We start from the raw sequence: 57671 nt of genomic DNA, 5'->3' as shown, positions 1-57671 counted from the left end.
AAAACATTTGACGAACTCCTTAACAGTCACGGCAAAGGACATGGCTGTGATATCTGTAAACAGGCTTCCGGGAATATCTTTGCTTCTTTGTGGAACAGTTACGCCTTGGAAAAAGACAAAATCCCGTTACAGGATACCAACGACAACTACCTCGGAAATATGCAGAAAGACGGTACCTATTCGGTCATCCCTCGTGTGCCGGGCGGTGAAATTACGCCGGAAAAACTGATTGTTTTGGGTGAAGTCGCGAAGGAATACAAGCTGTACACCAAAGTCAACGGCGGGCAGCGTATTGTGCTTTTCGGAGCGCAAATGAACGATTTACCGGACATTTGGCAGAAGTTGCTGGATGCCGGTTTCGAATCCGGACAGGCTTATGCCAAAGCCTTGCGTACGGTGAAATCCTGTGTCGGTTCAACATGGTGCCGTTATGGTCTGGACGATTCGGTCACCATGGCGATCGATATGGAAAATCGCTATAAGGGGCTGCGCGCACCGCACAAAATCAAAATGGGGGTTTCGGGCTGTACACGCGAATGTGCAGAGGCTCAAGCCAAGGACATCGGTTTGATTTCTACCGAAAGCGGCTGGAATCTTTATGTTTGCGGAAACGGCGGTATGAAACCCCGTCATGCAGATCTGTTTGCCACGGAACTGACTCAAGAAGAGGTCTTCCGGTATGTCGACCGCTTATTGATGTTCTATATCAAGACGGCTGACCGTCTGCAAAGAACCGCCACCTGGATGGATAACCTGGAGGGCGGTTTGAGTTATTTACAACAGGTGGTGATTGAAGACAGTTTGGGCATCGGCGATGAACTGGAATCCCAAATGGCCTCCATCCGGGAATCTTACCAATGCGATTGGCAGAGAGCGGTCAGTCAACCCGAGTATCGTCAAAGATTCCGTTCTTTCGTCAATATCGATTCGCCCGCACCGCAACTTTTCGTTCAGGAGCGCGGCCAAATCCGTCCGGCGACAGAGCAGGAAAAGCTGGACGGTATCGCCGTTGAAATTCGAGAAATCGCTTAAGCATATTGGAGAAGTTGCAGATGAAAGCATTTGAAAAAGTCTGTTCATTAAATGAATTGGTGGCAAATTCCGGTGTGGCCGCTTTGGTTAAAGGTCGCCAGATCGCCTTGTTTTATCTGGATGATCAAGTCTACGCCCTGGATAACTATGACCCGGCCGGTAAGGCTTACGTTCTGTCTCGCGGCATGATTGGCAACTTGGGCGAGGCATTGGTGGTGGCTTCACCGCTGTATAAGGATCATTTCAATTTACAAACCGGCCAGTGTCTGGAGAAACCGGAACTTTCGGTTGAGGTGTTTGACGCCAAGATCGAAGACGGCGATGTTTGGGTGAGCGTTGAGTGATCAGCCGGGAGAAAGCGATGAGTGTACAAACCAACCCAGTCAAAACCACTTGCCCTTATTGCGGTGTCGGTTGCGGTATAGAGATGCAGCCGAAAACACAAACGAATGAAATCGTTTGGCAAGCTTTAGGGGATAAGGTTCATCCTGCGAATTACGGCAAGCTCTGTGTGAAAGGGTCTTCGGTAGGCGAGACGCTCAGCTTTTCAGGGCGCATGCTGGCGCCGCAGGTTCACGGTAAAGCGGTGGATTGGGAAGAGGCAATTACTTTCGTTGCCGATGGGTTTCGTAAGGTGATTGCCGAGCATGGTCCGGATGCCGTGGCTTTTTATGTATCCGGTCAATTATTGACCGAAGATTATTATGTTGCCAACAAGCTGCTAAAGGGGTTTATCGGTACGGCGAATATCGATACCAACTCCCGTCTGTGTATGGCGTCTGCGGTCGTGGGCTACAAGCGTGCTTTCGGTGCCGACGCCGTGCCTTGTTCTTATGAGGATTTGGAATTGGCGGATTTGGTAGTATTGGTGGGTTCCAATGCGGCGTGGGCTCATCCCATCGTTTACCAGCGTTTGGTTGCCGCCAAAAAAGAACGTCCTCAGATGAAAGTGGTGGTTATCGATCCTCGCCGTACCGCGACCTGTGATTTGGCCGATTTACATTTGCCGTTAAAACCGGGAACCGATGCCGCTTTATTCAACGGTCTTTTGTCTTATTTGGTTGCCTCGGGCTCTGTCGATTCCGATTTTATCGCTGAGCATACCGAAGGCTTTAAAGAAGCCTGCGAGATGGCACAAGCTGAATTGGGTACCTTGTCGGCGGTTGCGACCACCTGTGAATTGGATGAAGCCGATTTATTAACCTTTTTTCAATGGACGGTACAGCTCGACAGGATGGTGACGCTTTATTCGCAAGGCGTGAACCAGTCTTCTTCCGGCGTGGATAAATCCAATGCCATTATTAACTGCCATTTGGCGACCGGCCGAATCGGTCGTCCGGGTATGGGACCTTTTTCGATCACCGGGCAGCCGAACGCCATGGGCGGGCGCGAAGTGGGCGGCCTGGCGAACCAGCTGGCAGCCCATATGGATTTCTCTTCTGCGGAAGACATCGACCGTGTAGCACGTTTTTGGCAAGCACGAAATATGGCTCAACAAAACGGCCTGAAAGCGGTAGATATGTTTCAGGCGGTTGCCGAAGGCAAGATCAAGGCTATTTGGATTATCAATACCAATCCGGTCGTATCCATGCCGGAAGCGGACAAGGTGAAAGCCGCGTTACAGGCTTGCGGTTTGGTGGTGGTGTCGGATTGCATGCAGAACACGGATACAACCGAAGTCGCGGATGTGCTTCTTCCCGCATTAACCTGGGGAGAAACGGACGGCATGGTAACCAATTCGGATAGAACAATTTCACGACAAAGACGTTTCATCGACGGGCCCGAATTGGCGCGTTCCGATTGGTGGATGCTGACACAGGTCGCGAAAAAATTAGGGTTCGTAGACGCTTTTGATTATCAGACTCCGGCGGATATTTTCCGGGAACATGCTGAGCTGTCCGGTTTCGAAAACGACGGTAAACGCGACTTTGATATTTCTGCCCTGGCAATGATTTCCAATGAAGAGTACGGCGCATTCAGTCCAATGGCTTGGCCGATCAATGAACAGTTTCCGAAAGGCTGTAAAAGAATGTTTGCCGACGGGCAATTCTATACCCCTAACCGCAAAGCAAGATTTATCGCGGTACAGCCGAGACTGCCCCAAAACCCGACTTCTGAAACTTATCCACTGATTTTAAATACCGGGCGTATTCGCGATCAATGGCACACCATGACGCGGACAGCGAAAACCGCAAAATTAATGGCGCATATCGACGAACCTTTCATTCAAGTGCATCCGTTGGATGCGAAGACATATGGCGTAACAGAGGGTTGCCTGGCAAGAGTGCATAACGATCTCGGCGATTTTGTCGGACGGGTGGTTGTCGATGCAGGGCAAAGACAAGGCAGTCTGTTTGTGCCGATGCACTGGACGGCGCAATACGCGAGTCAGGCGAGAGCGGATGTATTGGTGAAAGCGGCGACCGATCCTTTGTCCGGCCAGCCGGAATCCAAGCACAGCCCGGTCGCGCTTGAGGCTTACGATGTGCAGTGGCAGGGATTTGCATTGAGCCGGACTGAATTGGAAACGTCGGATTTCGATTACTGGATCAAAATCAAAGGCAAATCGTATTTCCACTATGAACTTTCCGGGCAAAAGCTTCTGGAAGATGACCGGGCCTGGTCGAAACTGGCAAATTTTGATCAGGATTTAGACGGTTTGGAAAAAATCGAGTATCAAGACGAAGCAACCGGCACCAGACGCATGGCTTGGTTGAAAGACGGTCAATTGGAGTTGGTGGTGTTTGTCAGTGAACAACAGGCTTTGCCCGGACGTCACTGGTTGGGCGACTTGTTTGCCAAGCAGACGCTGGAAGCGCGAGACAGATTCTATCTGCTGGCGGGGCAGGCATCCGGTGCCAAAGACGAAGGAAAAACGATCTGTTCTTGTTTCAGTGTTGGCTTGAATACTTTGGTGGATGCCATTCATTCCCAAGGTTTAACCAGTGTCGAAGCGATAGGACAGGCCTTGAAAGCGGGTACGAATTGCGGAAGCTGCATACCGGAATTAACCGAAATTTTAAACCAAGAACTGCATGTGGAATTGCATTAATCACGTTCGCCCGACGAGGTCGGGGATGGAGGAAAAAGTGATGGATTATTTACCGATTTTCGTCAAGATTCAAAACCAGCCTTGTTTGATCGTTGGCGGCGGTGTCGTGGCGGCGCGCAAGGCAGATCTGTTCATCCAGGCGGGAGCCGAAGTGACCGTAATCGCACCCGAGTTGAAGAATGAAATGAAGCACCATTTGGCGCAGGGCAAAGTGACCTGGTTGCAGGAGACTTTTTCACCGGACCGGATGGGAATGTTGCCTAAGCCTAAATACGTGATTGCGGCGACAGATGATCAAGCGGTGAATCAAGCGGTTCATGCCTACTGTCAGCAAGCGCAAATTCCATTGAATGTGGCGGATCAAACGGAATACTGCGAATTCATTTTACCGGCGATCGTGGATCGTTCTCCGATGACGATTGCGGTTTCGACCGGAGGACGCTCGCCCGTTTTATCTAGGGTGATGAAGGCGCGTTTGGAAACCTTGATCCCTTCGGGAATCGGCGGTTTAACCGACCTGGTAGGGCGTTATCGCGACAAGGTGAAGGCGGCGTTTGCCAAAGCTGACGACCGCAAAGCTTTTTGGGAAAATGTGTTGCAAAGCAGTTTTGTTGACCAGGCGGCAAGAGGTGAAGTCGAGGTCGCTGAAAAACAATTGCAGCAAGCGTTACAAAAAGCAGATGAAGGCATGTCTTCGCAAGGTGAAGTCTATTTGATCGGCGCCGGTCCGGGAGATCCGGATCTGATGACATTCAAAGGATTGCGTTTATTACAACAGGCCGACGTGGTGGTCTATGACCGTCTGGTGGCACCGGAAATACTGGATATGGCGCGCCGTGAAGCGGAACGTATTTACGTCGGTAAAAAAGACCGCTGGCATGCCGTGCCGCAGCACCGTATTAGCCAAATGTTGTTGGAGCTGGCACAGCAGGGTAAAAAGGTGGCGCGCTTAAAAGGCGGCGACCCTTATATCTTCGGGCGTGGTGCCGAGGAAGTGGAACTGTTGGCAGAACACAATGTGCCTTTCACTGTTGTGCCGGGAATAACTGCGGCGGCGGGTTGTGCCGCCTACGCCGACTTCCCTTTGACGCATAGGGATTATGCCCATTCGGTCAGTTTTGTCACCGGACATCAGAAGTCAGGCGACGCCGAAATCGATTATGCGCGTTTGGCTCAGTCCGGCGACACCATGGTGTTTTATATGGGGGTGAAAAAGGCGAAAGACATTCAGAATGGGTTGTTAACCGCCGGTATGGCTTCAGACACCCCGGCAGCGATTATTGAGAAGGGAACCCGTCCGGATCAAAAGGTGACGGTGATTAGTTTGGCCGATCTGGCGTCGACCATCGAGCAACAGAAAATTCAGCCTCCGGCTTTAATTGTGGTGGGTGATGTCATCAAAGTCAGGGAAAGAATTCGCAGTTTGCAACAACAGGCCGAAACCGCCGCAACCGGGCGGGACGATTATTTAAAGCAGCGGGTTGCAGTATGAACGATTCCGCGCGATTAACACCTCTGGTCGGGTCGGCTGAAGATCATCCTTTCAGCGAGTATTTACGGATATTGGGTAAAGGGCCGAAGTCACGTCGTTCTTTAACCGTGGAAGAAACGCGCGGTGCTGTTCAGCATATTTTGCAGGGAACCGTGACCGATAAGCAATTGGGTGCTTTTCTATTGTTGATGCGAGCCAACGGTGAATCTCAGGAGGAGTTGGTCGGCATCGTGAGCCAATTGCGCGAGTCTTTAGGCATGAACCGGATGGCCGAAGACCGTATCGATTTGGATTGGTCGGCTTATGCCGGCAAGTGGCGTTATCCGCCTTATTTTCTGCTGTCGATAAAGCTGTTGGCCGAAGCCGGGTACCGTATTTTGCTGCATGGCGATATGGGGCAGTTCCAAAATCGACAATATGTGGAATCTTTTCTGCAGCCTTTGGGATTTTCATCCGCCGCGTCTTTGAACGAAGCTCGGGATTTATTGCAAGAACCGAACTTGGTTTATCTGCCGTTGAATGTGATGTCGCCGAAATTGAAAGAGATTTTGCATCTCAAGTCGGAGTTGGGCGTCAGAACGGTATTCAACACGGCCGTGAAATTATTGAACCCTCTGAATGCGCAGGCTTCTATTCAAGGGATATTCCATAAAGGGGTTGAAGAATTGCATCACGCGGTGGCCGAAAGTATGAAGACGCCTAAGAACCTGGTGTTTAAAGGCGAAGGTGGGGAAGCGGAGATACGCCCGGATGCCTTGACGCATCTGTATTTTACCGAGAAGGGAAAATCTCAGTTATCCGACCTGACAGCAGGTGCTTTGATAGACAGGCAGGAGCGTCCTAAACAGTGGCTGCAGCAGGACTTGTTGGCTCTGTGGCAGGGCGAGCTGGAGGATACTTATGGATATCATGCCGTGATCGGTTCGGCCGGTGCGGCTCTGATGCTGTTGGAGGGTATTTCCTATGAAAAAGGTGTGCGGAAAGCCCGGGAACTGTGGGAAAGGAGAAGCTTGAAATGTTGAAAAGAAACTTGGAATCCATAGCGGAATTTGACGAGGTTTTCGACTGGCTGATGGCTCAGGCACAAACCCATACGGAAACCGAAAGCGTCGCTTTGAGTAAAGCGTTGGGCAGGGTATTGGCCGAGCCTGTTTATTCTCCTATGGAGATGCCGCCTTGGCGTCAAGCCGCCATGGACGGCTATGCGTATGCTACTAGATGCAATGAAGAATGGTTGGGCATAAATCGCCATGTCTATGCCGGCGATGTCATGACCGAAGTCGGTGAGCACGGTTTGAACGAGGCGGTCGCGATTATGACCGGCGCTCCGGTTCCTGATCATCTGGATGCGATTCTACCGGTTGAAAAATCTTTCGTACAACGCCGGATGCTCAGCCAGGGTGATATGCGGGAATTTTTATTAAAGCCGGAACAAACTCTGGTTGGGCAACATATTCGCGAAGTCGGGTCAGAGATTGCCAAGGAACAGCTTTTGTTGCCAAAGGGGCAGAAAATAGGTGCCAGGGAATTGGCTTTGTTGGCTTCCGTGGGGGTGACGGAAGTTAAGGTGTCGTCTTTAATGAAAGTGGTTTTGTTAACCACAGGGGATGAATTGGTTGCCGTAGGTGAAAATTTAAGCGCCGGACAAATTTATGAATCCAATTCCTGGTTGATCTCTGCCCTGTGCCAAGCGTTGCCGGTAGAAATGCTTGCGGTTGAGCATCTTGCCGATGATGAAGCGGCTACATGGGAAAAGATCGCTTATTGGGGTGATAGGGCCGATGTCGTTTTAACCATAGGGGGAGCGTCGAAAGGGGAAAAAGACCAGATTAAAAGCTTTTTAAAAAGGCAGCCGAATTCACAGGTTTGGCAATTGAATATGAAACCCGCCAAACCGTTTTCAACGACGCAACTGAAACGCGCTCGACTCATTGCCCTGCCAGGCAACCCCTTGGCGGCATTTATGAGCTTTCAGTTGCTGGTTAAGCCTTTTTTATACAAACTTTCGGGACTAAAGGGGTGGCAGTCGCCATCGCAAAAAATGCGTCTGACGACCCCGTTTGAGAATATGTCCGAAAGGGTGGAGTGGCTGCAAGTGGCGATTTCCGATCAAGGGTTGGAAATCCTCAACGCCCGAGAAATCGGCCAACTGGTTTGTTTAACCCGGGCGGACGGTTATATCCGGGTCAATCCTAAACAATCCTGTCAGGCAGGGGATTGGATCGAATTCTGGAGTTATTCATGATTGGTCTGGTGATTTTGGCCGGGGGAGAAGGCAAGCGTATGGGCGGCCGGGACAAAGGCTGGTGTCAATATAACGGTAAACCGTTTATTGAATGCGTATTGGATGAAATCGAGCGGTCTTCCATTCCCGTGCAGGTTGTTATCAGTGCAAACCGTAATTTGGAGCAGTATCGTAATTTGGGGGTTCCGGTGATCTCCGATCTTCGCGAAGGCTATTATGGTCCTTTAGCAGGATTGGAAGCAGCTTTGTCTTTTGGCGTGGAGCACAATATTGAGCGCTGGATTACCTGGCCGGTGGATTGTTTGGCACTGGATTGCGACTATCCGGGCTTGATGGGGGAAGTTTCAGGTGATCAAACCGCCGTGCTGTCAAAACAGGAAAAGCTGGAGTTCGCCCACCTTTCCGTGAGCGTGAATAAATTAGATTCGTTATCCGAATATTTGAACCATAGTAACCGCTCCATTCGAGGGTGGTTGAAAGAGGAAAAGTCATTGATCCGGGAGTGGAATAAACCTTTGACTCATGCGTTCAATGTTAATTCAACTCATCAATTGTTATCCTGAAAAAGTAAATTTATAAAAAATAATTACAATCAACAGCTTGGATTTTAATGGTGGCAGCGTCCCTCTAATCCAAGATGGGTTGGTTAACCCCAATCGCGTTTAGAGTTTCTCACCGCAAGAAACCAGTATTAAAAAACATGCCGTAAATATGTAATAAAACGACAATTTGGGTAAATGTCTTTTATACTTTTTCATTCAAATAGAATTTTGTATGAGGCAAACTTAATGAATGAGAATTGGTTGAAACGTTTGATCGGATCAATTGTGCAAATCAATCCGGATGTGAGAAAGCGTACGGCAATGATTACGATCTTGCTTGGGATCGCAATGGCCTATTCGCCTTATTGGGTGCATGACATTGTTGAAAAAGAAATGGCTACCGAGGTTTCAAATGTGCTGCTATCAATAGGGTGGTGGGTGCTGGGTATTGGATTGGTACTCTATTTTTTCAACTTATGGTCAGATGTGAAATCCGAAAAAGAATCGTAAAGTCAAAAATCTTCTGAACGGTCAGGGTGGTGATTGTTCGCACTAAAGACGGATGTCTTAAAATTTGGAAGAACTTATTTATAAGTCTTTCGTTCATTCGCCGCCATTCATAGCCAAAATGCACTAACATATCCCACATAAATTTAATGCTACTAAGCCCAGATTAAGGAAGTTGAATGTTAGTTACTCACTCAGGTCGTTTTCATGCCGACGAAGTTTTTGCCATTGCGATGATTCTCATGCTTGGAGAAAAGGAAATTGTCCGTTCCCGAGATCAAGAAGTCATCGATCAAGCGGAGATTGTGTTGGATGTGGGCGCGGAATACGATCCTGAAACTTTACGCTTCGACCATCACCAAAATAGCTTTACCCGTGCTCGCGAAGACGGCACGCCTTATGCCACCGCCGGTTTGGTTTGGGAGCATTACGGGAAAGAAATTTTGGCAAAAAAAGGGCTGGAAGGCGATTACGAACAGCAGTTTGCCTTAGAGTGGGTAGATCAGAAAATCATCAAGGATATCGATGCGGTGGATAATGGCCGTTTTGTCGATGATCCACGTCCTTCCGTGTCGATGTTGATCGGCATGATGAACGCTTCTTCGGCCGATGATATCGAACAGCAAGAAGCGGCATTCAATCAAGCGATTGAGTTTACCAGCGTCATTTTAAATAACTTTATCAAAGCGGCCATTAAAGAAGCCGAAGTGGTGGTGCAGCTTGAGGCGTGCGCTAAGAATGTCGATGAAGGCATTTTAGTGTTGGAAGAAAACCTGCCGTTTAAAGACTTTATTCGTTCTCATCCTGAAATTACCCGTGTGGTTTATCCTAAAGGATCGGAAGGTTACGGCGTTTACTGTAACGGTAACGAGAATCATCTTCCGGAACGATTCAGGGGCTTGAGAGAAGACGAACTCAAGGCCGTAACCGGGTTGGATGATGCCGTGTTCTGTCATAAATCCGGATTTATGTCGGTGTGCCGAAGTTTTGAAAGTGCCATGGTCATGGCAAAAAGTCATTGAGATCGAATTGGCCGTTCTTCATAACTCTTTGTGATTAAAAGTGTTTGTATTTAATTTTGGTTTAATTTAAACTCGAATTTATGAAAATTTCTCACTTAGCACTTATCTTTGTTTTTCTGTTCGGGAATTTGCAAGTTACTTTTGCTTCCGAATCGGAAATGCCAGCTGCTTCGGTTCCAACCATGAATGCCGAGCATGCGTGCTGTGAGGAAAAAATGTCGCATCATGAAATGTCGCACCACGATATGGCCCATCACCAGATGGCGTCCTCCGATCACGCTTGTTGTGACCACGCTCATGCATCGAATAGTGGTTGCCCTCAGTGCGGCGATGATTGTCACTGCGGTAATTTAACCTGCCACTTTTTAAGTTATTCGGTCAGTCTTTCCGATAACGCCGGTCTTTCTTTTCAGCCAGTCATGGCTCGATTGAATCATCCTGATTCAGTCAGATTCGCTTCCATTGATCTTCCTCGCGAAGAGCAACCCCCTAGATTCGCCTAATTTTCTTTTCTTGATTGGATCTGACTGGACGTTTTGTTCATTGTCGGATTTATAGTGATTCAATTTCTGTTCACGTCTTTTCAGGATGTACCGTGTTCGTCCGAACAGAATATACGAAAAGGATTTTATGATGATTCGTCAAACTTGGCTGATTCTATCTATCGCTTTACTGTCTCCCGCAGGTCATGTTCATGCGGCTGAACCACCGTCGAATAATACGTTACCGACATTAGGTGAAGACGATGGAGTATACAAATACGTTTGTCCTATGCACCCGCAGATTGTTCGCGACCATGAAGGCACGTGCCCGATTTGCGGGATGAAACTGGTCAAGCAGCGTTTTTCCGAAGCCGAAACGACACCGGAAATCACACTTAAATCAAACGGACAGGCCTCGGGTGTTATCGGGATGCAGCAACAGTTTGCGATCCGTACGGCCAAAGCCGAAAAACATACGCTTTGGAAATACATTCCTACTTTCGGAAAAGTCGTCGCCGATGAAACTCGCGTGGTGCACATTCATCCCCGGGCTTCGGGTTGGATAAGTGATTTAAGCGTGCGCAATAACGGCGATGCCATTGAAAAAGGACAGCTTCTGTACCGTCTGTATTCACCGGAAATCGTCTCCGCCCAGGACGATTATTTACAGGTTTTGCAGAATCAGAGACGATTGGGTTCTCAGGCAAACTCTTTGGTTAACTCGGCCAAAATTCGGTTACAACTTTTGGGACTGGACGATCAAACCATCAAGAGCATCGCCAAAAAGGGCGAACCGATCCATAAAATTCCGATCTACGCACCGCAAACCGGATTCGTTAACGATCTTATGGTTCAGACCGGTATGTATGTTCAACCGCAAACCGAGTTGATGAGTTTGACCGACCTTTCCAGCGTTTGGGTAGAGGCCGAAGTGTTGCCTTTGCAGCAAGATTGGATCAAGACGGGACTCACGGTCGACGTTCTGACTTCCGCCTATCCCGGAAAGCATTGGGAAAGCCGGATCGATTATCTCTATCCGACCGCCGATCCGGTAACCCAGGCCGTTAAGGTACGCATTCCTTTGGTGAACGACGCTTTACGTTTTAAGCCGAATATGTTGGTGGACACGATCATTTACGGCGGCCCGAGACGAAATGTGTTGGCGATTCCGATGGAAGCCGTGATTGATGACGGCGAAACCAAACGTGTGGTGGTTAAAAACGATAAAGGCGGCTTCCAAGTTAAAGAAGTGGTCACCGGTATGCAAACCCAAGGGGTTGCGGAAGTGGTTTCCGGTATTAAGGAAGGGGAAGAGGTCGTCATCTCCGGCCAGTTCTTAATCGATTCCGAAAGTCAGGTTCAGTCCAATTTACGTCGTTTGGTCGGCCAGAAGCCGCAATCGGCCATGTCGTCCGGCACGTCTGTGCACCATCAACACTAGGAGACTGAAATGATTCGTTCAATAATTTCGGCTTCGATAGAGAATCGGGTTTTGGTTCTGATTTTCAGCGCCATTATCGCGATAGTGGGTTGGAAAGCGGTACAGGATACCCCGTTGGATGCCATTCCCGATCTGTCGGATGTTCAAGTGATTGTCAAAACCCCGTTTGCCGGACAAAGTCCGCAGCTGGTGGAAGATCAGGTGACTTACCCGATCTCCAATTTGATGATGTCGGTTCCTAAAGCCAAGACCGTGCGCGGTTACTCCTTTTTTGGCGACTCTTACGTTTATGTGTTGTTTGAAGAAGGGACGGATCCTTACTGGGCTCGTTCTCGGGTATTGGAGTATCTGAGTCAGGTTAAGGCACAATTGCCGAGCGGTGTTCAGCCTATTTTGGGGCCGGATGCCTCCGGTGTCGGCTGGGTGTATGAGTATGCCTTGGTGGACCGTTCCCATCAGTTGGATTTGGCGCAGCTGCGCAGTTTGCAAGACTGGTTTCTAAAGTTCGAGCTGCAGTCCGTTCCCGGTGTATCCGAAGTCGCCGCGATTGGTGGCATGGTGAAGCAATATCAGGTGGAAGTCGATCCTAACAAACTACGCGCTTACCATTTACCTTTGGAAAAGGTGCAGTCCGCCATTCAGCAAAGTGCGGTCGAGATGGGGGCGTCGGTTATCGAATTGGCCGAAGCCGAGTATATGGTCGGAGTGAAAGGTTATGTGACCAAGCTGAGTGATCTCGAACAGATTGCGGTAGGCAGAAATTCACAGACCAATACGCCGTTACTGTTGAAAGACATCGCACGAGTCAAGCTGGGCACCAAGCCTCGTCGAGGTATTGCCGACCTAAACGGTGAAGGTGAAGTAGTCGGCGGTATTGTGGTGATGCGTTCCGGCGAAAATGCCCAGAAAGTGATTGATGCGGTTAAGCAGAAGATCAAGCAACTTCAACCGGGCCTGCCCAAAGGGGTGGAGTTGGTTGAAGTTTACGATCGTTCGGGATTGATCGGGCGCGCAGTCGAAACCTTGCAGCACAAATTGTTGGAAGAGATGATTGTGGTGGCGTTGGTTTCATTGCTGTTTTTGCTGCACTTGCGTTCCGCTTTAGTGGCAATCATCTCTTTGCCGTTGGGTGTGTTGGGGGCCTTTTTCGTTATGCAACAGATGGGCGTAACCGCCAATATCATGAGTTTGGGCGGGATTGCCATCGCCATCGGAACCATGGTGGATGCGGCAATCGTTATGATTGAAAACGCCCACAAACATTTGGAAGCTTATCGCAAACAAACTGGAGAGGTGCCGCAGGGAAAAACGCATTGGCAATTGATTCTTAAATCGTCGCAAGAGGTCGGTTTACCGCTGTTTTTATCCTTGCTGATTATCGCACTGAGTTTCATGCCGATTTTTGCCTTGCAGGAACAGGCGGGACGGCTGTTTACGCCGTTGGCATTGACAAAAACCTTGGCCATGGCGGTAGCGGCCGGCTTGGCGATCAGTCTGGTGCCGGTTCTGATGGGCTATTTCATTCGTGGTAAATTGCCGGATGAATCCAAGAATCCATTGAACCGGGTTTTAATTCGCATTTACGAACCGGTTTTAAAGCGTTTGTTACGCTGGCCTAAAACCATTATCGGTGTGGCCGTATTGGCTCTGGTGACTATGGTTTATCCATGGCAGCAGACCGGTTCGGAATTTATGCCGGAACTGGAAGAGGGCGATTTACTGTACATGCCGACGACCTTGCCGGGGCTGTCGATTGGTGCGGCACAAGCCTTGTTGCAGGATACCGACCGAATCATAAAAGGCTTTCCCGAAGTGAAAAGCGTGTTCGGCAAGATCGGCCGTGCCGATACCGCAACCGATCCCGCACCATTGACGATGATCGAAACCACTATTCAGCTTAAAGATAAGTCCGAATGGCGCGAGGGCATGACGTTATCTAAATTAATCGATGAACTGAACGGCGCGGTCTCCATTCCCGGATTAACCAATGCTTGGGTGCAGCCGATCAAAACACGAATCGATATGCTCTCCACCGGAATCAAAACCCCGATCGGTATCAAGGTTTCCGGCGACGATCTGGCTCAAATCGAGAAGATCGGCAAACGGGTCGAGGCCGTGGTTGCGAAAGTACCGGGAACCTTATCGGCGTTTTCCGATCGATCGGAGGGCGGACGTTATATCGACATTTTGCCCAAACGTGCCGATGTCGCCCGTTACGATTTAAGTATGGCGCAACTGGCGAACATCGTCGGTTCCGCCGTCGGCGGCAAAGTTCTACAGGAAACCATCGAGGGGCGCGAACGTTACAGTCTGAATTTGCGTTATCCGCAAGTTTGGCGTAACTCGGTGGAGGCGCTTAAGCAGCTGCCGATTGTGACGGCTTCGGGAGCGCAAATCCAGTTGGGAATGGTGGCGGATATCAAAGTCCGCATGGGCCCGCCGGTTATCAAGTCGGAAAACGCCCGTTTGAACGGTTGGACTTTTGTCGATTTGAAACCGGGAACGGATCTGGCGGGGTACGTCGAACAAGCGCGAGCCGAAGTGGCCGAGAAGGTCGACTTACCTTCGGGGTATAGCATTCAGTGGTCGGGGCAGTATGAATATCTGCTCAAAGCACAGAAGAAACTGTCTGAAATCGTGCCGCTGACGATCTTGATCATTTTCGTCCTGTTGTATTTGATCTTTAAGAGTGTCAGCGAGGCGTTGATGATCCTGTTGGTGATTCCTTTCGCTTTGCTCGGGTCGGTATGGTTTATTTGGGCTTTGGGCTTCCACTTTTCGATTGCCGTCGCGGTCGGCATGATCGCCTTGGCGGGGGTTGCCGCCGAATTCGGGGTTGTCATGCTGATTTACCTTAAAAACGCAATTGAAGCGGCCAAGGCAGAAGGGCGCTATAACAACGCCGATGATTTACGGGCGGCCATTATGCACGGTGCGGTGCGCCGTGTACGTCCTAAAGCGATGACGGTTAGCGTGATCGTGGTGGGCTTGTTGCCGATTATGTTTGCTACCGGAACGGGGGCTGAGGTGATGCAGCGTATTGCGGCACCGATGGTTGGAGGGATGATTTCTGCGCCTTTGGTTTCAATGATTTTGATTCCGATCCTGACCTATTTGCTGTATTTGAGAAAAGGGTTTTCAAATACGGCCGCCGCCGATGAAAAGGAGTTATAAGATGAAACGAATCCTATTTTGCGTTTTCATTCCCGTTTGCATGAGTTTGATGATGCAGGCCAAGGCGTCGGATACATTGCCGGAAACGGCGCCGGCAGGTAAATTGGCTTTGTCCGACTTGTTTGAATTGGCTTTGCAGACCAATCCGAGTTTAAGCCGTGCCGATGCCGAGCAGGCGGCGGCTTATAGTTCTCTGCAAGATGCCCGTGGCCTGTTGAAACCGGAAGTCCGTTTCAACAGTGAACTGAGTTATGCCTGGATGAAAATGGATGAATTTCCACGTACCGCTAACCAGCTGATAGCGACTTATCCGCTTTATGAACCGCAATTGAACGATTTGAACAAGTCGGCCGATTCGACGTATCAAAGCAAACAGTGGCGTTCCGAGGCGGAAAAGCAGAAGGTGCTGTTCAAGGTGGCGGAGTTGTATTTCACTTACTGGCAGCAGCGCGAAGATTTTCTGTTTCTTAAGAAAGAACAACGTTCGATCGAATCGATCATCAAGCAGGTTCGCCAGCGTTTTCAAGTCGGTTACCAAGACCTGAACGATATCGTCGAAATTCAGTCGCGCCTTGATTTCAACCATGCGGAACTGCTCAAGGCGGAGCAGGATTTTCGTCAGACCGAAGCGAAATTGACGGCGGTGCTGGGAGACGCTTCTACATTTTCTTACGATGCATTGAGTTTTCCGCTTAAGCAAGCGCCGCAATTGGCTCGGCTTGAGCGGGAAGTGAATGTTGCGAAGGCCGAAAATGCTCAACAGGCCTGGTCAAAACTGGTTATTAATAATCCGCTTTTATTGGCTTTGGAGCAACAGGTTCAAGCGGCGCAGAAGCAAGTCGAGTATGTGAAAAACAAAGATTCGGTACAGGTGGAAGCCTTCGGTGCGTTGGTCTATAACGATTCGGATAAAAACTTCTATGATGATATGCAGGGAGCCCGTGGCGGTTTGAGATTGAATGTACCGCTTTATCTGGGCGGTCGAACCGAAGCGGCGGTTTCCAAGCAGCGCTCTCAAGTGAAAGAACTCTTGGCCATGAAGCGTGAAGCCAGTCTGTCTCTGGAAGCTCAAGCCCGGAATGCCTGGTTGGCATTGCAGACCGGTACGACTCGTTTGAAAGCCTTGAAAGCGGCACTCGAGTCCAGTCGGCAGGCGGTTAAAGCCAGCGAGCAAGCGTTGAAAACCGGACGTAGAAATGTACTGGATCTGTTGGATGCACAGCGTCATCTGCACAAGATTGAAAGGGATTTACCTATCCTGAAAGCCGATATTTGGAAAAGCTATTATCTGTTCTATTGGACAATCGGTCATTTGAATGAAAAAACCTAAAGGAGTGTGTAAGAAAATTCTATAAACGGGGTTTATAAATATAGGATTCAAATCAAATTGAGGTTGAGTTAAGTTTGAATCAAGTTTTTGATTTTTATACATAAGTTAAGTTGTTAATATAAATGTTAATTTATTGGAGAAAAGCAAATGTCTAAGAAAACGAGAAGAGAATTTTTGAAATTGGCGGGTGCGGCAACGGCGACAACATTAAGTGGATCTGCATTGGCTTCGGAAAACCCGTTTGGCATCAAACCTCTGAAAGGGGGCTATGAGCAGGTGGCGGCCGTGGAAGGTAATTGCGGCGAAGGTAAATGCGGCGCCAGTATGGGGATGCCGGACGTAACTCCGCCGACCGCACCAAAGCCCGAAGATAAATCGCAAGAAGGGAAATGCGGCGGTAACGTCGAACCGGCCCCTAAACCGCCTAAAGACGAAGAAGGTAAATGTGGCGGGCGTACCAATTAATCGATCCGCTCACGTTCTTTACTGAGTTTTGTTTATCAAAGCCGCACGAAATTCTCTTTCTGCGGCTTTTTTTGTGATTTTTGAAGGGCTTACTTTTTTTCGTTCAGCGCTTCCAAAAGGTCTTCCACTTGTAAACGGCAACAGCCATTGCCGTCCGAGGCATAGGTTTTCGCACGTACCTTATCCCGAGTGTCGGCGCCGTCGACGATGGCCTGAATGACATCGATCTTCTTAACCTCGTTGCAGACGCACAGGTTCCTATCCAAATTTTTCTTTAGAATTTCCGGTAACTTTTCGAGTGCATCTTCCAACATGTTTCATAACCTTGCTTGTAATCGATTCCGATTGACGGGGCGGATATTTTAAGCGATTCACCTTTGCATGAGAGCGAATTTTTAAATCCAGCCGAGAGAACGATTAGCCCCGGCGATTAAGCCGGGCGTGGATTATGGGTTAATCAGGGACAGTACGAATGGTAGAACAAACGCCGATACCGAGGCGGATAACGCCATTGCCAATCCGGCGAAAGCGCCCATTTGCTGATTGATTTGTAAAGAGGTGGCGGTACCCAAACCGTGCGCGGTCACACCCATGGCGACGCCTTTGATGTTATCGTCGTTGATCTTGAACAGTTTGAACAGCCAAACCCCCATGATGGCACCGAGAACGCCGGTAATAACGACAAACACTGCCGTCAAGGTCGGCAGGCCGTTGATCTGTTCGGAAATCCCCATGGCGACGGGCGCGGTGACCGATTTGGGAATCATCGACAAGATGGTTTCCGTACTTGCTCCAAGCGCGCGGGCGATGAAGTAAGCACTGAATCCGGAAACGGTGATTCCGCAAATGACGGCGACCGTCATGGGTAACCAAATTTTTTTCAGTTTGCTTAATTGGTAAAACAGAGGGATCGCCAGTGCAACGGTGGCCGGTCCTAGCAGAAAATGAATAAACTGGGCACCCGAGAAATAGGAATCGTAAGGAATATCCATGACGGAAAGGACGGCGATAATCATCACAATCGAGGTTGCGACCGGTGTTAATAACGGATTGCCACGGCCTTTCCGGTAGATTTGGAGTGCCAGAAGGTAACAGGTCAAGGTGAGGGTCAGCCCGAAAAGCGGACTGGCGGCCAGATAAACCCAGATGGCGGAATAGTCGTTCATTTTGGATTCCTGTTCATCAGTTTCGTCATCAACATCATGGTCCAGGCCGTGACCAACAATCCTAGAACCGTACTGCTCAGAAGGGCGATCGTAATGGCCAGCCATTCGTCTTGCAGCCTACTTAGATGGATCATCAACCCGACGCCCGCCGGGATAAACAGCAACGAGAAATGCGACAGAATCATTTCCGTCGGCTTGAGTAGCTGATCGGCAAAAGAGCGTTTGACCAGCAGACTGAACAGCATCAGCAGCATACCGATGACCGGTCCCGGTACGGTCATATTGAATTCGCGCACAATCAGCTCTCCTACGAGCTGATAAATCAATAAAATCGTCATTACGGATAAAAACGGCATAGCTGTTCCATGTGAGTAAAAGGGGTTTTAGCCTATTCTAATGCCATTTTGGCTTAAATGCGCTAGCAATTAAATAGAATGATGATGCCATCAATCGTCATAGGCTTAATTGTCGTTTTTAAGTCAGGGGGATATGCGGTTTAGGCGGCTTTTTGATTGTCATATAGGTTTCATCTAGCTGTCATCACAAGCGGATTTGTAGTGGATTATGATGACGTTTTTCTATCGATAGGTGGGGGCGGAAACATGAAGATTTGTCTTTTTACCGATACGTTGGGCGATTTGAACGGCGTCTCCCGTTTCATTCAAGATATGGGCGAACAGGCGTTTGCCAACCAAGTTGAATTGCATATCGTCACCTCAACCGGCAAGCCGATTCCGGATAAACCTTATATTCATAACCTGCCTTATCGTTTTAAGATGCCGATGCCGTTTTACCAAGAGTTGGATCTGGTTTTTCCGGGAAAAAAGATCATCAGCGAAAAGCTGGCCGAACTGCAACCGGATTTGGTGCATATTTCCACGCCCGGACCTTTCGGATGGGCGGCTAAACGCTGCGCGCAAAAAGCGGGTTATCCGTTAGTGGGAACGTATCATACGGATTTTCCGGCTTACTTGTACGACCTGACCGGTTTCAAGTGGGTGAAGCACAGAACCGACAAGGTGATGAAGTGTTTTTACCATCCTTTTCAGCACGTGTTTTCACGATCTGAAGCGTATCTGGAAGTCATGGCGAGTGATGTCGGTATCGATTATCAACGTGCTTCGGTTCTGTTTCCGGGTACCAATCTAGAGCGTTTTAATCCGCAGCATCGCGACACGGATGTTTGGCGTCACTTCGGCTTGTCTGACAGCCGTTTGAAAGTGCTGTATGTCGGACGCATCAATGTCGAAAAGAACTTTCCGTTTCTGGTGGAGGTCTGGAAAAAGTTTTGCGAGAAATATCCGCGTATCAAAGCGGATTTGGTGATGGTCGGCGAGGGTCGTTATCGCAAATGGGCCGATGAGTTGCGTCCTCATCACGCTTACTTTCTCGGGCCGGTACAAGGCGAGTTATTATCCAAAGTGTATGCGTCTGCAGACCTGTTTGCCTTCCCGTCGATTACCGATACGTTGGGGCAGGTCGTGATGGAAGCGCAAGCCAGTGGTTTGGGGTGTTTAGTCTCCGATATCGGCGGGCCGCAAACCTTGGTGATCGATAATGAAACCGGACGGATTTTGAAAGCGGACGATCAGGAGGTCTGGGTTGAGGCATTGCAGACGGCATTAAGCCAGAAACCCTTACGCGAGCAGTGGTCAAGAAGAAGTCGACCGCATATGGAGCAATATGATATCGTTGCTTCTTTTCAGCACTTCTTAGAAGTTCACCAGAGAATTCATCGCGAATATGCCGGTAAAACTTAATTTTGAAAATGAGCGCAGAGGCGAATTGTTTGCACTCGCTTTGACACTGATCGAAGCCTGGTTTCCTATTTTTGCCTTTTACAGTGTCGCCGCATTGGGCGGTTTGCACGCTTATTTTTACAGTCTGTTGTTGTCCGCACTGTTTTTAGGCGGTTGGTGGTGGTTGCGTCAAAAACAGCATGAAATCAAACGGACGGCCGCTTATAAAGATTTGGCATTAACCAGTCTGTTTATCACCACGCTGTTTGCGCTGACGTTTATCGGGCTGCAATACACCTCCGCCACCAATGTCGCCATTATTCTTTTTTTGCAGATCTTGTTTGCTTATCTTTTCCTGGGACGACGCCAGGGCGAACGTATGGATGCCAGGCATACCGTGGGTGCAGCCTTGATGACCGTCGGTGCTTTATTGGTCTTGTTTCCCGGCGAGTGGGCGATCAATAAGGGCGATATTCTGGTGTTGCTTGCCGCTATGATTGCGCCACTGGCAAACTTATACCAAAAAAAGGCGCGTGCTCAAGTCTCCAGTGAAACCATTCTTCTGGTCAGATCGGTTATCGCCTTGCCGTTTATCTATGTGTTGGCTGTTATTTTTGAACCCACTCCGGCATGGGCGCTTATTCAACAGCAATGGGTGTGGTTGGGGTTGACCGGTTTTCTGGTGTTTTTTGTCGGTAAATTATTATGGGTGGAAGCGATTCATTTGCTGCCCATCACCAAAGTTAACGCCTTGTTCGCATTTGCGCCATTGATGACTTTAGGGCTGGCCTATTGGGTTCTGAATCAAATTCCGACCGTATCGCAATTAGTCGGCATTATGCCGATCCTGGTCGGTGGCTATTTGATTACCCGTAAATAAGCATTTTGCTTACAGGTTTGTACGGTTTATTTTTGTCTATCCGGTTGGATTCTTTTTTAATTGACCGTTTATAACGTTTCATTGTGGTGCACATATCTACATTGTCGGCGAATATGCTTGGCCCGATATTCCTAAGCTTTTTATTTTAAATGACTTTTCATGAAAAGAATGGCGATTGCTTTGTTTCTCTTCACGAAAGTAATTTAACTTAAGGGAAGGTGGTATGCGGCTGACTTGGACATCGATTGTTCTATTGAATGGAGTATTCGCTGGGGTATTCATCGCAGTAGTGAGTTCTTTAGGTTGGGAATCCAACAAATGGATTTTAGTTCCGGTTATGGCCGTTGGAGGCTTGATTTCAGCAGCGATACTGTACCGAGCTTTATTGGCAGAACAACAAGCGTATATTCATCAATTGCTGAAAGGGGATACAAGCCCAACGACAGAGTTAAGCGAAGGTTGGCGGGAATCATTGACGGCCTTGAAAGAACCCAAAATCCAGACGGGTGGAATGGGCGATTTGCTGCATGTTCTGGAAGACGGTGATTTAGCGGCCGTGGACGTATTAAAGGATCACTTTTCGGAAGAAGAAGTGGCCCGCGTTACAGGTTTGCTTGAACAGAATCAGCAGGCCTCCGGCGTTTTAAACGAAGTCATCAAATCGATACAGAGTGCCGATTTCGGCGGTGAATTGACTTTGAGCAAAGCCCGGGACGATATACAGGAAGCGCAACAAACCGTTGAAGCCATGGCGCAAGAGTTATTGGCGATGCAGCATCAAGGGGCTTCCCGCGAGTCTGCTTTGGCGGCAATCAAAAGTCACCTTGAAAGTCATCCAAATTTCTTGGCTTGCTGGAGCGGGTGGGAACCGAATGCTTACGATGCTCAGGACGAAAAATGTCAATCGGCCGGCTGGCATGACGAGACCGGGCGCTTTATGCCGTTCTGGGGGCGTTCAGGCAATGATCTCGGTCTGGAACCTCTCGTGGATTATGAGGTGCCGGGGTTAGGCGATTTCTATTTAAAACCGCTGCACAGCAAACAGCCGCAAGTGGTTGATCCTTATATGTACCCGGTCGGCGATGACGAGTTTTTGATTACCAGTGTGGTGACGCCGATTATCGATAACGGCAAAGTGGTTGGTGTTGCCGGGGTGGATATTTCATTGTCGCGCCATTTGGATGAATTGTCCGAAGGTCTTAATCCGCAGAACAAGATGACCGTACAAAGTAGCGTCGAGGCGATGCTTAATCTTAAAAGTGCGATCGCCGAAGTCACGCGCGTGATGTTTTTTATGGCCAACGGTCAGTTCAGTCATCGAATCGAAAAGGCACTGCCGGGCGATTTGCTGGGATTGAAAGAAGCGGTCAACGACACGGTTTCGGCGCTGGAAGCATCGATGGCGGAGATTAATCGAGTAATGGAAGCGTTCTCAGGCGGTGATTTGAGCAAGCTGATTGAAGGAGATTATCAAGGCGATTTGAAAGTATTGAAATCGGGTATCAATCTGGCAATTGAGAATTTGCACGGAATTCTCGGACAAACGGCAGGTACGACTCAAACCGTTGTGGAAAATACGCTGGCATTGGAAGCCGATAATCATAATTTGAATTCGCGTACCCAGCAGCAGGCCGCTTCTCTTGAAGAGACGGCGGCGAGTATGGAGGAGTTGACTCAGACCATTCGCAATACCGCACAAGAATCCTCCAGCGCATCAAAACTGGCTGCTCAGGTTAAAGAGCATGTGGAACGTGGTGCGCAGGTTGTGAACCAAACTCAGGCGTCGATGACCGAAATTCATCAGGCGAGCCGGAAGATTGCAGACATTGTGCAATTGATTGACGGAATCTCATTTCAAACCAATCTGTTGGCTCTGAATGCCGCGGTTGAAGCGGCTCGTGCCGGTGAGCACGGACGCGGATTTGCCGTGGTGGCGGGAGAGGTTCGTAACTTGGCGTTGCGCGCTTCACAGGCATCTAACGACATTAAGGGATTGGTGGAGCAGAATCTATCAATGGTGAATCACGGTCAAAGTCTGTCCGGCGATTCCGCGGAAGCGTTGCAACAGATTAACGACAATATCGATGAGTTGGTGCGCATCGTTACCCAGATCAGTTCTGCCGCCGAGCAGGAAATGGGTGCGACGGAACAGGTCAATCAGGCTATTTCGCAATTGGATCGCTTCACCCAGGAAAATGCGGCTTTGGCCGATCAGTCGTCGAAATTGAGTTTGGCCATGTCGGGAAGCGCTAAAGAATTGCAGGCGGTTATGTCAACGATCAAGCTTTAAATTGCAGGGCGATTACGTGGATGAAATGAGCGCGTTCTTAGTCCTTTTTTGAGGCGCATCGATTTTTTTGAGCTTAATATTAGTAGGCTTATTTACGGTTTATCCCTAATTGGTTAGAATCGAATTTCATGTGCAATTATTTCTAATTCAAACTGCATAATTATAATCAAGCGGACAATAAAAGGTTTCAAGGTTGGAAACACACGGCTACAAGATACAAGAGTGTATTGCCACCACGCGACATTCCGAAATTTTTCTTGCGACGCATCCCGACGAACCAAGCGGGGTGATTTGTAAAAATATCAAATCCGCTTTCGTCAGCAGCTTGGATAACGACCATCTTCAAAATGAATTTGAGTTGTTAACGCAGTTCGATCATCCCGCTATCATCAAATCGCACGGCATTCATAATGTACAAGGCAAGAATCTCCTGGTTCGAGATTATTTTGACGGCCTGCCTTTAAGCGACTTTTTAAAAGCGATTCAAAAATATGATCAGCAGACAATTCAGTCGCCCGAAACGGAAGCGCTTCATGCTGCCGTTTTAAATTCCTCTCCGGTTTCGTTTGATCGTTTCCTTTCGATTGCCATTCAGATAGTCGAAGCCATTGAAGCCATACATGAACAGGATGTCGTCCACGGAAACCTGTCTTCTTCCTGTATTTTAATCGATCCAAGCAGCGACAAAATTATGCTGACGGGGTTCGGTTATGCGGCTCGACGTATGAAAGAATCGGTTTCGGAAGAGGGCTTGAAGCCGTCGGAGCTGGCAAGTTTTTATTCTGCGCCGGAGCAGAGTGACAGGATTGACGGCGAGATCGGTCATGCCGCCGACATTTATTCTTTAGGGATTATTTTCTTTCAGATGCTCAGCGGCAGGTTACCGTTCGTCTCCGACGATGCCATCGGTCTTATGCACGACCATATCGCCAAAACGGCGCCACGGTTAACAGACGTTGTGGCGGATATGCCGGCAGCCCTCTCCGGTTTGGTTGCTAAGATGCTTGCCAAGATGCCGGTTGATCGATATTCCAGCGCCACGTCTTTAAAGGTCGATTTAATTCGTTGTCTTGATGCGTTACGTGAAACCGGAGAAATTGCCGAATTTAAGCCTGACCTTTTGGGAAGTATGGCTCAGTTCAACTCGGCCGGGAAGCTTTATGGGCGGGAAACGGTGATTGCGGATTTAACCGCGTCGGTGCAAAGGCAGTTTGAAAATCCTCAGGCTTCTATGAACACGCTTTACGGCGCTTCCGGGGTCGGAAAGTCCAGTCTGGTTGAAGCCGCCTTAAAAGATTTAGAAGGTTCGCCCGGTTTTCGTTTAATGGCAAAATTCGATCAATACCGTCAGAACACACCGTTTGAGATGTTGTATGGCGCTTTACGGGATTTGATCGGACAGATCGTAGCGGGCGAAGAAGATGCATTACGGGTTTGGAAAAGGCGCTTGCAGACCGCACTTGGAAATCAAGCCGGCGTTTTGACGGAAGCCATACCCGAAGTGGAATGGATTATCGGTCCGCAGGCGGCGGTTGAAACATTGCCGCCGTCGGATGCCAAGATTCGTTTAAATTCGATTCTTTGCCGTTTTATTCAGGCATTCGCCAGTTTGGAACACCCTTTCTTTTTGATTTTGGATGACATGCAGTGGGCGGATAGCGCCACACTGGAATGGTTGGAAACGGCTTTGCAGGACGTTTCGAATTTGGCGGTAATTGCTTTATATCGGGACAATGAAGTCGGTGAAGACCATCCGTTTTATGTGTTATTGCAGAAAGCACGTGATTTTGGCGCGTTGCGTGAAGAGTTTGAGTTGTCCGATCTTAGCAAAGAGGCGGTGAACGATCTGATCTCGGACTGTATGCCGTCAAAATCGAGCGACCGGATCAGCGAAATCATTTTCCAAAAAACCGGCGGTAATGCCTTTTTTGTGACCGAATATCTGAAACAGCTTCATAAAGATGGTGTGGTTTGTTTCGACCACTCGGAATCTTGTTGGACTTGCGATCTTGAACGCTTACAGCATCTTCCGGTCAGTGATAATGTGGTTGAATTCTTGTCGCAGAGAATGGTCGCCTTTCCCGAGCGGGTAAAATCGTTGCTTAAAATTGCTTCGTGTATCGGTAACCGTTTTAGCGACCGGGTAGCGCAAGCGGTTTATGCGGATAACGAGCGTTTTGATTTTGCGCTGCAGACGGCCTTGAATGAAGGTTGGATTAGGCGGGAAGCCACCGGTTTGGCAAGTGCTTCAAGCTATTATGTATTCAGCCACGACCGTATTCAGCAGGCAGTTTGGTCGATGCTGGAAGCGGATGAAAAAGCACGGATACATCATGCAATCGGACGTTTTTTACTGGCGGCACAGGCTCAACCTGAAAAAGAAGTTTTGCTTGAATGCGTTAACCATTTGAATGAAGCCAGCGTTCTAATTGACGACGAGCGCGAATGGCAAGATTTGGCGGAACTGAATTTCAAGGCGTCGCAAGAAGCGAAATCGAGCGGCGATTTTGAATTGGCTCTGGATTACATTCAGCGGGCGATGGATGCGATGCCGTCGTTCGAAGAGCAACCGTTGGCCGCCATAATGTATCGAAATCGTGCAGAGTGCGAACATCTTTGTAACCGCCGCGACCAAGCGATCCATTTTTACAATCAAGCCGTCTCAGCCGACAGTGACCTGTTGGAAAAAGGCCAGGTATTTGAATTGATGATTAAATTCTATACCGATATTTCCGAGTTTGAACAGGCTTACGCCATAGGCCGCAGCGCGGTTAAGATGTTCGGTGTGAATATCCCGTCGAAATTTAATCCTGCCTTGTTCGCCAAGGATTTTATTCATCTTCAGGCAAAACTCAGAAAGTACGAGATTGCCGAGTTATTGGATTTGCCGGCCGTCGAAGATGAACGTATACAGATGGTTATTCGCTTATTGTCTGCGATTTTGAAAGCCGCCTACCAGATCAAGCCTGAGCTGTGCGTGGCGATTTCACTTAAGGTGATTGCACTATGCTTGAAACACGGTAATACCCGCGAGGCGGTGGTCGGTTACATTGTTTTCGGAATCATCTTTCAGGGCGGCGTACTCGGGAAACACAAAATCGGTTACGAGTACGGACAGTTGTCTATGGCGCTGGTTGAGCGTTACGGCAATGTTTTGCAAAAAGCGGAAGTGCAATTTGTATTCGGGTATTTTGCCATGAGTTGGCAGAAAGCGTCCGCAGTAACCGAACAGCATTGGTTTGACGCTTACCGTCACGGTCTGGAAGTCGGAGACTGGTTTCATACCGGTTGTGCGGCGGCGGGAATCATCCAAAGCATGTTTATGCGCGGGAAGCCGCTTGACGAGATAGAGGAAGAGATCGAGCAATTTCAAGCCAGTTTGCAGCGTATCGGTGCCGAGGAACATTTGGGAACGGTTCTGGGGGTAAAACAGGCGATTCGAAATTTGCGTGGCGAAACCTACTCCAAAGTTTCGTTCGATCATGCAGAGTTTGACGAAGATGAATATGTCGCTTCTTTGGAACGTTTTGGTTCGCGTCATTTTGCCCATTATTATTACGTGAATAAAATGTTGGCGCTCTATCTGCATAAGGAATATCAGGCTGCGTTGGACGTCGCTCAAAAAAGCCGGAGTTTTCTGGCGGATTCGAAAGGCATGTTGCATGCGGCGGAACACCATTTTCTAAACGCTCTGATTCAAGCGAAACTGTATGACCAGGCTCCGCCGATGAAGCGTCAGCAATATCGATTGAACTTCTATAAAACGATCAATCGTTTTACCGCGTGGACGGATTCTTGTCCCGAAAATTTTTTAGCGCGCTTACGTATTATGGAAGGCGAGCGTTATCGATTGTCGGGGGATTATCCTCAAGCGCTGCGCTGTTTTGATTCCGCGATCGAAACCGCCGGCGTGTTCGGTCAGCCGAATTTACAGGCGATCGCCAATTCGTTGGCGGCGGACGTTTATGAATTGATGAATCAGTCAAAGGCCGTTGCGCTTTATCGTCAGGAAGCCAATGTTTGTTTTCGTCGTTGGGGCGCCAGTATCGATATCGAAGGCGCAAGCGATAAAATCGGCGCCGGGAGATCGCACTTTGATGTGTCGGCCTTGATGAAAGCGACCGAAGTAATCGCAAGAGAGAAAAGGTTGCCGGAGTTATTGGAAACCTTGATCGGTATCATGATTGAAAATGCCGGGGCGCAGCATGGTTTGTTGTTATTGCAGGATAGCGGCCGTTTGTGGGTGCAGGCTGAGGCTTCGGTGGAGTTCGATACCGTTCAAGTGATGCAGCGGGTTCCCTATGTCGAAAACCCGCGCATTGTGCATTCGATCGTCAATTACGTTCAACGTACCGAAGAAGCGATCGTATTGAATGACGCCCGTCAAAGTGCCATTTTCGGCCGTGATGAGATGGTGGTGCGGCGTGGCATTAAGGCCGTGTTGTGCGCGCCGTTGACCTTGCACGGACAGTTTAAAGGGGTGATTTACCTGGAAAATAACGAGGTGGCCGGCGTATTCACAAAGGATCGTATAGAGTTGTTGCAACATCTGAGCGGTCATATTGCCATCGCTATCGATAACGCGCTGATTTACGACCAGCTTGAACAGAAAGTGGCCGAACGTACCCGCGACGTAGATATTAAGAACGAGGCGCTGGAGTCTCAGAATGTCGAGTTAAAGCAACAGAACGATAAGATTCTGGAACTGAACAGTTTAGTGGTGAAGGAGAACGAAGAGCGTAAAAAGGTGGAGGTTCAGTTGCAACAAGCGATTGAAGAATTGAACCGTTTGGCTTCGACGGACGGTTTGACGGGCTTGCATAATCGACGCAATCTGGATCAATACCTTCAACAGGAGTGCGCTCGTTTGTCGCGTTCGGAGAAGCCGCTTGCTTTGCTTCTGTGCGATATCGATTTCTTTAAGGCGTATAACGACTACTACGGCCACCAACAGGGTGATGTTTGTTTGAAGCATGTGGCCGATTTGTTGGAAAGCTCGGTGCTGAGAACAACCGATTTTGTCGCCCGTTATGGCGGTGAGGAATTTGTCATAGTGATGCCGGGTACAACCGAAGAAGCGGCATTGATGATTGCCGAAGATATTCATGTTCAATTGCAGAAAGCCTGCATTCCGCACGATCGAACGGATGTTGCGGACTGCGTGACGGTGAGTATCGGTTTAGGGGTGGCACCGGCCGGTCAGCATTGTTCGCCTGAAAGCCTGTTAAAAATTACCGATGAGGCGCTTTATCTTGCCAAACAGCGAGGTAGAAACCGCACGGTCTCCGCTAGAATGTAAAAAGGCGGGAGTTGCATTGTGTGGTCCGCGTGTCCCGCCGGTTCTTTTTTAGGCGGTTTTAACTAACCGGTCTTAACGTAGCTATGGCGATTAATGCCGAGACGTTTGATCCTGGAGTTTAAGGTGGTCGGTTTAAGGTTTAGAAGTTCCGCTGCGCCATTACTTCCGAAAACTTTGCCGTTGCATAAGGTCAAGGCATTGATAATATTCTGCTTTTCCTCTTCCAGACGTTCCTGTTTGGTCTGAACCAAAAGATCCTGTTTTGCCGATTCCGGTTGTTTTTCTTGAAGCTCGTTTTGTTTTGGAAGGTTTAATTCCAGCCTTTTCTCGTTGGATAAGATGATGGCCCGTTCAATGACGTTGACCAGTTCGCGAATGTTACCCGGCCAGGAATAGGCTTTCATTTTTTGAATGTCGCCGACGGTGAAGTTAATCGGCGGTTTACCGAATTTTAGGCAGGCCAGTTTGAGAAAGTGATCCGCGAGCAGAGGGATGTCTTCGATACGATCCCTCAGGGGAATCGACTCGATCGGAAAAACGTTTAATCGGAAATAGAGATCCTCGCGAAAATTCTTTGCTTGAACTTCCTGTTTGAGATCGCGGTTGGTGGCGGCGATGATTCTAACGTCTACACTGCGGGTTTTGGATTCGCCGACGCGTTCGAATTGTTGTTCCTGCAAAACGCGCAACAGTTTACTTTGCAGTTCCATCGGGATTTCTCCGACTTCGTCCAAGAATAGCGAACCGCCGTCGGCCAGCTCGAAACGTCCGGCTCGGTCACTGACGGCGCCGGTAAATGCGCCTTTGATGTGTCCGAAAAATTCGCTTTCGAACAACTCTCTTGGAATGGAAGCGCAGTTGACGCGAATCAATGGACGATTTTTTCGACCGCTGCTTTCGTGAATAGCGCGGGCGATCAGCTCTTTACCGGTACCGGATTCGCCGCTGATCAGAACGTTAGCGTCGGTCGGTGCCACCAGTTCGATCTGCTGAATGATTTTATGGATTGCCGCGCTTTTACCGACAATTTGTTTGTAGTTGTGTTCGGAGCGGTACTCTTCCTGAAGATAGGCGTTTTCAAGTTCCAGGCGCTTTTTCAGAGTTTGCACTTCGTTCAAAGCGGAGTGCAGTTTCTCTTCGGCGAGTTTACGTTCGCTGATATCCCGGAAAATGACAACCGCACCCACTAAGCGGCCGTTATCCAGAATCGGGGTACTGGTGTATTCAACTTGAATGGAATGGCCGTCTTTTCGCCAAAAAAGTTCGTCTTCGACGTGACGAACTTCACCGTCCCGGATAGCGGCATAAATATGGCAGTCTTCTCCCATGTATTCACTACCGTCACTGTGGCTATGGTGAATCATGGCGTGCATGTTTTTACCGATCAGTTCATCCGCTTTCCAGCCAAGCATGCGTTCCGCCGCCGGGTTGATAAAAGTGGTGTTGCCGTCGACATCGACGCCGTAGATGCCTTCACCGACCGCGCGCAGAATCAATTGGTTTTCGCGTTCAAATTCTCGGAATACGTTTTCAATGGTTTGCCAATGTTCCAGACCGTCACGATGAAGTTTATTGGCTTCGGAAAGCTGGCGGAGTTCTTCCAAGGTTTTTTTGTTGCGTAGGGTGCAGGCGATAACGGACGTTGGCGTGTTGCCCAGGAGGACGGCCGATACTTCAAGGTCTATCGGTTGTTCTTTTGCTGTCAGCGCTTGCAGTTCGTTACTCCAGGCGTGTTTCTTTTCCAGGGCTTCTTCCGTGAAGACAACCAGTTTCGCTAAGCTGGGTCTGAAAAGTTGGGTGACACTCAAGTTTTGGATTTGTTCTTCGGTAAAGCCAAACAGTTGCAGTGCAATCGGATTAGCTTGCAGTATCCGGTTTTCGAAGGGATCGATCATCAGGATCGCTTCTTGATTTTTGTCGAAAAGTTGCTCGTAGAGGGTTTTCATAACGTGGCGTCATAGAGTCAATTTAATTCAGTTTTTAGCCTAAAGCGATAATCATACCGAATTACGATTTTTCGTAGAAGGGCTACGAAAAATCGTTAAATTACGAAAAAAAGTAGGTGTTTTTTACGGCGTGTCTTCTATTAAATTTCTTTATAAACAACGTGTTATTTCTTAATGTTGTCTATGGCATAGGTTCTGCTCAATACAGTTCAAAAGCATCCTGTTGTTATGTGTCGTTATTGAGAATGCACCGAATGGACGCTTAATTTAACCTAAATTGTGCGAGGTATTGAATATGTCTTTTAAGAGCTTGAGTGACCCTTTTAATCCTAATAAGAGTCTGTTGCATAAAACGGATTGCGATTGTCCGATTTGTCAGATTGAGAAAACTTCAGGTGCGATGAGTGCTTCTCAAAAGCAGGAAGCCATTGAAAAAGCGGCCTACGAATCACCGATGGCTAAGAATATGCATGTTTCTGCCGAGCAGGATGAGGTATTGGGTTCTTCTGAAGAAATTATGGATCGTGCGATTGAAAGTGCGGTGGTGAGATCGGTATTCGGGCATAACGAAATGAGCCGACGCTCTTTCCTAAGCATGGTGGGAGCCGGTACGGCCGCTTCGGTTTTAGGTACGGTTTTCCCAATGGAAGAGGCCAAAGCGGCTTTGAAAGAAACCATGGGGATGGGCAAGCTTGAAAAGAGCAAATTGAAGATCGGGTTTGTTCCGATTACCTGTGCAACGCCGATCATCATGGCGCACCCGATGGGCTTCTATGAGCGATACGGTTTGGATGTGGATGTTATCAAGACAGCCGGTTGGGCGGTTGCACGTGATAAGTCGTTGGCGAAAGAGTACGACGCATCTCACATGTTGACGCCTATGCCTTTGGCGATGTCTATGGGGGCGGGTTCAACCGCTAAGCCATTCATTATGCCGACGGTTGAAAACATCAACGGTCAGGCGATCGTGTTGCATAACGATCATAAAGACAAGCGTGATCCTAAGGACTGGAAAGGGTTCAAGTTCGGTGTGCCGTTTGAATATTCAATGCATAACTTCTTATTGCGATATTACGTTGCCGAGCATGGTTTGGATCCTGACAAGGATATTCAGATCCGTGTGGTTCCGCCACCGGAAATGGTGGCTAACTTACGTGCCGGTAACTTGGATGGGTATTTGTCTCCTGATCCGTTTAACCAGCGTGCCGTTTGGGAAAAAGTCGGTTTCATTCATACCTTGACCAAAGACATTTGGGAAGGGCATCCATGTTGTGCATTCGCTTGTAGTAAAGAGTTTGCGGTAGAAAATCCAAATACTTACGGTGCATTGTTGAGATCGATTATCGATGCGACAGAGTATTCGGCCAAGCCGGAAAACCGTAAGGAAATCTCTGCGGCGATCTCGCCTAAGAACTATTTGAACCAGCCGGTTCCGGTGGTCGAGCAGGTATTAACCGGACGTTATGCCGACGGTTTGGGTGGTGTTCAGAATGTACCTGACCGTATCGATTTTGACCCGTTCCCATGGCATTCGATGGGGGTTTGGATTCTAACTCAGATGAAGCGCTGGGGTTATATCAGCGGTGACATCGACTATAACAAGATCGCGGAAGAAGTGTATTTGGCTTCCGAAACCGGTGCGGTTATGAAAGAGCTAGGTTACACCCCTCCGAGCAAGACCTATGAGAATTACACCATTATGGGTAAAGAGTTCGATTACACCAAGCCTGAAGAGTATTTGAAGAGCTTCAAGATTGGTAAGAGCTAATAAGTGAATGAATAATCAAGGATGTTTGTATGTTTAACATGTTAAGACTGAAATCAGCGCTGCTTTCCGTCATCATGTTAGTGGTTCTGTTAGGGATCTGGGAGTGGATGAACCAGATTCCGACGGATACCAAACCGCTGACTGAGTATGAAATGTTGATGGGCGGTGCGTCTCAAGAGGCGAGGGTTCCTCCTCCATCCGAAATCATCAAATTGGCTTACGAGGAGTTGAGTAATCCATTCTACGATGCCGGTCCGAATGACAAAGGGATCGGAATCCAGTTGGGTTATTCGATCTATCGTGTTTTGGTCGGTTTCTTCTTTGCGGCATTGATTGCGATTCCGATCGGTTTTCTGATCGGTATGTCGCCGTTGATGTATAACGCTTTGAATCCTTATATCCAGGTATTGCGTCCCATCTCGCCGCTGGCGTGGATGCCGTTGGCACTGTTTATAATCAAGGATTCCGAGATCTCCGCCATTTTCGTTATCTTTATCTGTTCTATTTGGCCGATGTTGCTTAACACCGCTTTTGGTGTCGCTAACGTTCGCAAGGACTGGATTAACGTTGCCAAAACGCATGAGTTGAGTGCAGTTAAAACAGCTTTACAAGTGATTCTTCCGGCTGCGGCACCGACGATCCTGACCGGTATGCGTATTTCGATCGGTATTGCTTGGTTGGTTATCGTAGCGGCGGAAATGTTGGTGGGTGGAACCGGTATCGGTTACTACGTGTGGAACGAATGGAACAACCTGGATTTGGCCAGCGTAATCTTTTCTATCCTGATGATCGGTGTGGTCGGAATGCTGTTGGATATGATCCTTGCATTTACGGCTCGTTGGATCGCGTACGAAGAATAGGAGAGAGAGATGACGGGACATTTTTTAGAGATACAAGGGTTGAAGAAGAGTTATCCGGGTCGTGGAAACGATCCGGAGGTAACGATTTTCGAACACGCAAACTTCAATATCGAAAAGGGTGAGTTTGTCTGTGTGATCGGTCATTCCGGTTGCGGTAAATCAACGATTTTGAATATTTTGGCCGGATTGGACGAAGCCACCGACGGCGTGGTGATTATGAACGGACGTGAAGTGTCCGGTCCGAGCCTGGATCGCGGAGTGGTATTCCAAAACTACAGTTTGTTGCCGTGGCGTACCACTTTGCACAATATTACGTTTGCGGTGCAGGCGCGTTGGCCGGCTTGGAATAAAGAGCAGGTCGTGGCGCACAGTAAGAAGTATCTGGAATTGGTAGGGCTTAAGGATGCGATGAATCGCAAACCTTCCGAGCTTTCCGGCGGAATGCGTCAGCGTGTCAGTATCGCACGTGCCTTTGCGACTCAACCTCAGCTGTTATTGATGGATGAGCCGTTCGGTGCCTTGGATGCTTTGACACGAGGTGTCATCCAGGAGGAGTTGATCAAAATCTGGAGCGAATCCAAGCAGACGGTCTTTATGATTACGCACGATGTGGACGAGGCGATTTTGCTGTCGGATCGCATTTTGTTGATGAGTAACGGACCTAAGGCGCAAATTGCCGAATCGGTTGAAGTCACGATTCCGAGACCGAGAAAGCGTACCGATATCATTCATCACCCGGATTATTACAACATTCGCAATCACTTGGTGGATTTCCTGGTAAATCGTTCCAAAAACTTTGCGGCTGATCAGGATGTGGTAGATCCGAATAGACAGCCTCAGACTGTTAACTTATTGAAGAAGAGAGAAATAGCATGATGACTAAAATCGAAATGACGGAAGCGATTATTCTTGCGAAAGCGGAAAAGGGTGCTAGCTGGGCAGACATCTCCGAAGCTTCCGGACTTGGCGAAGTATTCGTAACTTCCGCCTGTTTGGGAATGAACAGTCTAAAGGCGGAACCGGCCGAGAAGATTTGTGATTACCTTGGCTTGGATTCGTCCGTTGCGGTTGCTTTGCAGGCATTTCCTCATAAAACATGGGAAAAAGCTGTGCCGACCGATCCGCTTATTTATCGTCTATATGAAATTGTAGGGGTGTACGGCCCGACGATGAAAGAATTGATTCATGAAAAATTCGGTGACGGCATCATGAGTGCGATCGATTTCACGATGGATATCGATAAAGAAGAGAACCCGGCGGGAGATCGTGTCGTGGTTAAGATGAACGGAAAATTCCTGGCTTATAAAGCTTGGTAGCGGCGGGGTGTTTTAAAGCGGCCTGTTGAAACGATTTTAAGTTGTTATTTAAAGGAGAGGTATTATGTCGGAATCATTATTGATTAATGCATCCAAGCTGGAACAAATGATGAAAAGCGAACCGGTTGTCATTATCGACACGCGTTCACCGGAAGCTTACGAGCAGGGGCATATCCCCGGTGCTGTGAATATTCATAGTATTTTCACCTTTTTGGCGACTTCCACTCCCGAAGGATTGGCCGAGCTGAAAGATAATTTCGCGACGGCGTTCGGCGAAGCCGGATTGTCAGGCGAAGAAACAGCGGTCTTGTATGAGGATTCGTTGAACACCGGTTTCGGGCAATCTTGCCGCGGTTACTTTTTGTTGACCTATTTGGGGTATGAGAAAGTCAGTATCCTTCAGGGTGGTTATCAATCTTGGTTGGCGGAAGGTTTTCCGGTCAGTTTGGAAGCGTCGGCTCCGGTTGCCAAGGTGTTTCCGCTTAAGGATACGGGCAACGAATTCATGGTCGATAAAGACGATGTTTTGGCGGCGCTGGATTCCGGTACCGTCATGTTGGATGTGCGTGACGTCGATGAGTGGATCGCCGACAGTTCTTCGCCGTACGGTAAAGATTTCTGTCCGCGCAAGGGGCGTCTGCCGGGTGCGGTATGGATCGAATGGTATCGTATGATGAAGCCGGGCGCGGTTCCGATGCTTAAGTCGCCGGATGAGATTTTAGCGGAATGTAAAACCGTAGGAATCGAGAAAGACACGCCGGTTTATCTGTATTGCTTCAAGGGGGCTAGAGCCTCAAATACCCTGGTTGCATTGAAGTCGGCAGGCATGGATAATGTGAAACTCTATTTCGGCTCTTGGAATGAGTGGTCACGCGATCCGTCATTACCTATTGAAGAGGGCCTTCCATTTTAAAATAGGGTTCAATGATGAATGTTGCCAGTATGTTAGCAACGTCCATCCACACGGTTGTTGCCGTACTGTGGGTGGGCGGAATCTTTTTAGCTTATCGAGTGTTGCGTCCGGCAGCAATGGAATTGCAACCGCCGCAACGCCTATCCCTGTGGGTTGGGGTTTTTAGTCGTTTCTTTCCCTGGGTATGGGCGTTTATCGTCCTGTTAGTGATATCCGGTTATTGGGATTGGAGCGTGCGCTTCGGAGATTACGAAAGAGCGCCTCTGTATCTGCACGCAATGCAGTTGATCGGTTGGCTGATGATTTTCTTGTTCGCTTGGCTTTATTTCGTGCCGTTTGCCAAATTTAAAGGGTTGGTTGCGGATAGTCAATTTCCGGAGGCCGGTAAGTTGATGAACGACAAGATGCGTCCGGTGATTGCAATTAATTTGTCATTGGGTGTACTGGAAGCGGTTATCGGTGTTTCCGGTCCCTTCTGGGGGATTTGATTTTCGATCTCACCAATAAAAAAGCCACCCGCTCGGGTGGCTTTTTTGTATGTGCTTTTTAACCTTTGTCGGCTTGAATAGGCGCAAACGGTTTATTCCTTAAGATGATAGCTGTACGGCTTTGGTTTCTGGTTAAGTTTCTGAGTCTCTTCCTGTAACGCTTTGACTTGTGACTGCACGCTGTCCTGCTGTGCTTTAATGCTTTCCAATTGCGCTTTAAGTTCCGTTAAGCTTTGCTGAATAAGTTCATAGTTTTTCAGGGTTTTCGTATTATCGGCAGCGGACGATTTTCCTGTTGAAACGGTCGGTTGCTTAAGCAGGGTCTGCTTGATTTCGTTCAATGTTTTGGACTGTTTACCGACGAGCCAGTTGATGTCTTTTAGCTGTTTAGCCTGTTGTTCGGTAATCCCTTGTTGTGTGGCAACCAGTGTTTTGGCTTGAAGTTTTTGTTGTTCATCCAGAATCTGTTCCACCAGTTTCTTGATTTCCGCGTATTGAGCGTTTTCCGGTGCATCCAAGTTAGACGATTTCGTGTCGCTAGGCTTAGGCTGTTCCTGCGAAGCTATTTCGGTAACGGCCGCGTTTGGTTGTTGTTTTGTTGCCTCGGTCGATTCCGTTCCGGAGGTGGCGTCGGCTGTGGTTTGTGGCGCTTCTTGCGCTAAGTCGATTTTAACGGATTGCGCATCAGGTACTTTGGAAGTTTGTGGAGCATTGGTTTCCAAGTCGGTTTTGTTTTCATTAAAGCTTTGTTGAATCAACGGCTTCATTCGTTGGATTTCAGCCGTCAACAATTCTAACAGTGATGAGATCTGGTCGACTTTGATCGTGATCTGTTTATTAAATAGAGTGTTTTCGGTCTGAATAATATCGAGTACTTCGCCTTTGAACTGGGCTTGTTTTTTATGCATGTCATAAAGCATCCAGCCGATTGCCGAAGCGGCTATGACGCTGAATGCGACATTGGCCGAGAGCATGATCGCAAAGCTGGATTTAGCCGACTTTAATTCGTTGCCGGCGACCTTGGTCGCTTGACGCCAGGCAAAGTTACCTTCCGACAGCTCCATGATTTGCGCTTTTTGTCGGTTGGCGTGGCTAATTGAGGTTTCGGCCGCTTTGTGACTTTGGCTTGCCGCTTCCTGGGCCGTTCTTGCCGCTTCTACTGCGAGAGTTAAGGCGTCGATTTGATTGGCGGAGTCCAGTTTCTGAAACGCTTCCTGCTTTTCTTTATTCTGATTGACTTGTTCTTCCAGCGCTTCCGCAGATGCTTCCAGCTGCTCCAATTCATCAAGCAAGTCGTCGGTGATTTTTTGATCGTTCATGGGCGCGGGCCTGTCTGCTATTCGGGTTTGAGTTCGGCGATACGGTTTTTGATATTGAGGTTGACCGCCTTTAACTGCTGGTTCTTGGCACGAATGCTTTCGAGTTGCTGTTCGATTTCTTGATTGGAGAGTTGGGTATTCAATCCTTCCATTTCAAGAGTATAGCCTGCATTTTTAGCGGCTTCAAATGCACGTTCCGCAGCGGCGAATGTGGCCTCAATCGCTTTCTGAGTCTTTTCTGCCGACTCGTGTGCTTTCTGTGTCGTTGCGATGGCAAGCAGGGTGGCTTCTTTTGCCGTATTGGTGACCTCGGAGGCAATCTCCTGTATTTCCTGGTCAATGGCAATCGCTTCTTCCATGCTGGCGATCGAATCGCTTGCCTGGGCGTTGACGGTATTGTCGTCCCCATTCTCAGGAACCGTTTCGGGCATCGGGGTAGGGGCTTCCATATCAATATCCGTCATTGGAGTGGGTTCGTCGAAAGAGTCGGTCATCATATCAATATCAACTGCTTCCGAGGTTAATGCATTCGGAGTTAACTCTTCTTCGTCGGAGTCCAGCGCGGCAGATTCGTTGTTTTCCATGGTTGGTTCTTCGGCGGCTTGCATTTCGTCGTCAAGGTCCGGCATTTCCATATTGTCTTCGATTTCTTGCGTTTCAGTATGCATCGATTCCGTCGAGGCAAGCAGATCATCCGTATCGATTTCAGCATCGGAATCAAGAGAGGTTTCGTCTAGGCTTTCCATGTCTTCAATGACGCCGGGTTCCTCGACAGACATCGCTGGGGAAGCTTCGGGTGCTTGCATATCGTTCATCATAGAATCGAGGTCGTCCAGTTCCATTTCGCTGCCCAGGCTGCTGGTTTCATTTTCATCCAGAGCCGATAACTCGGTTTCGTCAGGCATGTCGATGTCCGAAGAGAATTCCGATAACGCTTCGGCACTTTCGGTTTCCGGTATGGAATTCAGGACAGAGTCGACATCGTCCGGATTAAGGTCTTCTTCCAGGTCTTCTAGAGTCGGCATTGGAAGATCGTCTTCGATCTCCTGGGTGTTCGGGATGTCTGCATCGTTCTTTTCGATGGATTCGGTATGCATTGAGTCCATGATCGAATCGATATCGTCAAGATCCATATTCATGTCATCAGATTCTTCTGAAACGCTCGCGGGAGCCGCTTTGGCTTCTGTGGAAACTTCCGGTTCCGCTCTGCTGATTTCTTGGAGCATATTGTCTATATCGTCTTCATCAAGAGGCATGTCATCGTCCTCGTCAGTGTGATGGCTCAGCTCAGGGGCGTCGTCGACTTCAAGCATGGTTTCAGCTTCGGCAGCATTGGCATTCTCAAATTCCGATAACAGGGCGTCAACGTCATCGGAACCGACATCGGTATCGTCGATTTCATCCGGGATTTCTCCCATCATTTCGAGCATTTCCAAGGTTGCCTTATCATCTTGTTCCAAATCGATGTTTGACATGCTGTTTCCCTCAACTGACAGATTTATATTTTTTGATATACGCCTTAAAGCATAAATTATGCCATTGTTTGGGTAGTTCAGGCTTGGAGCAGGTGCTCGAAATCGGACGGGCAGGAGATATCGATAAGTTGTCCGCTTTCAGGGTGGGTAAAACTGAGTTGTTGGGCATGCAACATCAGTCTGGGCATCATTTCAAGACTGACTGGGTCGGCATAGAGGTTATCCCCGAGGATCGGGTGGCCTAGGGACTTCATGTGTAGACGGAGCTGATGGGATCGACCTGTAATAGGGGTCAATTCCACCGTGAAAAAGTTTTGATATTGTTTCAAAATTTTCCAGTGGGTTTCGGCGTACTTGCCGTAGAAAAAATCGATCATCTGTAGGGGGCGGCGTTCCCAGTCACAGCGCATCGGAAGACGAACCGTGCCGCTTTGTAAACTGGGTTTACCGATGCAGACAGCCTGATAGGTTTTACTGGTTTCGCGTTCCTGGAATTGACGGCTCAGTATTCTGTGCGCCTCTTTATTTCGGGCTAAAAGCATGATGCCGCTGGTGTCCATATCTAAACGGTGAACAATCAGAGCATCCGGGTAAAGTGCTTGTAGGTGTGATAATAGGCATTCCTGTTTGTCAGGCCCTCTACCGGGAACTGACAGCAAGCCTGATGGCTTATTAGCGACGATAATCGATTCGTCAACGTAGAGTATCCAATCTTCCGAAAATTCGAATTGATTCTCGAATGTCGAATTTGATGAGGTGGAAGAGGGCATTTAGAACTGGCCTATTGAAAAATTTCGTCTATTTTAACGGAAGCGCAGTGCAGTGGGAAATAAACAGATGGATTGACGTGGCAATCTTTGCCTTGCTGGATTATAGCGATATTTATTAAAGGCATGGCTAAACATAATGTTTAGCCATGCCTTGGTCTTTAGTTAATGTTATAGCTCTTGTGTAAGGGTATTAAATTTATCTTAGGAAGAGCCATTGGGATGGTTTTCCATTCGGAGTTACATATAAATTAAGGCCGTAGTCTATCCCTTCCTGTTCATCTATATAGGCGTCTGCAAATCCATTTAGCTCCATATTATTGTCTCCACAGTTTGAAATGGTAATATCCACAAGATATAGAGAATGATTTGTATCTGGCGTGGTAATAGAACCATCCCAAATACAGCCGGCATTATCGGATCCTGTTACTGTTCCGTCACTTGAGATGGTTATGGTTGTGCTCTCTTCGCGATATTCTTCATAATAGGTTTCTAAGAACTCTCTCCATGAACCGGCAATACGTTCTTGACTAGAAGGCTCGTTGTATAAGCTGCCATAATTGAGTGACCATGTTCCACTAGAGTTGTCGCTAGAGGTGGATGTTGCATCAATTTTATTTTGTTCGTCTATGGTTCCTGATAGGGTTGTAGTAATTCCTTGGTCAGATGTGAGAGTTGCTGAGAACACATCGTTATTAACCAGAAATGTACCACTGTACTGATCTGCCATCTCAATACCGTAGCCGTCTTGGGTAGGTATAGATGAATCAACATAAATTTTTCCATCGTAAGTCATAGCAGCTAATTCATAGGTGACACCATTTTCACTATAAGTTCCATACCAAGTTCCATTTGTTGTTGCACTGGAGGGTGTGATGGGAGATTCTGGATTTTCTGTATTGTTATTTGAACTTCCGCCTCCTCCACCGCAACCAGTCAGTAAAAGGCTGAATGAAAATACAATTGCTGCTGTCGATATTAATTTTTTCATAGTGTGCTCGTTTGGTTAAATTTATTCGTATTGCATCTTATATTTTGATACGTAAAATTACTACCATTTTATTTGTGTGGAGATGTGTGTTGTGTCGATGTAATGATTTGTTAATCGGCCGATTTGATTGTGATAGGATATTCACGATTTTTTACTTAAAGCACATGAGTGGATGATGTAGCAGTATGAAAAATAAAGAAAAAGTAAGAGTTTTATTTGTTTGTATGGGGAATATATGCCGTTCTCCGACGGCGCACGCGGTGTTTCGTAAATTGGTTAGAGACAATGAGCTTGAAAAGGTGATTGAGATCGATTCGGCGGGAACGCATGCCTATCATGTCGGTAATCCACCGGATTCGCGCTCTATGCAGGTAGCGCGTGGCAGAGGTATTGAGATGAAGGATTTACGCGCAAGACAGGTGGATTTTGGTGACTTTATTCAATACGATTATATCTTGGCGATGGATCATGCCAATTACAACAATCTAAAGGATTTGGCGCTTCCCGAGCATTTTGACAAGATTTCCATGTTTCTGGACTTTGCCGAGAACTTTTCGCAAGCTGAAGTGCCTGACCCGTATTACGGCGGTCCTCAAGGTTTTGATCAGGTATTTGATATGGTTACGGATGCATCGGAAGGGTTGTTAAGACATATTCAACAAAAACATTTTTAGTTGAACGGCATCTTTTAGAGAAAGTCGAAATTTAGCAGACCGATGTATTGGTGATGTTTAAACGTAATCCGTAAAAATGATACAAAAAAAGGCACATAATGTGCCTTTTTTTGTGCCTTGAATAAGACATTTGAAATCAAGCGAAGATGGAATTACTCCGACTTATCCGCTTTGGTTTCGGTCGATATTTCCTCAGATTTCTCTGTGGTTTTCTCTACGGTCTTTTGTGCCGGCTCTTGCGCTTCTTTTTTCGCCGGAGCTGCATCGCTTTCTACTTTTGGCGCAGCCGTAGCCGTCTCAACGGTTGCAGTGTCAATCGCTTTGGACTCCGGTTTAGCGTCAGCATTTGTTTGTGCCGATGCAGTTGTCGCTTCAGTGGTTACCGATTCGTGACCAGGAAGTGGCGAGTCAATAGACATGTTCTCAGCGCCAGCCGGTGCACGACGACGACGGTTGTATGAACGGCTATTGTAACGGCTACGACGACGTTGACCTGTACGACGACCACGACCTTCTTCACCTTCTTTGGTTGCTTCAGACGCTTCCGTGGCACCATCTTCCGGTTTTTCTACCGCTTCGTTTTTGGTGCTCTTAGCAGGTTTCTTGGCCGTATCGTTTTCATAGGCTTCTTCAGCCTGTTGAGCCGTTTGGTTTTCTAGTTGCTCTACCGCTTTTGGTTCACGTTCTTTACGAGGGCGACGTTCACGCTGACGACGAGGTTTGCTTTGCTCGCTGGCTGCGGTCGCTTCATCGCCTTTCTCTTCGCGCTTATCGCGGTTGTCGTTACGACGCTTGTTAGGAGGAGTGGTTTTCTCCTGATCGTCCGGACTGCGGCGACGGTTGTTGCGACGGTTTGAAGAACGGTTGCCACCACTACGACCGTCTTTGCGTTGACGGTTAGATTGGCCTTCGCGGGATTTCTTTTCATCCTTCTTAGGTTCTTCTTCTGCCGGGCTGAATAGAGCGTTCCAAACGCGAGACAGTAGCCCCGGTTTCTTAACTTCAGCTGCGGCGGCAGTTGGTGCCGGCGGTGCACTCGGTTGAATGTTTTTCACTGCCGGTTCTTCAGGTTCTGCCGCTTTAGCCGGTTCCGTTACCAAATGATCTTCCGGAAGAATCACTTCTTTGATTTCGTAACTTGCGCTAGTGGTTGAATCGTCACCGTTGCGGGTACGTTCCATAATGTATTGCGGAGTTTCCAAATGTTCGTTAGGAACGATTAGGATGTGCAAGTTATGGCGATCTTCGATTTTGGTGATCTGGTTGCGTTTCTCGTTCAAAAGGAACGTGGCGACATCAACAGGAATTTGTACCGTCACACGACGGGTGTTTTCCTTCATTGATTCTTCTTCCAATAAACGCAAGATTGAAAGCGCTAGGGATTCGACGCCACGAATTACGCCGACGCCTTTACAGCGAGGACATACAATTTGTGTGGATTCGTCGATGGAAGGGCGCAGACGCTGACGCGACATTTCCAATAGTCCGAAACGTGAAATCTTGCCGATTTGCACACGAGCGCGATCCGACTTAACGGCTTCTTTGATCTTGTTTTCTACTTCGCGTTGGTGACGGTTCGAGTGCATGTCGATGAAATCGATGACGACCAATCCGCCGATATCGCGTAAACGCAATTGGCGGGCGATTTCACAGGCTGCTTCCATGTTTGTATGGAAGGCAGTCTCTTCAATGTCACCACCTTTGGTAGAGCGGCTCGAGTTGATGTCGATTGCTGTCAATGCTTCGGTAATGTCGATAACGATCGCACCACCGGACGGCAGAGTTACTTCACGCTGATAAGCCGATTCGATCTGTGACTCGATCTGGAAACGGGTGAAAAGCGGGATGGTATCCTGGTACGGCTTGACCTTGTAGACTTGCTGCGGCATGACGTGTTGAATAAAGTCGCGTGCTTTATGGAAAGTCGGCATGTCGTCGATGATGATTTCACCGATGTCTTGACGCAAATAATCACGAATTGCCAGAATGACCATGTCGGACTCTTGGTGGATCAAGAACGGCGCAGTTTTTTCGACTGCGGCTTTCTGGATCGCATCCCAAAGCTGTACAAGGTAGTTAACACCCCATTGCAGTTCGTCGGTATTTTTTCCGACACCGGCCGTACGGATGATTAATCCCATGCCTTCCGGAACGTCAAGGTCACGCAATGAATCACGAATTTCGGAACGGTCGTCACCTTCAATGCGTCGGGAAATTCCGCCTGCTTTCGGGTTGTTCGGCATCATGACGATGTAAGGACCGGCTAGGGTGATTTGTGTGGTTAACGCTGCACCTTTGTTACCGCGTTCTTCTTTTTGAACCTGAACAATAACTTCTTGGCCTTCGCTTAGTACATCTTTGATGTTGAAGCGTCCGGATTCCGGCTTGGTATCAGGGAAGTATTCTTCGGCGATTTCTTTGAAGGGTAGGAAGCCGTGACGTTCGGAACCATAATCGACAAAAGCGGCTTCTAAGCTTGGTTCGATTCGTGTGATGCGGCCTTTGTAGATATTGGCCTTTTTCTTTTGGTGGTGAGGGGTTTCAACGTCTAAATCATATAAAGTTTGTCCATCGACAAGGGCAATGCGCAGCTCCTCCGGCTGGGTCGCATTAATAAGCATTCTTTTCATGCTGTTCTCTTTTGTTGTATCAAAAGCACCAGATACAGCGATATAGGGGGATTCGACGGGAACAAAGCCGATTGCTCGGAGCAATTTGGTAGCGTTGGCAGCCTACCAAGGCGAGTAAGGTTTCAATTCTGGCGAATTGTTGTTAGATTGCGGTGGGTAAACAGGGGGATTTATTGTGAAGGATTTCGTTAGTTCTTTACGATTTTGTCGTTTGTTCAGCGTCTAACTTTTGGTTTTTTATTAACCGCGGCAACCCGTATGGTGCCATTTCACTTGTCTCTGTTCGATTATCGGCCGGATTTGCCGGCACTTTCCCGTTACAACATTTTTATCGAGCTTAGTCGTTTTTTTATTTTGATTTTCCACTAAGCTCTAGCCAGTCCGGATAAGTTAAATCCGGTCTTTCTGTAATCCTTACGATAAGCCTTTGTCCCGTATCATTAAGCGGACGTCTTATGACTGTTTTCAAAAGCCGCGTCCGTTAACTTGGGTTTTTGCCGGGTTTAAATTTGAGCAATTGGCTATCGATTTATACCGGGCAAGCGCTATATCGTCTGTAAGTCGTGTCTTCGATGTGGTTGCAAAATATTTAATGCAAACACTGCATTAAACTAATGTTTTAAAATTCCTGCACAGTTTTGAGTTGTGCTCATCTCTAACTTCTGCTTACAAATTAAGCCTCGCAAATATATCACTCATTTTCTTGCTATGCAATGACATATTGTGTAACAACAGGTAAACTTACGCCAATTTTAAAATAATATGGTGCAATTGAACCGAAATTTCCTTAGGAATCGGTCGGTTGCCTTCAGTCAGGGAAGCATCAGCTTTATGTCATCAGAGTCGTCCGGAACGTCAAAGTCATCAAAAGTCCAGTTTGTTAATGTTACTTCCGAGGACGAGGGGCAGCGTGTCGATAATTTTTTAATGCGCCATTTAAGAAAAGCGCCTAAGACGTTGGTTTATAGAATTATTCGAAAGGGCGAGGTACGGGTTAACAAGGGGCGCGTTAAAGCGCAGACGCGATTGGTTGCGGGCGATGTGGTTCGTATACCGCCGGTGGATGTACCGGAAGCCAAAGTGATCGTTGAATCGGATATTCCGCATAGCCAGATGCAGCGCATTGAAGACAATATTCTTTATGAAGATAAAGATTTGATGGTGGTCAATAAGCCGTCCGGGGTTGCCGTGCATGGTGGTACCGGAGTGAATTGGGGGTTGATCGAAGTGGTACGTATGTTGCGTCCTTTGGCCAAACGGTTGGAATTGGTGCATCGTATCGACCGGGATACTTCTGGATGTTTGTTGATTGCCAAGAAGGCTTCGGTGTTAAAGGATTTGCAACAGCAGATCCGAGATAATAAATTTGATAAGCGTTATTTAGCGATTGTGGCGGGTCGATGGCCGAAACGTAAGCAAAAGATCGATTTGCCGTTGCGCAAGGATCGACCGGCCGAGGGCGGTTGGCATGTTGTGGTCGCAGAGGATGGAAAGCCGTCTGTGAGTTATTTTAGTGTCGAGAGGCATTTACAGGATTGCGATCTGGTCTCGGTTAAACTGGAAACGGGAAGAACTCATCAGATTCGCGTGCACGCTTTATCTCAAGGTTGTCCGTTGGTGGGTGACGATAAATATGGTGACAGAGAGTTAAATAAGCGTTTTCGTCCTTTGGGGATGAAACGTCTGGCCTTGCATGCCCAGTTTTTAGGGTTTACCCATCCGGTTACTAAAGAGTGGATGCAGATTGAAGCGCCTTTGTGGCCCGATTTTAAAAAGATTGTTGAAACCTTGGCCTTGCCGTAGTCGGTCGGGTCGGAGCGAGTGGAGTTTAGTGTGAAGAAGTATCAGTTGGTGATTTTTGATTGGGATGGCACTTTAATGAATTCGGAGGGGCGGATTGTCGCCTCGATTCAAGCGGCGGCTGAACGTTGCGGTTTGCCGGTATTGCCGGACCATGAGTCGAAACAGATTATCGGGTTGAGTTTGGAAAAAGCGATTCAAGGCTTATATCCCGATGCGGAGCAGTCGCAAGTGGAAGCGATGGCTCAAGCCTATACTCAGTGCTTTCTTGAAGAGTGTGAAGTGGAAATGGAGGCGTTCGATGGCGCTGAAGCGATGCTTTTTAGTTTGAAGAATCAAGGCGTGAAGCTGGCGATTGCGACCGGTAAAAGTCGAAAAGGCCTGGATCAGGTGTTGGCCGAGTGCGGTTTGGGTGTTTATTTCGATATTACACGCACGCCGGTGGAATCCGCTTCAAAACCGAATCCGTTGATGTTGGAGCAGATTTTGGAAGAGTTGGGTGTTCCTGTCGAGCACGCATTGATGGTCGGAGATACGACGTTTGATTTAGAGATGGCGCGAAATATTAATATGGATCGTGTCGCCTTGAGTCATGGTGTGCATGAGTCTCACGAGTTGGATGTGCATGAGCCTTTGGCGCATTTTGACGATCTACAGTCATTGCACGGTTGGCTGATGACGCGTATTTGACGTTAGAGGTTTTACTCTTCTTAATCAATAAACAGGTCCGATCGGACCTGTTTTTGTTTTGTGATGCTTGTTTAGTCTGCCAGCGGTAAGGTGATACCCATTGTTTTGAAGATGCTGGTCAGTTCGATCAAGGGAAGTCCGATGAGTGCATTGGGGTCTTTGCTTTGAATGCTTTCAAACAGCGTGATTCCCAAACCCTCCGATTTGAAGCTACCGGCACATTGATAGGGCGTTTCAGCCAGAAGATAGTTTTCAATGGTTTCGTTACTTAAATTACGAAAATGGACGACGGTTTTATCAATGGTCTGATGGCAGGTTTCGTTGCTCGGGTCAATTACGGCCAGGCCGGTATAAAAAATAATAGATTGGCCGCTGAAGTTTTTCAGTTGTTTGACGGCGTTTTCATGAGTGTGAGGTTTTCCGATCGGTTGATCGTTAAAGGTGGCGCACTGGTCGGAAGCGATGATGATTTTATCCGGGTGTTGCTTTTGGATCGCCCGGGCTTTGAGGAGCGAAAGGCGTTCTACCATCTGTTGAGGAGTCTCGCCGGAAAGAGGAGTTTCGTCGATTTCCGGTGCAAATTGACTAAAAGGTATGTGCAGTTTTTCCAATAGTTGTTTTCTGAATGGCGAGGACGATCCGAGAATAATCGGGGGGAGTTGATTTTTGTGTGTAATCATTTGCATAAAAGTTTTAATATCTGAGTTAAAATATGCGCTGTTGTTTGAAAACAATTCGTTTTCTCAAAAACACAGGGTTTCTTTGTCGCATTAATTGAAAGTATGTCTTTGTTTTAAAGAATGTTTACCCGAGAATGAGCCGACAAATAAAAAAATTAAAAAGCGTGTCTTTTTTTTGACTTAATTAACTGTTACAGGTATGATTCGCCGCTATGTTTGATAAGCTACCCGAACTGATCGATCCTTTAAACTTGGTAAACCATAATAAACATATTATGGCACGAGTCAATCAGGGGCGTTTCAAACGTCTCTCTGAGCTTGTGGTTGACCACGATCGAGAAGTGATTGTTGAGCTGGATTTTTATTATGATAAGACGCTGAAAATGCCGGCGTTTACCATGAAGTTGGAAACCAGTTTGAATTTGCAGTGCCAGCGTTCTTTAGAAACGTTTGACTTGCCGGTCAAATCTGAAGTGAAAGGCGTGATTGCCGAATCGACGGTACTGACTGATGATATTCCAAATGATGTAGAGATTTTTGAGCTTGTTGAAGAAAAAGTCTCGTTGCCGGAATGGGTTGAAGATGAGCTGCTGTTAAGCGTGCCGCTTGCGCCTGTTAAGGACGGAAGCTCAATAGAGTATGAAAATACTTCTGAATCTACAACGGATGAAGAAAATGAATTGGAGAGCGCTTCGGAAGAAGAGAGTTCTCGGAAACCCAACCCGTTTGCAGTATTGCAAGGGTTGAAGAAATAGATTGATTAATTTAGGAGATTGACATGGCTGTTCAAAAGAGTCGTAAAACCCCATCAAGACGTGGTATGCGTCGTTCTCACGATGCTCTAACTGCACCTTCTTTGACTGTTGACGAAACAAGTGGTGAAGTTCACCGTCGTCACCACGTTACTGCAGATGGTTATTACAAAGGCAAAAAAGTCGTTCAAGATAAAGGCTAAGTTGTCTTGAGTATTAATATTGCCATCGATGCGATGGGCGGTGATCACGGCATCTCGGTCACCGTTCCAGCTTCACTAGATGCACTATCCAAATTTTCTGATATTCACATTATCCTGGTCGGTAAAGAAGACCTGATCAATGCTGAGTTGTCCAAGCATCAATATGATGCGAACCGAGTTACCGTTCAACACGCTGATCAAGTGGTTGAAATGGACGACCTTCCTTCCAAGGCATTAAGAAATAAACGTCAATCGTCTATGCGTATTGCCCTTAATTTAGTTAAGGACGATCAGGCACATGCTTGCGTTAGCGCAGGGAATACCGGCGCTTTGATGGCCGTGGCTAAATTTGTCTTGAAAACGCTTCCCGATGTTGACCGTCCGGCTATATGTACCTCTATGCCGACGATGAAAGGGCATGTGCATGTGTTGGATTTAGGGGCGAATGTCGGCGTTGACGGCGAAACCCTTGCGCAGTTTGCCGTTATGGGCTCGGTGTTGGCTCAGGCCGTGGATGACAATCCGAATCCTAGTGTCGGGCTGTTGAATATCGGCGAAGAGGAAATTAAAGGGCATCAGCGTATTAAAGATGCCCATCAGATATTGCAGAATACAAAAATCAATTACATCGGTTATGTTGAAGGTGACGACATTTATAAAGGTCGTTCCGATGTTGTGACGTGTGACGGTTTTGACGGCAATATCGCGCTTAAAGCCAGTGAAGGCGTCGCGAAAATGATCTCCTACTACCTGAAAGATGCCTTCAAGAAGAATTTGTTGACGAAGTTAATTGCGGTTCTTGCTTATCCGGTTTTGAAGTCGTTTAAGGATAAAGTCGATCCAAGACGTTATAATGGAGCTTCTTTGTTGGGTTTGAGAAAAATCGTGATCAAAAGTCATGGCGGAGCGGATCAGTTTTCGTTTCTGCATGCTATTGCCGAGGCTCGTTTGGAAGTAAGTAAGAATGTCCCAGACAGAATTTCTTCCGAAGTTTCGAAATTGATTAAACACCAAACTACAGCACAAGATCATTAGCCTGTAATTTAATTCAGATAAACTTGTTGAAAAACAGTTTAGATAAAAGAAAAAATATCACATGAGTCAGAAAATCTATAGTCGCATTATTGGAACGGGCGGGTATTTGCCTGAAAAAATCTTAACCAATCTTGATTTAGAAAAGATGGTTGAGACGAGTGACGAATGGATTCAGGAACGTACCGGCATCCAGCAGCGTCATATTGCAGCAGACGATCAGACTACCTGCGATTTAGCGGAACAGGCTTCCCTTCGAGCGATTGAAATGGCCGGAATTGATAAGAGTTCGATTGATCTCATTATCGTAGCGACCACGACTCCGGATAAAATTTTCCCAAGTACGGCTTGTTTATTACAGCAGCGCCTTGATATTCGAAACGCACCGGCTTTTGATGTTCAAGCGGTCTGTTCCGGATTCGTTTATGCGTTGAGTGTGGCCGACCAGTTTATTAAAACCGGTATGTCCAAGCGTGCTTTGGTTGTCGGTGCGGAGACATTGTCCCGTATTACTAACTGGGGTGATCGCAATACCTGTGTCCTATTTGGCGACGGTGCCGGTGCAGTAGTGCTTGAAGCATCCGCTGAGCCGGGCATTCTTTCTACCCATATTCATGCAGACGGTCGTTATGAAGATCTTTTGCATGTTCCTTCCGGGCCGTCGAAATTGCCTCAAACCGACGATATCGCCGAAAGAACTATGTCGATGAAGGGTAATGAAGTATTCAAAGTAGCGGTCAATACATTAAGCCGTATCGCGACCGAAACCCTTGAAGCAAACAATATGCAGAAAGAAGACTTGGATTGGTTGGTACCGCATCAGGCGAACTTGAGAATTATCAAAGCGACGGCGAAAAAATTGAAGCTGAGAGACGATCAGACGGTAGTAACGGTAAACAAACATGCCAATACATCCAGTGCTTCTGTTCCGCTTGCTTTGGATGAAGCGGTTCGCGACGGTCGAATTCAGCGCGGTCAAACGATTTTGATGGAAGCGTTTGGCGGCGGCTTCACTTGGGGTTCAGCCCTTATCAAATTTTAAATTTCGATGAGTTTTCATCGTCAGTAAATCACAAGTTATTTAGGTGTTTTTATGTCATATGCATTTGTTTTTCCTGGTCAAGGTTCTCAATCGGTTGGGATGCTTTCGGAATTAGCCGAATCACATAAAGAGGTTCAAAACGTCTTTGCGGAAGCTTCTGATGTTCTTGGATATGACTTATGGGATCTGGTGCAAAATGATGCGTCGGGCAAATTGAATCAGACTGACGTGACTCAGCCAGCCATGTTGGCCTCCGGAATTGCAGTCTACCGTACCTTGGCTTCTCAAGCCGAGTTGGCGCCGAGCTATATGGCCGGCCACTCGTTGGGTGAATACACCGCTTTGGTTGCCAGTGGCGTCATGACTTTGGCTCAAGGGATCGAGTTGGTTGCCGAGCGTGGCCGCTTGATGCAGTCGGCCGTGCCTGAAGGTACGGGTGCGATGGCTGCGGTACTTGGCTTGGAAGACGAACAAGTGGTTGCAGTTTGCGAGCAAGTAAACGGCGTGGTCGAAGCGGTTAACTTCAACTCACCGGGACAGGTTGTTATTGCCGGTGAAAAAGCGGCGGTCGATGCTGCGATGGATGCGGCGACCGAAGCAGGCGCGAGTCGCGTGGTTCCGTTACCGGTCAGCGTGCCTTCCCATTGTTCTTTGATGAAGCCGGCGGCGGATGCCTTGGCGGAAAAGCTGGCGGGTATGTCTTTCTCGGCAGCTCAGACTCCGGTATTGCATAACGTTAATGTCGCGGTGTCAAATTCCGAAGAAGAGATTAAGCAGGCATTGGTTCAGCAGTTGTATCAGCCTGTACAATGGGTAAAAACCGTTGAAGCCATGAAAGCAAACGGGGTTGAACAGTTGTTTGAATTAGGGCCTGGTAAGGTCTTGATGGGCTTGAATCGTCGAATCGACCGTAAAATGGGCATGGTCGCGGTTTATGACAATGCGACACTAGAAAAAGCCATTTCAAGTTTATAGAATAAGTGCTACTCAAATTATCTATAGTAAGGAACGAATTATGTTAACAGGTAAAGTTGCCTTGGTTACCGGCGCCAGTCGTGGAATTGGAAAAGCAATCGCTTTGGATTTGGCGGCACAAGGTGCAACCGTGATCGGTACTGCGACTTCGGATTCAGGTGCGGAAAGTATCAGTGCCTATCTGTCGGAAGCGGGTGCGAAAGGTGCCGGAAAGTGCCTAAACGTCACTAACGCGGAGATGATTACCGATGTATTGGCTGAGATTACGGCTGAATTCGGTGTTCCGACCATTCTTGTTAACAATGCAGGGATTACGCGTGACAACTTGTTGATGCGCATGAAAGACGAAGAGTGGGATGACATTATTCAGACCAACTTGAATTCGGTTTTCCGTATGAGTAAAGCGTGTTTGCGCGGCATGATGAAAGCTAAAGGCGGACGTATCATCAACATCGCTTCCGTAGTGGGTGTGATGGGGAATGCCGGACAAACCAACTATGCGGCAGCCAAAGCCGGTATTATCGGGTTCAGTAAGTCGTTAGCACGTGAAGTCGGTGCTAGAAACATTACCGTTAATACGGTTGCTCCAGGTTTTATCGATACCGATATGACCCGTGCCTTGCCGGAAGAGCAGCGTGCTGCTTTGACCGGGCAGATTCCATTAAGTCGATTAGGCGAGCCGGAAGATATTGCTAAAACTGTGACTTTCTTGGCAGGTGACGGCGGTTCTTACATCACCGGACAGACGTTGAATGTAAACGGCGGAATGTACATGGTTTAAGGTTTTAATGCGGCGGTAAGTACTTGATATATGATCTTAATCAAGAAAAGCGCAATTAAAAACTTGATAATCTAGGCAGATAAAGCGAAAATACCAAAAATTATTTTAACCCTATTTTTAAACACTATAAAAGAAGACTGGAGAATTCCATGAGCAGTATTGAAGAACGCGTAAAGAAAATTGTTGTTGAGCAATTAGGTGTAGAAGAAGATCAGGTAACTCCTGATGCATCTTTTGTAGATGACTTAGGTGCGGATTCTCTTGACACTGTTGAGCTAGTAATGGCTTTAGAAGAAGAATTTGATTGCGAAATTCCTGATGAAGAAGCAGAGAAGATCGCTACTTTGGCTCAAGCTAAAGCATACATCGAAGCAAACTTGGATTAATCCAGGGTTTCGAACAATCGTTTATTGACGAGAAAGCCGTAATTTTTTACGGCTTTTTTTATATGTAAATTTTAAAACGTGTGAGGGTGCATTTTGTCTAAGCGTCGTGTTGTGATTACCGGTTTGGGTGTGGTTACGCCTGTAGGATTAACTGTTTCTGAAACTTGGGACAATTTGTTGGCAGGTAAAAGTGGTATCGATTATCTGACTAAATTCGATACGGAAGCGTTCGCGGTCAAGTTTGGTGGCGTGATTAAAGGTTTTGAAGTCACGGACTACATTGCAGCCAAAGAAGCTAAAAAGATGGATCCGTTCATTCATTACGGAATTGCGGCGGGTGTACAAGCCATTCGCGATTCCGGGCTGGAAGTGACTGAAGAGAACTCGACCCGTATCGGTGTGTCGATCGGTTCCGGTATCGGTGGGATCGGTTCGATCGAAACCCAGCATTCGATTGCCGAGAAATCCGGTCCTCGTCGTATTTCTCCGTTTTTTGTGCCAAGTGCCATCATTAATATGATCTCGGGTAACCTGTCGATCATGTTCGGATTGAAAGGGCCTAATATGGCGATCGGAACGGCTTGTGCGACCGGTACTCACAGTATCGGCGATGCCGCACGTATGATTCAGTACGGCGATGCCGACGTGATGATTGCCGGTGGTGCGGAATACGCGACAACCGAACTTGGTTTGGGTGGTTTTGCCGCTGCGCGCGCTTTGTCGACACGTAATGACAACCCTCAGGCGGCAAGCCGTCCTTGGGATAAAGACCGTGACGGTTTTGTGTTAAGTGACGGTGCCGGTGCCGTAGTTTTGGAAGAGTATGAACACGCTAAAGCGCGTGGCGCCAACATCTACGCCGAAGTGCTTGGGTTCGGTATGAGCGGTGACGCTTTTCACATGACCTTGCCAGCCAAAGGCGGAGAAGGTGCGGCACGTTGTATGGCAGCTGCCTTGCAGAATTCCGGGATTGACGCTTCTAAAATCAATTACATCAACGCACACGGTACTTCGACACCGGCAGGTGACCTCTGTGAAACCATGGCGGTCAAATCGACGTTTGGCGATCATGCCTATAAGTTGGCAATGAGTTCCACCAAGTCGATGACCGGTCATGCTTTGGGTGCGGCCGGTGCAATGGAAGCCGTGTTCACCGCTTTGGCGATCAAAGAGCAGAGACTGCCTCCTACGATCAACCTGGAACACCCGGAAGAATGGTGCGACCTGGACTACGTTGCCAATGAGGCGCGTGATGCCAAGGTCGATTATGCTTTGTCGAATTCGTTCGGATTCGGTGGAACCAATGCCAGCTTGGTGTTAGGTAAAGTATAATTACCTCTTTTCATTCAAAGAGAAGAGCAAGCATGGATAGACTTGATTCTATCGACATTCAACAGGCTGTTACCATACAGCCTGTTTGCGTTTCTGAAAACTGCCGTTTGGATCTGTCCAAACTTCACCAGTTGAATCCCCAGCGTTATCCATTTCTGTTGGAGAGTGTCGCTAAAGGCGTGTTGGGTCAGTACGACATCCTGTTTGCTTTTCCTCAAGAAACCATTCGGCTAGATAGTGTCGAATCGATCGATACTTTTCAAACTCAGGCCAAACAAGCTTTTGCGGATTTGAAAGGACCTGAGGTTGATTGCGACCTGCCGTTCTACGGCGGCTGGTTTGCGTTTTTCAGTTACGATTACGCGCAGGCCGTCGAGCCGAGCCTGAATCTTCCGGAGTCCGAGTTTCCGTTGGCAAACCTGACCCGTGTTCCTGCGGCCGTCATCGTCGATCATGAGAAGGGCGAGATCAGCATCGTAGTCGAAAACGAATTCTCCGATCTGATCGAGCAAATCTGGGAAGACATCGACAGCGCCCTGAACGTTACCGATTCGCAAGTGCCTATCCAGATCGTCGATTCACGCGAAGAACCGGAAAACAAATACCTGGACGGCGTCCGAGCGATTAAGGAATACATTCTTTCCGGCGATATCTTTCAGGTGAATCTGTCCCGTCTGTGGCAGGTCGAACTGGAACATGAACAGGAATATCTGGATGTTTACCGTGCTTTGCGTACGCATAATCCTGCGCCGTTTGCCGCGTTGGCGCATTTTGCCGATGCAAAACGAGAGTGGAGCATCATCAGCTCTTCGCCGGAGCGCTTGGTCAAATACAAGTCGCCCTGGGTTGAGACGCGTCCGATTGCCGGAACACGTAAACGCAGTGCGGATGCTGCGATGGACAAGGCGTTAATCGACGAATTGATCTCGCATCCTAAAGAGCGTGCCGAGCACATCATGCTGATCGATCTCGAGCGTAACGATTTAGGACGCATTTGCCAGCCGGGCAGTGTTGAAGTCAACGAGCTGATGGTGGTCGAAAGTTACGAGCACGTTCATCACATCGTTTCTAACGTGCGCGGCCAGTTACAAGACGGTTTCGATCCGCTGGACATCGTACATGCGTTGTTCCCGGGCGGAACCATCACCGGTTGTCCGAAAGTGCGTTGCATGGAAATCATCGCCGAGTTGGAACAGATGCCGCGCGAAGCTTACACAGGCTCTTTGGGTTACATTAACCGCGACGGTTCGATGGATTTGAACATTTTGATTCGTACCATGTTGCATAGCCGTCACGGCAATCAGTCGATCGTGCAATTTCGCGCCGGTGCCGGAATTGTCGCGGATTCCGATCCGAATAACGAACTGACCGAAACCCGCCACAAGGCAAAAGGCCTGATTAACGCCTTGAGCAGTCAGGAGCATTTCCTGTGAGTATTCAAACCTGGGTGGACGGACAAGTTCAATCCACTCTTGATGTGTTGGATCGCGCGGTTCAGTATGGAGACGGTTTTTTCACCACCATGTTGGCGGCGGAAGGGCAACTTTATAACTGGCCTGCACATTGGAGGCGTCTGTCTGCAAGTGTTGTACGATTGGGCTTTCCCGAAATCGAGGAACAAACCGTTTTGCAACAGTTGCGTCAAGCACTGACCGGGAACTTACAGCCGATTGTGGTTAAAGTGATCGTTTCGCGAGGGCTGGGCGGTGTCGGTTATCAACCGCCCGTGGAAGCTAAGCCGAGAATCATCATTCAGGCTTCGCCGCACCCGACTTATAAAAAAGCATCCGATATGACGGAAATGCATCCGGCTATGGCAGTTGCTCTTTGCGAAAGCATCTGTGCAATTAATCCACAGTTGGCCGGGATGAAGCACCTGAACCGACTAGAAAACGTCTTGGCGCGTGCCGAATTGGCGGGAACCGCGTTTTCCGAAGGCATTATGCTGAATGCGCGTCAGAAAGTGATCTCGGCCACACAGTCGAACGTGTTTCTGATTAAAGGGACGCGATTGATTACGCCGGCGTTAGTTGAAAGCGGTGTAGAAGGAACCACGCGTCATCAGTTGCGGTTTCTTTCGGAAAGTCTGGGATTGGAATGGATCGAATGTGAAATCACTCTGGATGAAATCAGAAATGCGGACGAATTGTTTCTGAGTAATGCCGTCCGTGGCATCATGCCGGTCAAGGAATTCATGGATATGAAATTTGCCGTCGAACGGGTAGTTGAAATTCAACAGGCCTGGTCGCAGTGGCAACAGAATAACGCAATACGGATTTGGGAATGATAAAAACGTTGTTGAGAGGTTTAGCGGCCGCGTCCGGCTTGTTGGTTGTGGCGGCGTTCATTATCGGTTTTCAGGTTCAGCAGTTTTTGATTCAGCCGGTTTCCAATTTGGCGGAATCCAAGGTGATTGAAATCCAACCCGGTTCTTCGGCGTCTAAAGTCGCCGAACAGTTACATCAGGCAGGTCTGTTGGATTCGCCTAAGTGGTTTGTGTGGTATCTACGCTATCATGATCAGCACGGTTTGATTAAAACCGGGGAGATGCGGATTCAGCCAGAGTGGACGGTCGAAGAACTTGCACAGGCGTTGATCAAAGGTGAAACGGTTAAATATCCTGTGACCTTGATCGCAGGCCACACTTTCGAACAGACACTGCTTCAGATAGAGGCCTTGACGAAAATCAAACGTGTTTTAAACGTCGGGCAAACGGAAGCACTCTATAAAGCTTTCTCACTGAAAACGTTAGGGGACGAAAACTATCCTTTCGCGGGGCTTGAGGGCTGGTTTCTGCCGGAAACCTATCTGTATCAGGCCGGTGATTCCGACCTGGATATTCTGACCCGAGCGCACGAAGCCTTGAACACGACTCTACAGGAATCCTGGCAGAACAGAGCTAAGGATTTGCCGTTTAAGACCCCTTACGAGGCTTTGATTATGGCGTCTCTAGTGGAAAAAGAGACCGCTGTACCAGAAGAACGCGCTTTGATTGCAGGGGTGTTTATTAACCGCCTGAAAAAAGGCATGCGTCTACAAACTGATCCGACCGTGATTTATGGCATCGGAGCGAAATATGATGGTAATATCCGTAAGGTCGATCTGCTGAAAAAGACACCTTATAACACTTACCGGGTGAACGGTTTGCCGCCGAGTCCGATCGCTTTGCCAAGTCGTGAGGCGATTACTGCGGTGATGCATCCGGATAAAACCAAAGCGCTGTATTTTGTCGCCAAAGGCAACGGCGAACACTATTTTTCAGAGACGCTGATCGAACATAATAAAGCGGTGCGCAAGTATCAGTTGCTGCGCTAGCGAACGAATCGTGAATTAATAGAAATATGCAAAAAGGAAGTAGGGCTGGATGACAGGCAAATTCATTACACTTGAGGGAACCGAAGGCGCAGGTAAATCAACCAATTTAGCCTTTATGGCGGATTGGCTCAAGCAGCAGGGCATTGATGTCATCACTACGCGCGAACCGGGCGGAACCGAAATCGGCGAAGCGGTCAGAGGAATTCTGTTGAACCAGGCCTACACCGAAATGCATGCCGATACCGAATTGTTGTTGATGTTTGCCGCCCGCGCTCAGCATATCCGCGAAAAGATTATTCCTGCGCTTGAAAAAGGCACCTGGGTGATTTCAGATCGTTTCACCGACGCCAGTTACGCTTATCAAGGTGCGGCACGCGGCATTCCTTTTGAGCGCATTGCCGAAATCGAAGCCTGGGTTCAGCAGGGTATGTTTCCGGATATGACGTTTGTATTCGATTTGCCGATCGAAATCGGTATGGCGCGCGTGGCGTCGCGCGGCGGTCAGACGGACCGTTTCGAACAGGAACAGCACGACTTTTTCGAAAAGGTGCGCGGCGCTTACCTGACGCGTGCCAAACAGGCTGAAGAGCGTTATACGGTGTTGGATGCCAGTCAATCTTTAGCGCAGGTTCAGGCAGAAATCGAAACCTGCTTGAAAGCCCTTATGGAGAACGCATGATTTATCCGTGGATGGCCGCTCAGTGGCAGCAATGGCAGCAGCTGCAGTCGCGATTGGGGCATGCCTATTTGTTGTCCGGACCGAGTGGTATCGGCATTGAATCTTTTGTTCAGCAGTTGGTGCAATCCATTTTCTGCGACCATCGTAATGCGTGCGGTCAATGTTCGGGCTGCCATCTGTTCAATACTCAACAACACCCCGATTTTTTCCATTTGCAGGTGTTGGAAGACAAAAAAGAGATTTCGGTAGATCAGGTTCGCGAATTGGTCTACAAATTGAACGAAACGTCGCATCAAGGTGGTTATAAAGTGGCCTGGGTGGAAGGGCCTGAATACTTGAATCAATCAGCCTTTAATGCCTTGTTGAAGACGCTTGAAGAACCGAGCGCTAGAACGCTGTTTATTTTAACGACGCATCAGCTTGGGCGTTTACCCGCGACTATTTTAAGTCGTTGTCAGAAATTGTCTTTTGCCGCGCCGTCGATAGACGAAGCGCAGGCATGGCTGCAACAAGCCAGTCCTCAGGCGGATGCAGCTTTGATTAAACGTGCCTTGCGTTTGAACTGGGGTGCGCCGATTGCGGCGCAGCAATGGATAGAGCAAGGGTTGTTCGAACAGGACAATGAATGGAAAGCCGCTTTAAAGCAGATGCAGTCAGGTCAGAAAACCGTTCCTCAGTTGGTGGAAAAATGGTTGAAAT

The 57671-nt window shown here is 48.1% G+C and carries 50 protein-coding genes (2 of these 50 cut by a window edge); 40 read left to right on the top strand and 10 right to left on the bottom strand.

The annotated features are described in order from the left end of the window. The 14 genes from ABY044_RS03085 to ABY044_RS03020 all read left to right on the top strand — a co-directional run. Window positions 1–1032, top strand: part of the annotated coding region (locus ABY044_RS03085) for a (2Fe-2S)-binding protein (RefSeq protein WP_373018050.1) (this coding region is incomplete at its 5' end). The annotated region extends 336 nt beyond the left edge of the window; 1032 of its 1368 annotated nt are in view. A 20-nt stretch (window positions 1033–1052) separates the two neighbouring features. Beyond that, a complete protein-coding gene (gene nirD, locus ABY044_RS03080) occupies window positions 1053–1376 on the top strand; it encodes a nitrite reductase small subunit NirD (protein ID WP_373018048.1) in 324 nt (107 codons plus the stop codon). A gap of 17 nt (window positions 1377–1393) precedes the next feature. Beyond that, the gene (locus tag ABY044_RS03075) at window positions 1394–4084 is read left to right on the top strand and encodes a molybdopterin-dependent oxidoreductase (RefSeq protein WP_373018046.1); all 2691 of its coding nucleotides are present in this window, start codon (window positions 1394–1396) and stop codon (window positions 4082–4084) included. Window positions 4085–4124: 40 nt separating this feature from the next. Then, window positions 4125–5576: a siroheme synthase CysG gene (cysG, locus tag ABY044_RS03070; protein ID WP_373018044.1), complete on the top strand. Its 1452-nt coding sequence runs from the start codon at window positions 4125–4127 to the stop codon at window positions 5574–5576. Then, the gene (locus tag ABY044_RS03065; RefSeq protein ID WP_373018042.1) at window positions 5573–6598 is read left to right on the top strand and encodes a glycosyl transferase family protein; all 1026 of its coding nucleotides are present in this window, start codon (window positions 5573–5575) and stop codon (window positions 6596–6598) included. Before cysG ends, ABY044_RS03065 begins: the two co-directional genes overlap by 4 nt. Then, window positions 6592–7821 (top strand): molybdopterin molybdotransferase MoeA, encoded by a 1230-nt coding sequence (locus tag ABY044_RS03060; protein ID WP_373018040.1) that lies wholly within the window; start codon window positions 6592–6594, stop codon window positions 7819–7821. The genes ABY044_RS03065 and ABY044_RS03060 overlap by 7 nt, the downstream gene beginning before the upstream one ends. Continuing rightward, entirely contained in the window at window positions 7818–8384 is a 567-nt protein-coding gene (locus ABY044_RS03055) for an NTP transferase domain-containing protein (RefSeq protein WP_373018038.1), read from the top strand. Before ABY044_RS03060 ends, ABY044_RS03055 begins: the two co-directional genes overlap by 4 nt. 225 nt (window positions 8385–8609) lie before the next feature. After that, window positions 8610–8873, top strand: a complete 264-nt coding sequence (locus ABY044_RS03050) for a hypothetical protein (RefSeq protein ID WP_373018036.1) — start codon at window positions 8610–8612, stop codon at window positions 8871–8873. Window positions 8874–9049: 176 nt separating this feature from the next. Next, the gene (locus ABY044_RS03045) at window positions 9050–9892 is read left to right on the top strand and encodes an MYG1 family protein (protein WP_373018034.1); all 843 of its coding nucleotides are present in this window, start codon (window positions 9050–9052) and stop codon (window positions 9890–9892) included. 158 nt (window positions 9893–10050) lie between these two features. Next, the gene (locus tag ABY044_RS03040) at window positions 10051–10395 is read left to right on the top strand and encodes a hypothetical protein (protein WP_373018032.1); all 345 of its coding nucleotides are present in this window, start codon (window positions 10051–10053) and stop codon (window positions 10393–10395) included. A gap of 130 nt (window positions 10396–10525) precedes the next feature. After that, window positions 10526–11815: an efflux RND transporter periplasmic adaptor subunit gene (locus ABY044_RS03035; RefSeq protein WP_373018030.1), complete on the top strand. Its 1290-nt coding sequence runs from the start codon at window positions 10526–10528 to the stop codon at window positions 11813–11815. Window positions 11816–11824: 9 nt separating this feature from the next. Next, window positions 11825–14989, top strand: a complete 3165-nt coding sequence (locus ABY044_RS03030) for an efflux RND transporter permease subunit (RefSeq protein WP_373018028.1) — start codon at window positions 11825–11827, stop codon at window positions 14987–14989. 1 nt (window position 14990) lies between these two features. Continuing rightward, on the top strand, window positions 14991–16319 hold the full coding sequence (locus ABY044_RS03025) for a TolC family protein (protein WP_373018026.1): 1329 nt from the start codon (window positions 14991–14993) through the stop codon (window positions 16317–16319). A 147-nt stretch (window positions 16320–16466) separates the two neighbouring features. After that, on the top strand, window positions 16467–16784 hold the full coding sequence (locus tag ABY044_RS03020) for a twin-arginine translocation signal domain-containing protein (RefSeq protein ID WP_373018024.1): 318 nt from the start codon (window positions 16467–16469) through the stop codon (window positions 16782–16784). Window positions 16785–16873: 89 nt separating this feature from the next. On the opposite strand, the gene ABY044_RS03015 is transcribed toward ABY044_RS03020, so the two are convergent. The 3 genes from ABY044_RS03015 to ABY044_RS03005 form a co-directional block, all read right to left on the bottom strand. Then, complete coding sequence (locus tag ABY044_RS03015) at window positions 16874–17098, bottom strand: (2Fe-2S)-binding protein (protein ID WP_373018022.1); 225 nt, start codon at window positions 17096–17098, stop codon at window positions 16874–16876. 132 nt (window positions 17099–17230) lie between these two features. Beyond that, window positions 17231–17950: an LrgB family protein gene (locus ABY044_RS03010; protein WP_373018020.1), complete on the bottom strand. Its 720-nt coding sequence runs from the start codon at window positions 17948–17950 to the stop codon at window positions 17231–17233. Further along, a complete protein-coding gene (locus tag ABY044_RS03005) occupies window positions 17947–18306 on the bottom strand; it encodes a CidA/LrgA family protein (RefSeq protein ID WP_373018018.1) in 360 nt (119 codons plus the stop codon). The genes ABY044_RS03010 and ABY044_RS03005 overlap by 4 nt, the downstream gene beginning before the upstream one ends. Window positions 18307–18552: 246 nt before the next feature. Between ABY044_RS03005 and ABY044_RS03000 the strand changes: the two genes are divergently transcribed. The 4 genes from ABY044_RS03000 (at window position 18553) to ABY044_RS02985 (ending at window position 28158) form a co-directional block, all read left to right on the top strand. Next, on the top strand, window positions 18553–19710 hold the full coding sequence (locus ABY044_RS03000) for a glycosyltransferase family 4 protein (protein ID WP_373018016.1): 1158 nt from the start codon (window positions 18553–18555) through the stop codon (window positions 19708–19710). After that, window positions 19694–20569: a DMT family transporter gene (locus ABY044_RS02995; RefSeq protein WP_373018014.1), complete on the top strand. Its 876-nt coding sequence runs from the start codon at window positions 19694–19696 to the stop codon at window positions 20567–20569. The genes ABY044_RS03000 and ABY044_RS02995 overlap by 17 nt, the downstream gene beginning before the upstream one ends. Before the next feature lie 223 nt (window positions 20570–20792). Then, entirely contained in the window at window positions 20793–22859 is a 2067-nt protein-coding gene (locus tag ABY044_RS02990; protein WP_373018012.1) for a methyl-accepting chemotaxis protein, read from the top strand. A 193-nt stretch (window positions 22860–23052) separates the two neighbouring features. Beyond that, the gene (locus tag ABY044_RS02985) at window positions 23053–28158 is read left to right on the top strand and encodes a diguanylate cyclase (protein WP_373018010.1); all 5106 of its coding nucleotides are present in this window, start codon (window positions 23053–23055) and stop codon (window positions 28156–28158) included. A 62-nt stretch (window positions 28159–28220) separates the two neighbouring features. Here ABY044_RS02985 and ABY044_RS02980 read toward each other — a convergent pair whose 3' ends face one another. Beyond that, a complete protein-coding gene (locus tag ABY044_RS02980; protein ID WP_373018008.1) occupies window positions 28221–30104 on the bottom strand; it encodes a sigma 54-interacting transcriptional regulator in 1884 nt (627 codons plus the stop codon). A gap of 295 nt (window positions 30105–30399) precedes the next feature. On the opposite strand from ABY044_RS02980, the gene ABY044_RS02975 reads away from it, so the two are divergent. The 6 genes from ABY044_RS02975 to ABY044_RS02950 all read left to right on the top strand — a co-directional run bounded on the left by ABY044_RS02975 (window position 30400) and on the right by ABY044_RS02950 (window position 35449). Further along, a complete protein-coding gene (locus ABY044_RS02975) occupies window positions 30400–31872 on the top strand; it encodes an ABC transporter substrate-binding protein (RefSeq protein ID WP_373018006.1) in 1473 nt (490 codons plus the stop codon). Window positions 31873–31901: 29 nt separating this feature from the next. Further along, window positions 31902–32732, top strand: a complete 831-nt coding sequence (gene ntrB, locus ABY044_RS02970) for a nitrate ABC transporter permease (protein WP_373018004.1) — start codon at window positions 31902–31904, stop codon at window positions 32730–32732. Window positions 32733–32741: 9 nt separating this feature from the next. Further along, complete coding sequence (locus ABY044_RS02965) at window positions 32742–33608, top strand: ABC transporter ATP-binding protein (protein WP_373018002.1); 867 nt, start codon at window positions 32742–32744, stop codon at window positions 33606–33608. Continuing rightward, the gene (cynS, locus tag ABY044_RS02960; RefSeq protein WP_373018000.1) at window positions 33605–34048 is read left to right on the top strand and encodes a cyanase; all 444 of its coding nucleotides are present in this window, start codon (window positions 33605–33607) and stop codon (window positions 34046–34048) included. The genes ABY044_RS02965 and cynS overlap by 4 nt, the downstream gene beginning before the upstream one ends. A gap of 64 nt (window positions 34049–34112) precedes the next feature. Further along, entirely contained in the window at window positions 34113–34961 is an 849-nt protein-coding gene (locus tag ABY044_RS02955) for a sulfurtransferase (protein ID WP_373017997.1), read from the top strand. 14 nt (window positions 34962–34975) lie between these two features. After that, complete coding sequence (locus ABY044_RS02950) at window positions 34976–35449, top strand: CopD family protein (RefSeq protein ID WP_373017994.1); 474 nt, start codon at window positions 34976–34978, stop codon at window positions 35447–35449. Window positions 35450–35541: 92 nt separating this feature from the next. On the opposite strand, the gene ABY044_RS02945 is transcribed toward ABY044_RS02950, so the two are convergent. The 4 genes from ABY044_RS02945 to ABY044_RS02930 all read right to left on the bottom strand — a co-directional run bounded on the left by ABY044_RS02945 (window position 35542) and on the right by ABY044_RS02930 (window position 40001). Continuing rightward, window positions 35542–36768 (bottom strand): hypothetical protein, encoded by a 1227-nt coding sequence (locus ABY044_RS02945; protein WP_373017992.1) that lies wholly within the window; start codon window positions 36766–36768, stop codon window positions 35542–35544. 17 nt (window positions 36769–36785) lie between these two features. Further along, window positions 36786–38243, bottom strand: a complete 1458-nt coding sequence (locus ABY044_RS02940) for a hypothetical protein (RefSeq protein WP_373017990.1) — start codon at window positions 38241–38243, stop codon at window positions 36786–36788. 77 nt (window positions 38244–38320) lie between these two features. Continuing rightward, the gene (locus tag ABY044_RS02935) at window positions 38321–39013 is read right to left on the bottom strand and encodes an RluA family pseudouridine synthase (protein ID WP_373017988.1); all 693 of its coding nucleotides are present in this window, start codon (window positions 39011–39013) and stop codon (window positions 38321–38323) included. A 196-nt stretch (window positions 39014–39209) separates the two neighbouring features. Then, window positions 39210–40001 carry a hypothetical protein gene (locus ABY044_RS02930; RefSeq protein WP_373017985.1) on the bottom strand — a complete coding sequence of 264 codons (792 nt, stop codon included), beginning with the start codon at window positions 39999–40001 and terminating at the stop codon, window positions 39210–39212. Between the two features lie 185 nt (window positions 40002–40186). Here ABY044_RS02930 and ABY044_RS02925 point away from each other — a divergent pair, with 185 nt between their 5' ends. Next, window positions 40187–40675 (top strand): low molecular weight protein-tyrosine-phosphatase, encoded by a 489-nt coding sequence (locus ABY044_RS02925; protein ID WP_373017983.1) that lies wholly within the window; start codon window positions 40187–40189, stop codon window positions 40673–40675. A 152-nt stretch (window positions 40676–40827) separates the two neighbouring features. Here ABY044_RS02925 and ABY044_RS02920 read toward each other — a convergent pair whose 3' ends face one another. Then, window positions 40828–43305 carry an Rne/Rng family ribonuclease gene (locus tag ABY044_RS02920; RefSeq protein WP_373017981.1) on the bottom strand — a complete coding sequence of 826 codons (2478 nt, stop codon included), beginning with the start codon at window positions 43303–43305 and terminating at the stop codon, window positions 40828–40830. An 831-nt stretch (window positions 43306–44136) separates the two neighbouring features. Here ABY044_RS02920 and ABY044_RS02915 point away from each other — a divergent pair. Both ABY044_RS02915 and ABY044_RS02910 read left to right on the top strand, forming a co-directional pair. After that, entirely contained in the window at window positions 44137–45108 is a 972-nt protein-coding gene (locus ABY044_RS02915; protein WP_373017979.1) for an RluA family pseudouridine synthase, read from the top strand. Window positions 45109–45138: 30 nt separating this feature from the next. Further along, the gene (locus ABY044_RS02910) at window positions 45139–45795 is read left to right on the top strand and encodes an HAD-IA family hydrolase (RefSeq protein WP_373017977.1); all 657 of its coding nucleotides are present in this window, start codon (window positions 45139–45141) and stop codon (window positions 45793–45795) included. A 71-nt stretch (window positions 45796–45866) separates the two neighbouring features. Here the strand turns inward: ABY044_RS02910 and ABY044_RS02905 are convergent, their stop codons facing one another. Continuing rightward, entirely contained in the window at window positions 45867–46481 is a 615-nt protein-coding gene (locus ABY044_RS02905; protein WP_373017975.1) for a nucleoside triphosphate pyrophosphatase, read from the bottom strand. Window positions 46482–46687: 206 nt separating this feature from the next. Here ABY044_RS02905 and ABY044_RS02900 point away from each other — a divergent pair, with 206 nt between their 5' ends. From ABY044_RS02900 to holB, 13 genes are all read left to right on the top strand, one after another. After that, window positions 46688–47230 (top strand): DUF177 domain-containing protein, encoded by a 543-nt coding sequence (locus ABY044_RS02900; RefSeq protein WP_373017973.1) that lies wholly within the window; start codon window positions 46688–46690, stop codon window positions 47228–47230. Between the two features lie 23 nt (window positions 47231–47253). After that, a complete protein-coding gene (rpmF, locus tag ABY044_RS02895; protein ID WP_373017971.1) occupies window positions 47254–47430 on the top strand; it encodes a 50S ribosomal protein L32 in 177 nt (58 codons plus the stop codon). A gap of 6 nt (window positions 47431–47436) precedes the next feature. Next, complete coding sequence (gene plsX / locus ABY044_RS02890) at window positions 47437–48465, top strand: phosphate acyltransferase PlsX (RefSeq protein WP_373017969.1); 1029 nt, start codon at window positions 47437–47439, stop codon at window positions 48463–48465. Window positions 48466–48526: 61 nt separating this feature from the next. Next, complete coding sequence (locus ABY044_RS02885) at window positions 48527–49504, top strand: beta-ketoacyl-ACP synthase III (RefSeq protein ID WP_373017967.1); 978 nt, start codon at window positions 48527–48529, stop codon at window positions 49502–49504. A 51-nt stretch (window positions 49505–49555) separates the two neighbouring features. Then, window positions 49556–50479, top strand: coding sequence for an ACP S-malonyltransferase (gene fabD, locus ABY044_RS02880; protein ID WP_373017965.1), 924 nt, complete (start codon window positions 49556–49558; stop codon window positions 50477–50479). 40 nt (window positions 50480–50519) lie between these two features. Next, the gene (gene fabG, locus ABY044_RS02875; protein ID WP_373017963.1) at window positions 50520–51260 is read left to right on the top strand and encodes a 3-oxoacyl-ACP reductase FabG; all 741 of its coding nucleotides are present in this window, start codon (window positions 50520–50522) and stop codon (window positions 51258–51260) included. Window positions 51261–51409: 149 nt separating this feature from the next. Further along, window positions 51410–51646 carry an acyl carrier protein gene (gene acpP, locus ABY044_RS02870; protein ID WP_279408657.1) on the top strand — a complete coding sequence of 79 codons (237 nt, stop codon included), beginning with the start codon at window positions 51410–51412 and terminating at the stop codon, window positions 51644–51646. 93 nt (window positions 51647–51739) lie between these two features. Continuing rightward, window positions 51740–52978 carry a beta-ketoacyl-ACP synthase II gene (gene fabF, locus ABY044_RS02865; RefSeq protein ID WP_373017960.1) on the top strand — a complete coding sequence of 413 codons (1239 nt, stop codon included), beginning with the start codon at window positions 51740–51742 and terminating at the stop codon, window positions 52976–52978. 32 nt (window positions 52979–53010) lie between these two features. Beyond that, on the top strand, window positions 53011–54411 hold the full coding sequence (locus tag ABY044_RS02860) for an aminodeoxychorismate synthase component I (protein ID WP_373017958.1): 1401 nt from the start codon (window positions 53011–53013) through the stop codon (window positions 54409–54411). Continuing rightward, window positions 54408–55265, top strand: coding sequence for an aminodeoxychorismate lyase (gene pabC, locus ABY044_RS02855; protein ID WP_373017956.1), 858 nt, complete (start codon window positions 54408–54410; stop codon window positions 55263–55265). Before ABY044_RS02860 ends, pabC begins: the two co-directional genes overlap by 4 nt. Further along, window positions 55262–56293, top strand: a complete 1032-nt coding sequence (gene mltG, locus ABY044_RS02850) for an endolytic transglycosylase MltG (protein WP_373017954.1) — start codon at window positions 55262–55264, stop codon at window positions 56291–56293. Before pabC ends, mltG begins: the two co-directional genes overlap by 4 nt. Window positions 56294–56342: 49 nt before the next feature. Further along, window positions 56343–56972 (top strand): dTMP kinase, encoded by a 630-nt coding sequence (gene tmk / locus ABY044_RS02845; RefSeq protein WP_373017952.1) that lies wholly within the window; start codon window positions 56343–56345, stop codon window positions 56970–56972. Further along, window positions 56969–57671, top strand: partial view of a DNA polymerase III subunit delta' gene (gene holB / locus ABY044_RS02840; RefSeq protein WP_373017950.1) — the 5' portion only. The gene runs 281 nt beyond the window's last position; the window shows 703 of its 984 coding nt (coding positions 1–703); its start codon is at window positions 56969–56971; its stop codon lies off the right edge, out of view. The genes tmk and holB overlap by 4 nt, the downstream gene beginning before the upstream one ends.

Origin of the sequence: Thiomicrorhabdus sp. (assembly GCF_041583835.1) — a bacterium.
Taxonomy (GTDB): Bacteria; Pseudomonadota; Gammaproteobacteria; order Thiomicrospirales; family Thiomicrospiraceae; genus Thiomicrorhabdus.
Note: the sequence above shows the minus strand (reverse complement) of the source record. Positions and strands in the feature narration are given on the sequence as shown.

Excerpts from the sequence above, each read along its gene's own strand:
- acpP (WP_279408657.1), top strand. The coding sequence starts at position 51,410 with ATGAGCAGTATTGAAGAACGCGTAAAGAAAATTGTTGTTGAGCAATTA.
- ABY044_RS03055 (WP_373018038.1), top strand. The coding sequence starts at position 7,818 with ATGATTGGTCTGGTGATTTTGGCCGGGGGAGAAGGCAAGCGTATGGGC.
- ABY044_RS02930 (WP_373017985.1), bottom strand. The coding sequence starts at position 40,001 with ATGAAAAAATTAATATCGACAGCAGCAATTGTATTTTCATTCAGCCTT.
- ABY044_RS03015 (WP_373018022.1), bottom strand. The coding sequence starts at position 17,098 with ATGTTGGAAGATGCACTCGAAAAGTTACCGGAAATTCTAAAGAAAAAT.
- ABY044_RS02995 (WP_373018014.1), top strand. The coding sequence starts at position 19,694 with ATGCCGGTAAAACTTAATTTTGAAAATGAGCGCAGAGGCGAATTGTTT.
- ABY044_RS03050 (WP_373018036.1), top strand. The coding sequence starts at position 8,610 with ATGAATGAGAATTGGTTGAAACGTTTGATCGGATCAATTGTGCAAATC.
- ntrB (WP_373018004.1), top strand. The coding sequence starts at position 31,902 with ATGTTTAACATGTTAAGACTGAAATCAGCGCTGCTTTCCGTCATCATG.
- mltG (WP_373017954.1), top strand. The coding sequence starts at position 55,262 with ATGATAAAAACGTTGTTGAGAGGTTTAGCGGCCGCGTCCGGCTTGTTG.
- rpmF (WP_373017971.1), top strand. The coding sequence starts at position 47,254 with ATGGCTGTTCAAAAGAGTCGTAAAACCCCATCAAGACGTGGTATGCGT.
- ABY044_RS03045 (WP_373018034.1), top strand. The coding sequence starts at position 9,050 with ATGTTAGTTACTCACTCAGGTCGTTTTCATGCCGACGAAGTTTTTGCC.
- ABY044_RS02965 (WP_373018002.1), top strand. The coding sequence starts at position 32,742 with ATGACGGGACATTTTTTAGAGATACAAGGGTTGAAGAAGAGTTATCCG.
- ABY044_RS03030 (WP_373018028.1), top strand. The coding sequence starts at position 11,825 with ATGATTCGTTCAATAATTTCGGCTTCGATAGAGAATCGGGTTTTGGTT.
- ABY044_RS02885 (WP_373017967.1), top strand. The coding sequence starts at position 48,527 with ATGAGTCAGAAAATCTATAGTCGCATTATTGGAACGGGCGGGTATTTG.
- ABY044_RS03040 (WP_373018032.1), top strand. The coding sequence starts at position 10,051 with ATGCCAGCTGCTTCGGTTCCAACCATGAATGCCGAGCATGCGTGCTGT.
- ABY044_RS03065 (WP_373018042.1), top strand. The coding sequence starts at position 5,573 with ATGAACGATTCCGCGCGATTAACACCTCTGGTCGGGTCGGCTGAAGAT.
- cynS (WP_373018000.1), top strand. The coding sequence starts at position 33,605 with ATGATGACTAAAATCGAAATGACGGAAGCGATTATTCTTGCGAAAGCG.
- ABY044_RS02935 (WP_373017988.1), bottom strand. The coding sequence starts at position 39,013 with ATGCCCTCTTCCACCTCATCAAATTCGACATTCGAGAATCAATTCGAA.
- ABY044_RS02905 (WP_373017975.1), bottom strand. The coding sequence starts at position 46,481 with ATGCAAATGATTACACACAAAAATCAACTCCCCCCGATTATTCTCGGA.
- ABY044_RS02940 (WP_373017990.1), bottom strand. The coding sequence starts at position 38,243 with ATGTCAAACATCGATTTGGAACAAGATGATAAGGCAACCTTGGAAATG.
- ABY044_RS02980 (WP_373018008.1), bottom strand. The coding sequence starts at position 30,104 with ATGAAAACCCTCTACGAGCAACTTTTCGACAAAAATCAAGAAGCGATC.
- ABY044_RS02990 (WP_373018012.1), top strand. The coding sequence starts at position 20,793 with ATGCGGCTGACTTGGACATCGATTGTTCTATTGAATGGAGTATTCGCT.
- ABY044_RS02955 (WP_373017997.1), top strand. The coding sequence starts at position 34,113 with ATGTCGGAATCATTATTGATTAATGCATCCAAGCTGGAACAAATGATG.
- fabG (WP_373017963.1), top strand. The coding sequence starts at position 50,520 with ATGTTAACAGGTAAAGTTGCCTTGGTTACCGGCGCCAGTCGTGGAATT.
- ABY044_RS03000 (WP_373018016.1), top strand. The coding sequence starts at position 18,553 with ATGAAGATTTGTCTTTTTACCGATACGTTGGGCGATTTGAACGGCGTC.
- ABY044_RS03020 (WP_373018024.1), top strand. The coding sequence starts at position 16,467 with ATGTCTAAGAAAACGAGAAGAGAATTTTTGAAATTGGCGGGTGCGGCA.
- ABY044_RS02945 (WP_373017992.1), bottom strand. The coding sequence starts at position 36,768 with ATGAACGATCAAAAAATCACCGACGACTTGCTTGATGAATTGGAGCAG.
- ABY044_RS02975 (WP_373018006.1), top strand. The coding sequence starts at position 30,400 with ATGTCTTTTAAGAGCTTGAGTGACCCTTTTAATCCTAATAAGAGTCTG.
- nirD (WP_373018048.1), top strand. The coding sequence starts at position 1,053 with ATGAAAGCATTTGAAAAAGTCTGTTCATTAAATGAATTGGTGGCAAAT.
- ABY044_RS03060 (WP_373018040.1), top strand. The coding sequence starts at position 6,592 with ATGTTGAAAAGAAACTTGGAATCCATAGCGGAATTTGACGAGGTTTTC.
- ABY044_RS02915 (WP_373017979.1), top strand. The coding sequence starts at position 44,137 with ATGTCATCAGAGTCGTCCGGAACGTCAAAGTCATCAAAAGTCCAGTTT.
- ABY044_RS03005 (WP_373018018.1), bottom strand. The coding sequence starts at position 18,306 with ATGCCGTTTTTATCCGTAATGACGATTTTATTGATTTATCAGCTCGTA.
- ABY044_RS02860 (WP_373017958.1), top strand. The coding sequence starts at position 53,011 with ATGGATAGACTTGATTCTATCGACATTCAACAGGCTGTTACCATACAG.
- ABY044_RS02900 (WP_373017973.1), top strand. The coding sequence starts at position 46,688 with ATGTTTGATAAGCTACCCGAACTGATCGATCCTTTAAACTTGGTAAAC.
- tmk (WP_373017952.1), top strand. The coding sequence starts at position 56,343 with ATGACAGGCAAATTCATTACACTTGAGGGAACCGAAGGCGCAGGTAAA.
- ABY044_RS02925 (WP_373017983.1), top strand. The coding sequence starts at position 40,187 with ATGAAAAATAAAGAAAAAGTAAGAGTTTTATTTGTTTGTATGGGGAAT.
- ABY044_RS02920 (WP_373017981.1), bottom strand. The coding sequence starts at position 43,305 with ATGAAAAGAATGCTTATTAATGCGACCCAGCCGGAGGAGCTGCGCATT.
- fabD (WP_373017965.1), top strand. The coding sequence starts at position 49,556 with ATGTCATATGCATTTGTTTTTCCTGGTCAAGGTTCTCAATCGGTTGGG.
- ABY044_RS03010 (WP_373018020.1), bottom strand. The coding sequence starts at position 17,950 with ATGAACGACTATTCCGCCATCTGGGTTTATCTGGCCGCCAGTCCGCTT.
- ABY044_RS03075 (WP_373018046.1), top strand. The coding sequence starts at position 1,394 with ATGAGTGTACAAACCAACCCAGTCAAAACCACTTGCCCTTATTGCGGT.
- cysG (WP_373018044.1), top strand. The coding sequence starts at position 4,125 with ATGGATTATTTACCGATTTTCGTCAAGATTCAAAACCAGCCTTGTTTG.
- ABY044_RS03035 (WP_373018030.1), top strand. The coding sequence starts at position 10,526 with ATGATTCGTCAAACTTGGCTGATTCTATCTATCGCTTTACTGTCTCCC.
- ABY044_RS03025 (WP_373018026.1), top strand. The coding sequence starts at position 14,991 with ATGAAACGAATCCTATTTTGCGTTTTCATTCCCGTTTGCATGAGTTTG.
- ABY044_RS02950 (WP_373017994.1), top strand. The coding sequence starts at position 34,976 with ATGAATGTTGCCAGTATGTTAGCAACGTCCATCCACACGGTTGTTGCC.